Source organism: Allorhizobium sonneratiae (assembly GCF_023700755.1).
GTDB classification, from domain to species: Bacteria; Pseudomonadota; Alphaproteobacteria; order Rhizobiales; family Rhizobiaceae; genus Allorhizobium; species Allorhizobium sonneratiae.
On record NZ_JAMKOJ010000011.1, the window covers coordinates 114417 to 170521 of the forward strand.

A 56105-nucleotide genomic window follows, 5' to 3' on the forward strand; every position below is an offset into this window, starting at 1 on the left:
TGGTGAACAGTCTGAGAAACAGGAAAGGGTCCTGTCCGACCGTATCCTTGATCTGGCCGATGGCGCCATAAACCGAGCCGAGCGCGGTCAGAAGCACCAGCAGCATCACCAGATGCATGCGGGAACTGACCATATGATCGGCGGATTCCTTCAGCGCCACGGTTGACAAGCCTGTGAATGGAGAGCCTTCACGCCGCATGATGCACCTGTTCGAAATACCGGACATAGACTTCATCGAGGCTGGAGCGGTCCATCGACATCTGTTTCAATGCCCCGCCCGCCCTGACGATGGCTTCGGCCACCGCTGAGCGCACATCATGGGAGGCGTCGATGCGGATCAGCCCCGAGCCGGACGGTGTGACCTGACTGACACCTTCCACACGGGCGGCAATCTCCAGGGCATTGCAGCCATCGGCCTCGAGCTGGATGATATAGGAGCCGCCGAGCACTTGACCCGCCAGCTCATCCACCCGCCCGACCAGCGCCGCCTTGCCGGCATTGAACAGCGCCACCCGCGAGCAGATGGCCTGCACCATGCCGAGCAGATGCGAGGACAGCACGATGGTCATGCCTTCGCGGGCAAGCTTCTGGATCAGTTCCAGCAGTTCCTGCGTCGATTGCGGATCGAGACCGGAGGTTGGTTCGTCCAGAATTGCCAGTTCGCATTGCTTGACCAGAAGATCGGCAATGCCGAGACGCTGGCGCATGCCGCGCGAAAAGGTGGAGACGCGCTTGTTGCGGCTGGCGGTGAGCCGCACGGTTTCCAGAGCCTTGTCGATGCGCTTTTGCGCCTCGGGCCGGGCAATGCCGGCAAGCCTTGCGGTGTAAGAGAGGTTTTCCCGCGCTGTCATGCCGTCATAAAAGCCGACGGCATCCGGCAGATAGCCGACGCGCTTCTTAACCGCCAGCGGGTTGCGCAGCGGGTCTTCGCCCAGCACTTTGACACTGCCGCCGGTGGGTTCGGTCAGGCCGAGCAGCAGCAGGATGGTGGTGGTTTTTCCCGCCCCGTTCGGTCCCAGCAGGCCGAAAACCTCGCCCTGCCTGATGGTCAGATCAAGCCCGTCCACGGCGGGAAACTTGCCGTAGCGCTTGGTCAAGCCCTTGGTTTCGATCACGATCTCTGTCATCGACGGCCATACCTTGTCACGGCAAAGGCCAGAACCACGACAGCCGCGCCAATGATGCCGAGACCGGCTGCACCCCAGAGGGTGGAAGTGGTGACGGTGATGCGGAACTGCTGGCTGTCGGACAGACCATCGCCATTGGCGCGGACATTGACCATGTAATCGCCGGCAATCGCCTTGTTGGACGGGGTCATGGCAACAGAGACGGTCTGTTTCGCGCCGGGCATGATTTCATCGATCTTGGCGGGATTGGCCGTTAGCGTCCAGCCCGAGGGGCCATCGGCGGACACGCTGATCCCATGCGCCGGGGCGGTGCCGGTATTGGTGACGGTGAATTTGAAGCTCTTTTCCTTGCCGGCCTCGGCGCTGCCGGAAAGCCGCTCATCGGCGGCATCAAGCGACAGGCCCGGCTGACCGGTAATGTCCAGCACAACCTGGGTATTGCCCTGGACCTTGGGGTCTTGCGCGCCGATTGTCACCGGATACTTGCCCGCCGCCACGTCTTCCGGCGGCTTGACCGTGACCTTGACCGTCTTGGTCTCGCCGGGCTTGAGCGGCAGGCTGGTCAGTTGTTGCGAGCCATATTGCTCGGTGAAGCTGGCGGAAAAGCCGGGCGGCGTCTGGCTGATCAGGTTGACCGTATTGGCGCGGGTGCTGTCATTGTGGATGGCGATGTCATAGCTGAAGCTGGATTTGGGCGTGCCGCGCAAGGCGGGGAGGGTGGAGGACAGCGTCAGCTTTTCCGGTTTGGCCGCAGCAAGCGTGACGTCAAGCGGCAGGGACAGCGTCTGATTGGTGCTGGTATTGCCAACGAGCGTGAATTTGTAATCGCCGGGTTTGGCATCCTTGGCCGGGGTGATCTTCAGATCCATGTCGCGGAACTGGTTCGGACCAGCCATGGCCGCCGTTACCGGCTTGCCGCTGCCCAGAAGCTGCCAGGACCAGCCGGCGGGCAGGCCATGCACGTCGAAATTCACCCGCTCGGGTGGCGCATTCTTGTTTGTCAGTTCAACCGACAGCGTGGCTTCCTGACCGATATTTTCGGTGAGCGCCGGATAATCCGTGGTCAGCCAGAGGCCGGTGAGGTTCGCGCCGGTATCAGCGGCAAAGGCCGGAAACGCAGACAGAACGAGACCGCCGGCGAGAAGAAGCGCCGGGGACAGGCGAGACGGAGAAACCATGCATCACTCCCGAATTATGACATTATTCCGTTGTTTTGAAGGCAGGCCCCGCGACCGGAGGACTGCGGCGTGCATGAGAAAAATGGTGAGAAAACGCGACATAAATCGGACAAAATTTGCTTGAAACGCCCATCTCTCAGGCTTTTGAATGAGGTTGAGCCGGGGTGATGGGTAGGAATTTCTGCACTTGATGCAAATGTGCAGTCTCTTTGAAGCCGTATTCCTGACGTTTTTAGCCCACGTACATGCGCCTTGATCCGCGCTTTTGTCGAGCCTTCCCCGGTCTCACTCGCGAACCGTTATGCGGTGATCCTGAATGGTGTTTTGCTGGATATCAAAATCCCTGCGCTCAATGATCTGAAGCGCAAAAGACTGAAGCTCATCACAGGCCGTGCCATTTCTGTGATCATGACGAAGACCTGCGGCTACAGCGTCTGTCGCTCGGCAAAACTCTGGTTTTTCAGGCTGAAAAGGCGGTTCGGAAACCGGCTCCTTTCTCCTTATGGAACAAATCCCGGAAAATTGTCTTGTTGCTGCAAACCAAACCTTAACCATGAGGGAGGTAAAAAACGAATCAGGTTAACAGAGGATGGTTCGTATGAGTAAAGTTGCAGTTCAGTCCCAGTCCGCTCCGTCCTCGATTGCGATTTTCCCTCTGGCCAGCCGTCGCGGGCTGGTGCGCCAGTCCGCCATCGAACTCGACCGGCTGAATGGCGAGGACGCCAATATCTTCTGGCGCAAGACATGCAAGGCGCTCGGCGCCGAACTTCTCGATCTCGGCTGCCCGGCAGAGCAGATGCGTGAGGAAATTCTGCAGTTTCAGAATTCCGTGCAGATGGAACTGATGTGGATGCATCACAACAAGGAACGGCGTGGCTGAGCCGCGCGCTCCTCTATCGCCAGTTCGGTCCGCCCGGGAGGGTGTTGCAGCTTGAACTCACAGAGCTGCCACCTTTGGTGCACAATGTCATGCGGGTTCGGATGCTGGCGTCTGGCATCAATCCTTCCGATCTTATCCCGATCACCGGCGCTTACGGACACCGTATTACGCCGCCGATGATGGCCGGTTATGAGGGCGTTACAGCGCCGTGCGCCAAATATGGCGCACAAAGGTCGCTGTAACACTTTTAATCTGCTGCATAATTTTCACCTTAAATCGATTCCGATTTAAGGAATTATGCAGTAGCATCGTGGTGGTTAGCCCTGCAAGCCATCATCACCTGCTGGGACGCGCTGTTCTTCCCCTGAAGTCTGTGGGAACGTGGCAGGATATCGTCGATTGCGATCCTGCCTGGGCTATACCCGTTCCCGATGGTCTTGCCGATCATCTGGCCGCCCGGGCCTATATCAATCCTTTGGCTGCGCATTTGATGTTGAGCCGCTGGCCGGTCGCAGGCCAGATCGTCATGCTGACTGCTGCGACTTCGACCTGCGCCGGCCTGCTTGCAAGGTGGGGGCAGGCGGCGCACAGGATTTACGGCGTCTGCCGGACGCGGTCACAGTTTCAGCATGTTGCAGATCATGGCATGGTGCCGATCCTCAACGAGGATCGGCAGGCCGTGCTTGGCGCAGCCAGAAAAGCCGATCTGGTTTTCGATGCTGTCGGCGGCGATCTGGCAGGTGCCATCCTCTCCGTCATGCGGGCACAAGCGCAAATGGTCTCCTACGGGCTTCTGTCATCACAACCGATTGTGGCCACCGATATGACCAGGCTTCGCCGTTTTCACATTCGCGATCATTTTGCCACCCTGACGCCGGACATCTGGCAGGGCTGGTTTCAGGAGATATGGGCAAAACTGACTGAAGACCACCTCCCACCGGTGCGCCGTTTTGCCTTGGCGGACTGGAAGGCGGCGCTTGATTTTTTCAACCAGCCGCAGCGTTTGGAAAAGCCGATCCTGATGATGGGATAGATTTGCTCAAATCCGCTCGACAAATCCGTCCAGCACGCGCTTTTGCCCGGCGCGGTCGAAGTCGATGGTCAGCTTGTTGCCTTCGACGCCAGCGACATTGCCATTGCCGAACTTGATATGGAAAACGCGGTCACCGACGGCAAATTTCGAGGGCTCGGCAGTGGCCGATTTTGCCACCAGTTCGCCCTCGATCATCCGCCCGCGTGGACCGCTTTCGCCATAGCCGATGCGCTCCACCGCGTGGCCGGAGCGGCTGCCCCAATTGTCGCGGGTGGCATCGCTTTTGTTCTGCTGTGCCCGTTTCCAGCCCGGTGTCGCATAGGAATTGGCAAAAGGATCGGCCTTGTCGAAACGCGACTGGCCGTAGCCGCCGCGTCCATAGCCGCCATAGCTGGTCTCGACTTCCGCCACCTCGACATGGGAGGGCGGCAGCTCATCGAGAAAGCGCGATGGCATGGTCGATTGCCAGAGCCCGTGAATGCGCCGGTTGGAGACGAACCAGATGTGGCAGCGGCGTTTGGCGCGGGTGATGCCGACATAGGCCAGCCGCCGCTCTTCCTCCAGCCCCGCACGTCCGCCCTCATCCAGTGAGCGCTGATGCGGAAACAGGCCTTCCTCCCAGCCGGGCAGAAACACCGTCTCGAATTCCAGCCCTTTGGCCGAATGCAGCGTCATGATCGAGATGGCGTCGAGGTCTTCATTCTGCTCGGCATCCATCACCAGCGACACATGTTCGAGAAAGCCGCGCAGGCTCTCGAAGGCTTCCATCGAGCGGATCAGTTCCTTCAGGTTTTCCAGGCGCCCGGGCGCTTCCGCCGATTTGTCGTTCTGCCACATGGCGGTATAGCCGCTCTCATCGAGAATCTGTTCGGCCAGTTGCGTATGCGGCGTGTTGTCCAACAGGCCCTGCCAGCGGCGGAAATCCGCCACCACATCGAACAGCGCCTTGCGTGCGCGAGGCTTCAGCTCGTCGGTTTCCATGATGTCGGCGGCCGCCGCCAGCATGGGAATGTCGCGGGCACGGGCATAATCATGCAGTGCGCGCACCGTGGTGTCGCCCAGTCCCCGTTTCGGCGTGTTGATAATCCGCTCGAAGGCGAGATCGTCGGCCGGCTGGCACACAAGCCGCAGATAGGCCATGGCATCGCGGATTTCCAGCCGCTCGTAAAAGCGCGGGCCGCCGATGACCCGGTAATTCAGCCCGAGTGTGACGAAACGGTCTTCAAATTCGCGCATCTGGAAGGAGGCGCGCACCAGAATGGCCATATCATTCAGCTTGTGGCTCTTGCGCTGAATCTGTTCGATTTCCTCGCCGACGGCGCGGGCTTCCTCTTCCGAATCCCAGGCGGCGTGAACGACCACTTTTTCATCGTCCGGATCGGTACGATCGGTAAAGAGCGTTTTGCCGAGACGCCCCTCATTATGAGAAATCAGATGACCGGCTGCGCCGAGAATATGTTCGGTCGAGCGATAATTGCGCTCCAGCTTGATCACCTTCGCGCCGGGAAAATCCTTCTCGAAGCGGAGGATATTGTCCACCTCCGCGCCGCGCCAGCCATAGATCGACTGGTCATCATCGCCGACGCAGCAGAGATTGACCTGGCTTGCGCCAGAGGGGGAGGCCGGTCGCTGCGCCAGAAGCCGGAGCCACATATATTGGGCGGTGTTGGTGTCCTGATACTCATCGACCAGAATATAACGGAAGCGCTGGTGATAATCCTTCAGCACATCCGGATGGGCGCGGAAAATGCGGATCGGATGCAGGAGAAGGTCGCCGAAATCGCAGGCGTTCAGACTTTTCAGCCGGTTCTGATAGGCGGCGTAAAGCTCGCGGCCCTTGCCATTGGCAAAGGCGCGGGCATCGCCTTCCGGGATCTGCGCCGGATCGAGACCCTTGTTCTTCCATCCGTCGATCATGGCGGCAAACTGCTTGGCCGGCCAGCGCTTGTCGTCAATGCCTTCGGCCTGAATGATCTGCTTGATCAGCCTGACCACATCGTCCGTATCGAGAATGGTGAAATCCGAGGTCAGTCCGGCCAGTTCCGCGTGACGGCGCAGAAGCTTGACGCCGATGGAGTGGAAGGTGCCGAGCCAGGGCATGCCCTCCACCGCGCCACCGACGAGATGGCCGATACGCTCCTTCATTTCGCGCGCTGCCTTGTTGGTGAAGGTGACGGCCAGGATCTGGCTGGGAAAGGCGCGGCCACTGGCCAGAATATGGGCAATGCGCGTCGTCAGCACCCTGGTCTTGCCGGTGCCGGCGCCTGCGAGAACCAGAACGGGGCCATCCAGCGTTTCCACCGCCTCGCGCTGCTCGGGATTGAGGCCGGAGAGAAAATCGGGCTCACGGGCCCGGTCACGCGCAGCCATGGCGCGCGCGGCAATGCCGCCTGTCTGCGCCGGGCGCTCAGGGCTTGTGGGTTTGCGCTGGGCGGGCTCCTCATCAAAGAAGGGAATATCGTCGAATCCATGGGTCATGGCGCCAATCTACTTATTTTCGCTGGAAAGGCCAGAGATAATGTTCTTGTTTCATTCTCTCTCGGTCGTAGCGGCAACCGTGCAATGCCACGATAAGCTGTGGTAAAGTTTGCCTGTAGCCCATGTATTCTTTTGGGAAACAGTCATCCCGCTGTCGTGTTTTTCTGCCAGTTTCGGGCGTAAGGCGGGTTGGGAATGCATTGTCACATTCGATTGTCACAAAAGCTTCGTGAAAGAGGCTTAGTTGCCTTGGTTGTGTCACCTACATGCCGATCCGGCCTAATCTTTCGTGACGAAAATAGGGACTAGTGCAATGACCTTCTTCAAGACAATCGCGATGAGCGCAACGGTTGCCGCTTTCAGCATGGGTTTTGCTGGCGCAAGCTTTGCTGCTGATATTTCCGGTGCAGGTTCGAGTTTCATCTACCCGGTCTTCTCCAAGTGGGGCGAAGCCTATAAGAAGAGCACGGGCGTTGCTCTGAACTATCAGTCCATCGGTTCCGGCGGCGGTATCAAGCAGGTTGAAGCCAAGACCGTGACCTTTGGCGCCAGCGACAAGCCGCTGAGCGACGAAGAGCTGGAAAAGAACGGCCTGACCCAGTTCCCGATGATCATGGGCGGCATTGTTCCCATGTACAACATCGAAGGTGTCAAGCCGGGTGAACTGGTTCTCGACGGCAAGACCATCGAGAAGATCTACATGGGTCAGATCACCAAGTGGAACGACAAGGAAATCCAGGACCTCAACAAGGGTATCAAGCTGCCCGACCAGCCGATCGTTGTTGTTCACCGCGCTGACGGTTCCGGCACCACCTTCAACTTCACCAACTATCTGAGCAAGATCTCGCCGGAATGGCAGTCGAAGATTGGTTCCGACACCGCTGTCGAATGGCCTGTCGGCGTTGGCGCCAAGGGTTCTGAAGGCGTTGCCAACACGGTCAAGCAGACCGCTGGCGCCATCGGCTACAACGAATATGCTTACGTGATCCAGAACAAGCTCGGCTATGCCAAGATGAAGAACGAAGCCGGCAAGGTTGTTGAGCCGTCGCTCGAAACCTTTGCATCTGCCGCTTCCAATGCTGACTGGGCGCATGCCAAGAACTTCAACCTGATCATCACCAATCAGCCGGGCGACAAGAGCTGGCCGATCGCTGCTTCGACCTGGGTTCTGATCCACAAGAACCCTGATGATGTGGCGGCTGCCGAAGGTGCTCTGAAGTTCTTCTCCTGGGCTTACAAGAATGGCGGAAGCGAAGCCAAGGAACTGCAGTATGTTGCAATTCCGAAGAACGTCGTTTCGCTGATCGAAAAGTCCTGGAGCGAAACCATCAAGCACGATGGCAAGCCGGTTTTCGTCGCGAAGTAATTCAGCTTAAGGCCTTGTGGCAGCGGGTGTGAAACCCGCTGCCAGTTTTTGAAGTTTGTCTGAGGAAAAGTGGAAACCCATTTTCCAGATCAGGACAAGCGGAAACAAAGAAGTTGAGAGCCTGTCTGGTTCAATCTAAACCTGATCAAGGCTAAAGAGGGGTCTGCAGGCTGTTTCCACATAATTGGGAGACCCTGCTCTTTGCTGTCGGCGCGGTTTCGTTTTATGACGCCGCGACAGTTCCGGGAGACAATCCGTCCATGACAATCAGCGAGCAGTCCATGTCCGCCCACGATCGCCCCGAAGTGTTGTCCGCGGCGAAGCGGCAGCGGCTTCAGGACGCCATTTTCATCAGAACGACCTGGTTGTGCGCCATGCTGGTCATGGTGGTGCTGTTTGGTGTCTTTCTCTCTCTTCTGTGGCAGTCTCTTCCGGCCTGGCGCGCGCTCGGCATCGAGTTCATCTGGTCTGAGCGCTGGAGCCCGGCAAAGGATATTTACGGTGCTGCCGCGCCGATCTACGGCACGCTGGTCACATCGGTGATCGCGCTGATTATCGGTGTTCCGCTCAGCTTTGGCATTGCGATCTTTCTGACCGAGCTTTGCCCCATTCCTTTGCGCCGCCCGATTGGTGTGGCCATTGAGCTTCTCGCCGGCATTCCCAGCATCATTTACGGTCTCTGGGGCTTTTTCGTTCTGGCGCCGATCATGCAAACGAAAGTGCAGCCTTTTCTGATCGCGACCCTCGGCCATGTTCCTGGTCTGGAGGTGCTGTTCGACGGCGCGCCTTATGGTATTGGCATGTTGACGGCAGGCCTGGTTCTGGCGATCATGATCCTGCCGTTCATCACCTCGATCACCCGCGACGTGTTCACCACGGTTCCGGTGCTCCTGCGTGAATCGGCCTATGGCATGGGCATGACAACCTGGGAAGTCGTGTTCTACATCATCATACCCTATACGCGCCGCGGTCTGATCGGCGGTGTGATGTTGGGGTTGGGACGTGCGCTTGGCGAAACCATGGCGGTCACCTTCGTTATTGGCAACTCGCACCGCATTGCGGCATCGCTTCTGGCTCCGGCCACGACGATTTCGGCAACGATCGCCAATGAGTTCAGTGAGGCGACGTCCGGTATGTACACATCGAGCCTTGTTGCTCTGGGTCTGATCCTGTTCTTCATCACCTTCGGCGTTCTCGCCCTGGCGAAGTGGGTCATCGGTCGCAGCGAACGGTTCTGAGGAGAGTTTCATGTCGATCATTACACGTCGATATATTGTCAACCGGATCGCTATGGTTCTGTCGGTCTTTTCGGCTGCGCTTGGAATTTTCGTGCTGGCCGCCATTCTCTGGGAATTGCTGTATCAGGGCCTTTCGGCGATGAAACCCTCGCTGTTCCTTGAGATGACGCCGCCGCCGGGTTCGGCTGGCGGTCTGGCCAACGCCATTTACGGCTCCTTCATGATGACGATGCTGGCCACGATCGTGGCAACACCCATCGGGATCATGGCGGGAACCTATCTGGCTGAATATGGCCGTGGCACCAAGCTTGGTGCGGTGGCGATCTTCATCAACGATATCCTGCTGGCCGCACCGTCGATCATCATCGGCCTGTTCATCTATACGCTGCTTGTCGTGCCCTTCCAGCATTTCTCCGGTTACGCCGGGGCGGCCGCCCTTGGTCTCATCGCCATTCCGGTCGTCAACCGCACGACGCAGGATATGCTGGCGCTGGTGCCGGATGCCATGCGTGAAGCGGCAGCCGCCCTTGGTGCGCCGCGGTGGAAGGTGATGACGACCGTGATCTGGCGCAGCGCCCGCAGCGGGATGCTGACCGGCATTCTGCTGGCCATTGCCCGCATCAGCGGCGAAACGGCGCCCTTGCTGTTCACCGCACTCAACAACCAGTATTGGACCTCGGATCTGAGCAAGCCGATTTCCAACCTGCCGGTTGTGATTTTCCAATTCGCCATGAGCCCTTATGAAGACTGGCAGAGCCTTGCCTGGGGTGGCGCACTTCTCATCACGCTTACGATCCTGCTGCTGAACATACTTGCACGCAGTCTGACTTCGGCGTCACTCTTCTCCAAGGAGGACTAGGATGAACATGTTGGGTTCCGGAATTGATGCTGAAAGCAATAATGCCTCAGCGCAGGCTTTCAATCCTTCCGATATCGGGCGGCCGGTGAAGCTTGAAACCAAAAACCTCTGCTTCCATTACCAGAACGGTCATCAGGTGCTGAAAAGCGTGAACCTGACGCTGCGTGACAAGACTGTCACGGCCTTCATCGGTCCGTCGGGTTGCGGCAAGTCCACGCTGCTGCGCATCTTCAACCGTATGTATGACCTTTATCCCGGTCAGCGGGCCGAAGGGGAAGTGCTGCTGGATGGCCGCAATATTCTCACATCTTCGGAAGACCTGAACCGTCTTCGCGCCAAGGTTGGCATGGTGTTTCAGAAACCGACGCCGTTTCCGATGTCGATTTATGAAAATATCGCTTTCGGCATCCGGCTTTCGGAAAAACTGTCGAAGTCGGAGATGAACGACCGGGTTGAGGCCGCACTTCGCGAAGCGGCTTTGTGGAACGAGGTCAAGGACAAGCTGCATCAGAGTGGTCTTGGCCTGTCCGGCGGTCAGCAGCAACGTTTGTGTATTGCCCGCGCCATTGCGGTGAAACCTTCGGTTCTGCTGCTGGATGAGCCGACCTCGGCGCTTGACCCGATCTCGACCAGCAAGGTCGAGGAACTCACCGAAAGCCTGCGCTCGCAATATTGCATTGCTATCGTCACGCATAACCTGCATCAGGCAGCGCGCATATCGCAATATACGGCTTTCATGTATCTCGGCGAGATGGTCGAATTCGACACGACGGAAAAAATCTTCAGCGCGCCGAAGAACCAGAAGACCAGCGATTATGTGACCGGCCGTTTCGGCTGAACCAGTGTTGATCTGAATTATGGAGCGGCGAGGCATGTCCTCGCCGTTTTTGTTTCAGGCGTTGCGATCCTTTGCCGCAGATCCATTTGTGCCCTCTGCACGCATGGCGAGATGAAAAAGCCCGTTGTATAAGCGTCGTCGAACTCGACGCGCTTGATACCGGAGGATGAGATGAGCAGGAAAGATGTGATTGCAGGGTCACGCAATGAAGAGGGCATTCCGCGTGCTGTCGAGCAGTTGAAACAGCGCTTCGGCGAGCGATGCCAGACCGGTCAGTCTTTCCGTGAACAGCATGCCCACACCACCACCTATCTGCCGTCGCAATTGCCCGATGCCGTTGTGTTCGTGGAAACCAGCGCCGAGGTGCAGGCCGTGGTGCAGATCTGCGCCGAGCACAAGGTGCCGATGGTGGCGTTTGGCACCGGCTCATCGCTGGAAGGACAGGTCAATGCCGCCAATGGCGGTATTTCCATTGATTTCAGCCGGATGGACAAGGTTCTTGCCGTCAATGTCGAGGATCTTGACTGTACGGTAGAACCGGGAGTAACCCGCGAGGCACTCAATACTTATCTGCGCGATACAGGCCTGTTCTTTCCCATCGACCCTGGTGCCAATGCCTCGATTGGCGGCATGGTGGCAACGCGCGCTTCCGGCACCAATGCTGTGCGCTATGGCACGATGAAGGACAATGTGCTGGCGCTGACCGTGGTGACTGCCAAGGGCGAGGAAATCCGCACCGCGCACCGGGCGCGCAAATCTTCGGCGGGTTATGATCTGACCCGGCTTTTCGTCGGTTCGGAAGGAACGCTTGGCATCATCACATCGGTGACGCTGCGCCTTCAAGGTATTCCGGAAGCGATCGGTGGCGGCATTGTTGCGTTTGCTGATGAAAAATCGGCCTGCGATGCGGTGATCACCACCATTCAGATGGGCATTCCGGTGGCGCGGATCGAATTGCTCGATGCCTTGCAGATTCGTGCCTGCAATGCCTATTCCGGTCTGACCTTGCAGGAAAAGCCGACGTTGTTTCTGGAATTTCATGGCAGTGCCGAAACGGTTGCCATGCAGGCGGCACAGTTCGACGAGATTCAGCAGGAATTCGGCGGCGAAGGTTTCCGCTTTACCACCGATCCGCAGGAGCGCAGTCAGGTGTGGAAGGCGCGACACAATGCCTATTGGGCGGGCAGGGCGCTTGCGCCCGAGTTGAGCGGCCTGTCATCCGATGTCTGTGTGCCGATTTCAAGACTGGCCGATTGCGTCGCGGAAACGCGCGCCGATCTTGACCGGCATGGTCTGCTTGCGACGATTGTCGGCCATGTTGGCGACGGCAATTTTCATGTCCTTTTGCTTTTCGATGCCAGCAATGAAACGGACGTGGATAAGGTCGAAGCCTTTCTCGCCCGCCTGAATGCGCGCGCGCTGGCCATGGACGGCACCTGCACCGGTGAGCACGGCATTGGCCAGGGCAAGATGAGCTATCTCGAAGCCGAGCTTGGCGGGGCAATCGATGTGATGCGGCAGATCAAACAGGCGCTCGATCCGGATAACCTGTTTAATCCGGGCAAGATTTTCCGCTGATTGCGCCTTGAGATGAAAAGCCGTTTTCAGATTTCAGCCCAATGCTTTATGTCTTGATCTGAAATGTCTGCTTTGCTTGGGCGAGACAACGGACAGGAACGGCAAAGGGAGTCTCTTCACGGTGTTCGGCAGGCTGTTCATAGGCTTGGGAGGATTGGTGGTCGTGGCGTTGTTTGCCGCGCTCATCGCGCCCTATTTCGTTGACTGGACGGATTTCCGCAAGGATTTCGAGGACCAGGCCAGCCGCATTCTCGGCAAGAAGGTGGTGGTGCATGGCGCGGTTTCGGCACGCATCCTGCCTTTTCCCTCCGTGACACTGAATGACGTGACGGTCGGCCCCGGCTCCGATGGCAAGACCATGGCCCATGTCGAGCGTTTCTCCATGGATGCCGAGCTTGCGCCATTCCTGTCCGGCGAGGCGCGGATTTTTGCCATGCGGCTGGAAAAACCCGAGATCAGGCTGCGCATTCTGCCGGATGGACGGCCTGACTGGCTGGTGGGCAGCCAGCCTTCCATGCCGGCCCGCAAGGTCGTTCTGGAAAAGGTGACGGTCACCGATGGTTCCATTTCGCTCATCGATCAGCAGACGGGAGAGGATCGCCACCTGAGCGGCATCAATGCCACGCTCTCGGCTGATTCGCTGGCCGGTCCATGGACGGTGAGCGGTGAGGGGGCGCTGGATGGGGCCAAAGGCCGGTTTACCCTTTCGACCCTGCAGCCTGAGCCTGCTGCCCATGCTATTCCTTTAAAACTGCATCTGTCGCCGAGCAACGATCCCGTCGATGTCGATCTGACGGGTGATCTGTCGCTCACCAATGGTCATGCGGGCCTCAAGGGCAGTTTTTATGCGGTGATGCGTCAATCCGGCCATGACGAAATGCAGGATCTGAATGGCAAGACGCTGCCGCCGCCTCGGGTGAGAGGCAGGTTCGCGCTGGCCAATACCGATCTCGATATCCCGGAATATCGGCTGGAAATCGGCACGGATGATGCGCCTTATGTCATCACCGGTAAGGCGCGGCTGGATACGGGCAGCAAGCCGCAATTCCTGCTGACGGCGGATGGCCAGCAGATCAATGTCGATCAGCTGGCGGCGACCATGGTTCAGGGCAAGACCAGCCGCTTGCCTGCCAACTCGGCCAGCCAGCGGATCGAGAGCCTGATTGCGGTGATGGATCGTATTCCCATTCCTGCGGTTCCGGGTCAGGCGAGCCTGAGGCTGCCGGCGATCATTGCCGGCGATACGGTCATTCGCGATGTGACGCTGGATCTGAAACCGGATGGTGCAGGCTGGCAGGTGGACAAGGCGCAGGCGACATTTCCCGGGCGCACGCGGGTGGAAGCCTCCGGCAAGCTGACATTGAGGGGCGATGCTTCTTTCAAGGGGTCTCTTCTTGTTGCCTCCACCCAACCCTCCGGACTGGCCGGATGGCTGTCGGGCAAGGTTGATCCGGCCATTCGGCAATTGCCGACGCTGGGTTTTTCCGCCAACGTCGATCTGACGGCTGAGCGGCAGCGTTTCGATGGGCTGGAACTGGCCATGGGCTCTGCCAGCCTGCATGGCCGGTTGGAGCGGACCGCATTGGACGGCAGGGCTCCGGATCTGTCCTTCAGTCTTGATGGCAATGCTTTCGATTATGATGCCGGACGCGCGCTTGCCTCACTGATTGCCGGAGACAACAGCACCGCCGCCCTGCTTCAGCATCACATTGCCGGCGATATCAAAGTGGGCAGCTTCACCGCCGAAAATGTGACCGCCCATGCTGTCAACGCGGCTTTTACCTATCAGAATGGCGGCTTTTCGGTGCGCAGTCTGAAGATCGGCGATCTGGCCGGTGCTGAAATCGAAGCGCATGGCGAAGCCGCCGGTTCGCTGGCTGATTATGCCGGGACGGCACAGGTGACGCTTGCGACGGATAATGCGAGCGGCTTCCTAGATCTTGTCCATCGCAAATGGCCGGCACAGCCGCTTTTGACGGCCATGGCGGCCAATGGCCGCTGGTTTGGCAAAACGGATCTGACTCTCAATGCGCGTTTCGGTGACAGCCAGTATGGCGGTCTGCAGCTTGATCTCAAAGGTAAGACCGATGGAACGGCGCTGGACGTTTCCATGCGCCAGGACAGCCTGTTCGATCCGCTGGATGACGCCAAACGCAGCTATCGTCTGACCGCCACCACGCCGCAGGCCGTGACATTGCTGGGCCAGCTTGGCCTTAATCCTCTGCCCGTGTCGCTGGGCGGTTCCGGCACGCTGACTGTGACGCTGGATCAGGAGGGCAAGGCCCCGGCATCGGCAAAGCTGCTGCTTTCCGCGGGTGACAGCAAGCTTGATGCGCAGGGACATGTAAGCCTCGATCCGGCGCATTTTCTCTATGGCAAAGGGCAGGTGCATCTGACATCGCCGGATATGGCGCCGCTGCTTCTGGTGACGGCGGCGAACGTTCCGGGCGTGGCCGATGGTCTGCCGGTCTCGCTTCAGGCGGGAATGTCACGGCAGAACGGCAGGCTGGATGTGACCGGGCTGACGGGGCATCTTGCCGGGCAGGCGATTTCCGGCGATCTGACGCTGAACAGCGGCGCCGACACGCCGGTGCTGAGCGGTCGGCTGCATGTCGATGATGCCGCTCTCGGGTGGCTTGCAGCAACGGTTGTCGGTCCGCTTTACGACCCTGAGACTGGCAAACTGTCAGCCCGGACGCTTGCCACCACAGCCTGGGGCGGACCCGATCTCGATCTTCAGTTCGAAGCTGACCGATTCGATCTCGGTTTGTTGCCGCAAGCACAAAAGGTGCGCGGCCATGTGCGACTGGCGAATGGCTCTTTGACCCTTGATGGTCTCTCCGGCCTCTGGCTCGATGGCAAGGCGAATGGCAGCCTGTCGCTGTCCAGCAATCAGGGGCTTGCCTTCTTGCGCGGCAAGCTCACCGTGAAGCAGATCGATCTTGCCAAGATGCGTCAGGACAGTGGCCTCAAGGGGCAGGCGGATATCGATGTCTCCATGGAAGGCAGCGGTGACAGCGTGAAGAGCCTCAGCGACGCCGTCAGCGGGGCAGGCCGGATTTCGGTGAGCGATCTCAGCATTCCTGACTTTGACCTGCAGAGTTTGGCCGATGTAAAGGCAGCCTTTGCCAATACCACAGGCGAGGTCGCCGCGCCGGATGTTGCCAGGGTCCTGACGCCGCTTCTGGCGCGCCAGCCTGCTGTGATCGGCGCCATGACCTTGCCCTTCACTCTGGCTCAAGGCCGGCTGACGGTGCAGGATCAGCAAAAGACATTGGAGAATGCTACGCTCTCCGGCCATGCCTCGGCGGATCTTCTGGCGGGAACGGTCGATGCCGGGATGACCCTTGTCTGGGATGCCGGTGACGACGCCGTGGCGGGGGCGACCCCGTCCATCGATGTGTCGCTGAAAGGACCTTTCACCACAGCCCGGCCTGAACTGAAGACTGTTGACATGGCCAATTATCTCAGCCTGCTGGCGGCGGATCGAGCGCGGCGGAAGGTGGAGATGATGCAGTCGAATGTGCTGGAAAAGCAGCGGCTTCGCCGTGAGGCGACACTGGATGCGGCGCTGAAAAAAGCACGTCTGGACGCTGCCGCGAAGGCTGATGCAGAAAAGCGGGCTGCGGATGCTGCGGCAAAGGCGGCCATTCAGTCTCGCCCGAAACCGCCTGTTTCCGGCACGACCAACGGTATTGCGCTGCCGCTTCCGAATGGTGAGCCGGTCCGATAAAAATGGGTTATGGCGGAGGAATGGGATAAGGTGCCGCGTGCGGGGAGGCTAACGCGACCGCCGTGCCATCATGGCAGAGCGGCATCATGGTTTAAAACCAGCGTTGGTTTGAAATTCATTCAGCAGCGATTCGTCTCTGCTGAACGCAACGATCAGATGAAGATTTCGCGCTGACCGAAGGGAGGCATGCCGCCCATACCCATGCTTCCACCACCGAAGTTCCGAAACTTGCCTTCAAAACCCTCAAAGCCTTCAGGAGCGTTGGTGCTGGAGGTTGCGGAAGCATCCGTTGATGCTGCTGCTGTGGTGGAGGCCGATGCTGTTGTGCTGTCGGTCGAAGCAGAGGTGCTTGCTGCGGTCGTGCTGCTGGCAGACGAATCTGTGGTTGTTGCACTACCGGATGTCGATGTCGCGCTGGTCGGAGCCTGGCCTAATTCAGGCATGCCGCCCATACCACGCATACCGCCCATAGGACCCATACCACCCATGCCGCCCATACCGCGCATCATCATGGGGTTCATCATTTGAGAAGAGATAGCAAAGCTCATTGTCCATATCCCGTTAGAGCATTTCCAGGAAAAGTGAAAAACGGTTTTCCGACCGGAAATGCGTTATGATAAAAGCTTGGAGCGTATCCGTGTTTCCATGACTATGGAACGCTCCAAGAGTGTCGGTACCCGGTTATCAAGATCTGGTCGGGCTGTCAGAATGGTGTTTATCTCAACCGCCCCAGATAAACGCCATGTTCCGCCGGGTTCAAACTGAACCATGCGAAGGCTCGACCCTTGATATTTGCGTTTGTTGTTCGGGAAAACCCACACCCGTTTTCCTTGACAAACCCTCTTGCATGTTTCCTTGAGCTGGTTTCGGTTCAAGGATTCCTCATTCGGGCAATTCAAATCGCGAAAGCGTCCTGTGTGCGTTGCTAAAGCACGTTTCGGCTTATCAGCCTCAGTCAACGTGCTTTAAGCCTTTGTTTTGTCGCATGTTCGTTATCGTTTTATTGAGGACAATAAAACGCGACATGCGGTAAAACACACGGCGCTGTAAAGCCCATTGCCTGTTTCCGGCCTTCTGCAATGCGCTTTACATTTTCGGTTGCAAGCGTGCCGTTCCTGCAAACTCATTGCCTGACACGATTCACTTGCGCACTGTCCCGGACGCATCACCTGTCAACCGGGAGCAAAGACTGAGGTGATAGATCCTGTGGTTTCTGTTGGTCCGGCTTTTGCCATCAATAAAAACCTGCCTTCCCTGACCCTTTGCAGGATGACGGTAAGACTCAATTGCTAATTATTTGTTATCTTTTAAAACATGTATAAGTTATGACGTGATTGTGAACATCGTTAATCAAGGGTTAAAAAATCAAGATATCTCGCACGAGTGCATTTCCAGGAAACAGTGAAATACTCTAACTCTTTGTTTTTCTGCATTTCCGGACGGAAAACCGTTTCAAACTTTTCTCGGGATACTGCTCTAAAGTATGTCGTGTTTTATTGTCCTCAATAAAACGATGACGAACATGCGGCAAAACAAACGCTTAAAGCACGTTGACTGAGGCTGAAAAGCTGCAATGTACTTTAACAGTGCGCGCTTTTATGGATGTGAGGCTGCATTTCAGTTTTTTTGCGCCATGTCGCAGGATGGCTTCGGCTCTGCGTTCTGAATAGTGTCCCGTCTTCCGTCCTGTCCACGAAACCAGTCGAGAACATAAAGCCTGAGGGCTGAAGAGAGATTGCAATCGACCGGGCGGGTTTCATCGATTTCGCCGATCAGGGCGGCAACCGTCATGTTACGATGAACGGCAATCCGGCGGATTTCCTGCCAGAAGGCGTCTTCCAGCGAAAAACTGGTACGGTGTCCGCTGAGGGAAATGGAATGCTTGACAATCATGACCCTTTTCCTGCTGGCTGCACTACAGCGCCGTGCGCCATATTTGACGCACGGCGCTGTAGTGCCTATGGCGAGACTGGCAATGCCTGATCTCTTGTTCAAAGCTGTCTTATTCGGAGCTGTCAGGTTTGGGTGAAGAGGGTTCACGCTCCAGCCGGGATTGATCGAAGTCTTTCTTCGCCTTTTCATTCAAAGCTTTGGTCAGATTTTTTTCCATTTTCGTCCGGCCATGGGTTAGCCGGTTCTGTTCCGCCGCCTTCTCTTTTTCGGCGCGGGCCTTGGTTTTGCGAAACTGCCTCAGATTGACGACATCACCTGTCATGACCAAATCCTCTGACAAAAAGGCGGTCAGGGTTTAAGCCCGACCGCCCGTCATTTTCTAAGAATTCTGGCAAGACTGAGCCTTGTCAGAGTGTTCCACCGATTGGAAACGGCTTTATTGTTTCTTGCGGAAGGCGTCGAGGGAGACGACTGAGCCTTCTTTCTTGTCGTTTTCGTTTTTCTCAGCCTTAGGCTCTTCGATATTGTCCGGAGTGGCCAGAGGATATGCAGTGATTTCGGCCGAGTTTTCTTCTTCCTCAGCGATCTGAACGTCGAATTCGAGTTCGAAATTCACCGACGGATCGTAGAAACCGCGAATGGCGTTAAAAGGAATGACCAGCTTTTCCGGCTTATCGGAGAAGGAAAGGCCGACTTCAAACTGGCTCTCTGTGACTTTCAGGTCCCAGAACTGGTGCTGCAGAACGATTGTCATCTGTTCGGCATATTTTGACTTGAGCTGTTGGGAAATCCTGACACCCGGAGCAGCGGTCAAAAAGGTGATGAAGAAATGATGCTCACCCGGCAGCTTGCCCGTTGCAGCCACTTCAGCCAGCACCTTGCGAATAACGCCGCGCAGTGCGTCCTGAGCCAGAATGTCGTAACGGATGTGGTCCTGCCCCATATGTCCTGTCTTTCCTTGTCTGTCTCGCGTTGCCGCCAGCGGCACCGGTTTGAATACTCTTTATAAGCCAAGCGTGGCAAAGGCGCAAAGCCTCAAATTTATTTCCTAGTCAAAGACACGGATTGTTGGTTTTTAAAAGGCCGGGAAAGTGGAGGTTTCTGTTGCCAGGTACCTCCGAACCCCGCCTTACAGTGCTACCCGCAAGGACTTAGTTTGGGTTTCTGGCACCGCGATTAAGCAGCGACAGCGTAACCCTGAGCGTTGTTGTCATTTGCAACTACACTTGTGACCCGATAACGGCGGTATCATGCCGGGCAAAAGTTCGATCTTTACACCCTTGTCGATCCTATTTCGCCCCCAGCAAAAGCCGGTCCTGCACATCATGTGCCGTACACCGACCGGTTTTTGGTGGAGGCGCCGGGTACCGCCCCCGGGTCCAATAGGTTTATTTCATCGACCGTTTATTGCCATAGCCGGCGCAAGCACCGGCAGGGCTGATATAGATATTTTATCTGCCGGTGAAAAGGGGGCTCATCGGATTTGTAACATTTTGCTTTTTTCTGCGTTTTTACCGATTGTGTGGGCAAAGAGCGGTCATGTCGTCGATGTCTCGGTTGCGGCAGAGGCTGTTGCAGGCGCCACGTTATCGATTGAAAAAATGGTGTCGGACGTGGGAATGCTTGGCTGGATCGAATAGGTTACGATCCAGTTCTTGTCTTTATATGCAATCTCGACCGTGCCGCCCGAGGGGTCAATGGTATTGACATTGGCCGTGACCCAGGTCTGTACGGTCGCGCCAAACTGTCCAAGGTCATTAATACCTAGCGATTCAGCAGCGTTAGTTCCGTCTAGTTCCCATTGAACCTGCATCCTGCTTCCTTTCACATGCCCAAATTGGTCGGTTAAGATCGGAGGCATGGTGCCTGAACCGGTCGATCCCATCTGTAACGAAACACACAGAGGATGATTCTGCTTTTGGCCTCACGCACCTGTTGCGGTAATTGTCGTGGAAAGCTGAAGCTGCAGTGCTTTATAATGTCGTCCTGTGCCATATGATGCGGCAAAAGCAGTGCGATGAATCAGTTGCCGAGCAAAGAAACATACGCTTCTGCCACGTCTTGGAATCCGTGCAGAACGGTCTCTGTTTATCGCAGCTGACGGATTTGTTTATACGGTCGTACGGGTAGTGCGGCATTTATCGTATGCTCGCCACTGTTTGAAACGAATATGGGCGTGAGCACCAGCCGCCCGCGACAAGGAAAGCCTCATGGCGCGTCACCCGGAATATCAGTATCTCGACATTCTCGACCATCTTCTGGAGAAGGGTGATCGCCGTATCGATCGTACCGGCGTTGGCACGCTGTCGATGCTCGGGGCCATGATGCGCTTTGATCTATCGGACGGTACGTTTCCGGTGTTCACCACCAAACGGGTCTATTGGAAAACGGCGGTCAAGGAAATGCTGTGGTTCTTGACCGGGCAGACGAATATTCGGGCGCTCTTGCAGGATAATGTCCGCATCTGGACCGACTGGCCCCTCGCAGCCTACAGTAAGGCAACCGGGGAAGCGATCACTCAGGAGGAATTTGAGGCGCGCATTGTCGAGGATGCGGAATTCGCGGCAAAATGGGGCGATCTTGGTCCGGTTTACGGCAAGCAATGGCGGCGCTGGCGCGACGCTGAGGGCCGTGAGCATGATCAGCTTCAGACCGTGATCGAAACGCTGAAGATCAATCCCACGAGCCGTCGGATGCTGTTTCATGGCTGGAATGTGCCGGAACTGCCGCAAATGGCCTTGCCGCCCTGTCATCTGGTCTATCAGTTCCATGTTTCCGGTCTGGGGGATGAAAAGGCACGGCCGCGCCTGTCGCTGATGACCTATGTGCGCAGCAATGATATGTTTCTCGGTAATCCATTCAACATCGCCCAGCAGGCGGCGCTGTTATTCATGGTGGCGCAGCAGGTGGATATGCAGCCTGGTGAACTGGTCTATACCAGTGCCGATGTGCATCTTTATCTCAATCATGTCGATATGGCGCGCACCCAGCTTGCCCGCACGCCAAAGCCCTTTCCGAAGCTGAAGCTGTTGCGCCGACCGGACAGCATCGATGGTTACCGCATCGAGGATTTCGAGGTCACGGGTTACGATCCGCATCCGCCGATCGAGGCGCCCGTCGCCGTGTGAGGCGTCGCCACGGGACCAGACCGTTTTCTGTTGGCGAATCGGGACAAGATCCGGCAGTTGGTCGTCGCGAAAGCCAATGGGGACACGAAAGTCAGGACCACCGGTTTCTGCGCTTCGGGTGAACGCAGTGTTCGACGCTTTCCGTCTCGCGCGCCCGACCCTTTCTCTGTAAAAAGGCACTATCGTCAAAGACCATGGCATGCGGTTGTCATGGTCTTTTCTATACTGACCACAGAGGTGTTGCCTTCGATGGACGCGATGTTCACGAAGATTTTATCAAGTGTGGTGTGACAAAGTGTCGCACACGTGGCTTTTCTTGCCCGTCTTTTACCCGAAAGGTTTGTTATGTCTTCCACTTTATCCCGGTATGCGCCTTTGGTTCTCAGCCTGTTGCGGTTGATGGCAGGTCTTCTGTTTCTTGAACATGGCATGGGCAAATTGCTCGGTTTTCCGGTTCTGACCATGGACCCGCCGGTTGGCTCTCTGCCGTGGGTTGCCGGCTTTTTTGAATTCGGCTGCGGTCTTCTGATCACCATCGGCCTGTTTACCCGTGCGGCGGCTTTTCTCGCGTCTGGCGTGATGGCCTTTGCCTATTTTCTCGTCCATTTCCAGCATGGTTTCTTTCCGGCCAACAATGGTGGCGATGCTGCCATTCTCTTCTGCTTCGTGTTCTTTTATTTTGTCTTTGCTGGCGGTGGATCGATCAGCGTCGATGCGGCGATGAAGAAGGGCTGAGAGCTCTTATCATCTGCGACGAAAAGCCGTTGTGGAGCGCCACAACGGCTTTTTTATTTGGCAAAACGGCGCTGTGCCGTCATAAAGGCAGCCTTATCAAGGAGTTGTCCCATGCCCACCTTGTCGATTTATGTTGCGGTCTCGCAAAACGGTGTCATTGGCCGCGAGGGTCATATGCCGTGGAAGCTGTCGAGCGATCTAAAGCGCCTCAAGGTGCTGACCATGGGCAAGCCGCTGGTGCTGGGGCGCAAGACCTTTGAAAGCTTCGGTTCGCGACCCTTGCCGGGCCGTCCTCATGTCGTCGTCAGCCGCAGCGCTCGTTTCGAGGCTGACGGCGTCGAAACCGCGACGACCTTCGATGCCGCGTTGAAACGGGCGGATGAGATTGCGCGCAGTCTTAATGTCGATGAGGTCTGTGTGCTGGGAGGCGGCGAGATTTACCGTCAGGCGCTGCCGCTTGCTGGGCTGTTGCATGTCACCCATGTCGAGGCCGAATTTGCCGATGGCGACGCCTTTTTCCCGGCCATTGATCCGGAGATATTCACGGCAGTGCAAAGCGAATATGTACCGGCGGGTGAAAAAGACAGCCATGCAACGCGCTATGTGATCTACCGGCGCCGGTAAAAGCCGGATCGCATTTTTACCTTGAGCTGAAAGAAGTTGGCCCCTCTGCGTTGAAAGCCTGTCTTGCGATCCCTATAACGGGGATAATCCGGGTGGCTTGCCGTGACATTGGCACCGTTCAGGGCCCTTTCGGCTATGAGTGGCCATCTGGACAAGGGCCGCGCGGGGAGGATATGCAGCGCTTCAGGCTCTGGCCAGCTTTCGGGCAGGCGGGGTGGGAAGGCTCACGACAGAAGAGGTTTTGATGCCGTGGAGCAATCAGAATGGCGGCGGCCCTTGGGGCGGCGGCTCGGGGAACAGCAATAAAGGGTCCGGAGGTCAGGGGCCGGGAGGTCAGGGGCCTTGGGGTCAAGGGCCAAACCGGCCACGCGGTGGCAATAATGGCGGCGGTGGAAAACAGCCACCGGATCTGGAAGAGCTGATCCGGCGCGGTCAGGATCGTTTCAGGAACATCATGCCGGGCGGTGCCAATTCGGTGGTTGTGCTGCTCATTGCACTGGTTCTCGCCGGGTTCTGGTTGACGCAGGCCGTTTATACCGTACAGCCGGATGAACGCGGTGTGGAATTGCGCTTCGGTCAGCCGCGGCCTGATATTTCCGGTCCGGGCCTGCATTTCCACTGGTGGCCGATGGACAGGGTGGAAAAGGTCAAGGTCACCGAGCAGCAGTTGAACATCGGCGCCAAGGCCTCCAGCACCTCAACGGCCGGGCTGATGCTGACCGGCGACCAGAACATCGTCAATGTTCAGTTTTCCGTGCTCTATACCGTCAACGATCCGAAAGCCTATCTGTTCAATCTGGAATCACCGCCGCAGACCCTGCAGCAGGTGGCCGAAAGCGCCATGCGTGAAGTGGTCGGCCGGCGTCCGGCGCAGGATATTTTCCGTGATGCGCGCCAGTCGATCGCCATGGATGTGCGCAATATCATTCAGGACACGATGGATCGCTATCAGGCTGGCATTGCCATCAATGCGGTTGCCATCGAGGATGTCGCGCCCCCGCGTGAAGTGGCCGATGCCTTTGATGAGGTGCAGCGCGCCGAACAGGACGAGGACCGTTTCGTCGAGGAGGCCAATCAATACGCCAACAAGAAGCTCGGTCAGGCACGCGGCGAAGCGGCCCAGATCCGCGAAGAGGCCGCAGCCTATAAGGATCGCGTGGTCAAGGAAGCTGAAGGCGAAGCCCAGCGTTTCCTGTCGATCTATGCGCAATATGTGAAGGCGCCGCAGATCACCCGCGAGCGGCTGTATCTCGAAACCATGGAGGATGTGCTGAAGAAGTCGAACAAGGTGATCCTGGATGATAACCAGAAGGGGGTCACGCCTTATCTGCCGCTGAATGAACTCGGTCGTATCGGCGCCTCCGGCACAACAGCCACCACCAAGCAGGGAGGCAAGTAAGATGTCAAACCGTCTTCTCGCCATTCTGGCTGGTCTTGCCGTGGTGTTTCTGGTCGCCTATTCGTCGATTTTCGTGGTCAATCCGCGCGAACAGGCAGTCGTGGTGCGGTTCGGCAAGATCCGGGCCGTCTATGACAAGCCCGGCGTCTATTTCAAGCTTCCCTTCCCGGTGATGGGGGCGGATCGGGTACAGTATATCTCCGATCAGTCGCTGCGCTTCGATCTGGACAATATAAGAGTGCAGGTTTCCGGCGGTAAATTCTATGAAGTCGATGCCTTCATGGTCTACAAGATCACCAATGCACGACGCTTCCGCGAAACGGTCTCGGGTGACCGGGATTCGGCTGAGGCGCGGTTGCGCACCCGCTTCGATGCGTCGCTTCGCCGGGTTTACGGTCTGCGCGGCTTCGAGGCCGCCCTGTCCACCGCCCGCTCGCAGATGATGCAGGAAGTGGCTGAGGACCTGAAAAAGGATGCCGAAACGCTGGGTATCACCATCGAGGACGTGCGCATCCGCCGCACCGATCTGACGCAGGAGGTTTCTCAGCAGACCTTTGCCCGCATGCGGGCCGAGCGTCTGGCCGAAGCCGAACTCATCCGCGCCCGCGGCAATGAGGAAGGCCAGCGCCGCAGGGCCATTGCCGACCGTCAGGTGGTCGAACTGAAGGCCGATGCGCGCCGTGACGCGGAAATCCTGCGCGGTCAGGGCGATGCCGAGCGCAACCGGATTTTCGCCGATGCCTATAAGAGCGATCCGGCCTTCTTCGAATTCTATCGTTCGATGATGGCCTATCAGCAGGCGCTGACCACGCCAGGCACGTCTTTCGTGCTGTCGCCCAAGTCGAACTTCTTCCAGTTCTTCGACAATGCCAATGGCACAGCATCGACCGGAAAAGATCTGCCGCAGCCTGCGGCACCGGCGAAAAACTGATAAAAACGGATGGTTATAACCATCCTGTTGAAAAGGGCGGCCTTTGGGTCGCCCTTTGTTTTTTCACGCTTCATAGTTTCACCGCAAGGATATGGTGCACAAAGCCAGTCAGCCGTTTCGGATTGAAGCCGCTGCTTCTATAGTCGATACAATGTCCGGCATGACCGGGTGGCCTGTCTGCTGACAAGCAGATGGCGAGGGAAAAGAGGATGATAATGATCGCACGCGGCAGGATGACCGGCAGGGTGGCAGCCTCTCTTGTGCTTCTGGCAGGGGTTTATCTGCCGGGGGTGGCTCTGGCGGTGGATATGTCGGCGTTTCACGGCCCGGCTCCGGTTGCCGATCTGGCGGAGGGGCTTCTGCCTTCGGTGGTCAATATCGCGACGTCGCAGAATGTCGATGATGACAATGCCACGCCCTTGCCGCAGGTGCCGAAAGGCTCGCCCTTTGAAGATCTGTTCGACGATTTCTATAAGAACAAGGATGGCAAGAGCGGCAATCACAAGGTCAGTTCGCTCGGTTCCGGCTTCGTCATTGATCCGGCTGGCTATATCGTCACCAACAACCATGTCATCGAGAATGCCGATGATATCGAGGTGATCTTTTCCGATGGCACCAAGCTGAAGGCGAAGCTGGTCGGTACCGATACCAAGACGGACCTTTCGGTGCTGAAGGTCGATTCGCCGGAACCGCTGAAAGCAGTGAAATTCGGCGATTCGCGCAAGATGCGCATCGGCGACTGGGTGATGGCCATCGGCAATCCCTTCGGCCTGGGCGGTTCGGTCACGCTCGGCATCGTTTCGGCGCGCGGGCGCAATATCAATGCCGGGCCTTATGACAATTTCATCCAGACCGATGCGGCGATCAACAAGGGCAATTCCGGTGGACCGCTGTTCAACATGCAGGGTGAGGTCATCGGTATCAACACCGCGATCATATCTCCGAGTGGCGGTTCCATCGGCATCGGTTTTGCCGTTCCGACGGAACTGGCGCAAAATGTCATCGAACAGCTCAAGACCTATGGTGAAACCCGGCGCGGCTGGCTGGGCGTGCGTATTCAGCCGGTGCCGGAGGATCTGGAAAAGGCGGCAGGCCTGAAGTCCGGCCATGGCGCGCTGATCGGCAGCATCATCGATGGTGGCCCGATGGCGCATGGTCCGCTGAAAGCAGGCGATGTTGTCATCAGCTTCGGCGGCAAGGATATTGCTGAAAGTCGCGATCTGGTGCGCATGGTGGCCGAAAGCCCGCTCGACCGGGAGATCGAGATGACGATCTTCCGCGATGGCAGCCGTCAGACGGTGAAGGTCAAGCTGACACGTCAGCCGGAGGAGAAAGAGACGGCGAAGGCCGATGAACAGGCTGACCCGAAAGGCGATGGTGACAATGGCGATCCGTCCGTCAAGACCGCGCAGGGGGCAGTTCTTGGCATGGAACTGACGCCTCTGACCGAGGACAAGCGGGTTGCCGGCAAGATTGCCAAGGGTGTTGAAGGTCTGCTGATCACCCGTGTCGAGCCCGGCTCCGAAGCCGAGCGCAAGGGCCTGAAAGTGGGCGAGGTGATCGAGGAAGTGGCGCAGGAATTTGTCGCCACGCCGGATGCCATGGCTGAAAAGGTCCAGAAGCTGAAATCGGAGGGCCGCCGCAGCATTCACCTGATGGTGGCCGATGCCACGGGCGCACTGCGCTTTATCGGTATTCCCTTGGAATGAGTCTTTTCAGCGCTTTATCCCAAGTGCCGGATAAAATGATTCCGCTTCTTCATGCAGAGGATGAGCGTCTCCACGCTTCTGCCGTGATCCGGTATACGACATGCGGCTTGAGGTGCGGATGCGTGTCTGGAATGCGGGGATGAATGAAATCGGCCTTCGGGTCGTGCGTCATACCGATCCGTTCCATGATGGCGATGGAGCGCCGGTTTTCGGCAACGGCGAAGGCAATGATCTCTTTGAGGCCTTTATGGGTGAAGCCATAGGCGAACAGGCTTTTGGCCGCTTCGGTGATATAGCCATTGCCCCAGTAGCGGGTGGCGAGCCGCCAGCCGATCTCCACCGTGCCTTCGGGAAAGATTTCCGGCAGACTGGCATCGGAGAGACCACACCAGCCGACCGGTTCGCCGGTTTCCTTGAGTTCCACCGCGTAAAAACAGAAATCCGTCGTCTCGATCAGCGTTCGCACCCGTTCCAGCAGCCGGTCGGCCTCCTCCGGGGTGCGGCGAAAGGGAAAGAACTCCATGACTTTCGGATCGCGGTTGATCTCTCGGAAGAGGTCGCGGTCGCTGTCTTTCCAGTTTCGCAGGATGAGGCGGCTGGTTTCAAGAGGGATCATGCGGTGACGAAATCCGTTTTACGATAGCCCTGAAGATAGAGCAGCGCCGTCAGATCGCCATGATCGATGCGGATTTTTGCCTGCGCTGCCACGCTTGGCTTGGCGTGGAGCGCAACACCCGATCCGGCAAGACCTAACATACCGAGATCGTTGGCGCCATCGCCGACCGCCATGGCCTCATCCGGGCTGATGCCCAGCCTGTCGCTGATAGCGATCAGCGCATCAACCTTGGCCTGCTTGCCGAGGATTGGTTCGGCCACTTCGCCGGTGAGCACACCGTCCTTTTCGAGAAGGATATTGGCGTGGTTTTCATGAAAGCCCAGCGTTTTGGCAATGCGGGTGGTGAAAACGGTGAAGCCGCCGGAGACCAGCGCCGTATGGAAGCCCTTCGCCTTCATCGTGGCAATCAGTTCCGGCCCGCCCGGTGTCAGGGTAATGCGTTTTTCGATCACGTCATCCACCACGGAGACCGGCAGGCCCTTCAACAGCGCCACGCGCTCGCGCAGCGCCGGTTCAAAGGCAATTTCGCCATTCATCGCCCGTGCGGTGATCTCGGACACCTGTTGCTTGAGACCGACTTCGGCGGCCAGTTCATCAATGCATTCCTGGCCGATCATGGTGGAATCCATATCGGCCAGCAGCAGTTTCTTGCGGCGGTTGTCGCTGTCCTGTACGGCGACATCGATGGGATGGCCACTCATGAGTTCGCGAAGGCGGGTGGCGGCAGTTTCAGGATCGGTTCCGTCTTTTAAGGCCAGATCGCAGGCGATGCCGTCGGCCAGCCAGTAAAGACCGGCGGCGGCGATGGTGTCGGCTGCCCGCTCGGCCAGCGCCGGGAGGAGAACAGGATTTGACGAATTGGCAAGAAGCGTGGCAACGAAAGCCATGAGCGATAACCTTGGTGAACCTATGGATGCCATCCTGATAACGGGACCGACCGCCAGCGGCAAGTCCGCCCTGGCACTGGAGCTGGCCGGGACGCATAACGGTGTGGTGATCAATGCCGACAGCATGCAGGTCTATGACACGCTGCAAGTGGTGACAGCCCGGCCTTCCGAAGCTGACATGATAGGCATTCCGCATCATCTTTATGGTCATGTTCCGGCAGGGGCCGCGTATTCATCAGGCGATTGGCTGCGGCAGGTGACATCGCTGATTGCCGAGCTGAAAGTCCAAGGGCGGTTGCCGGTGATTATTGGTGGTACAGGGCTTTATTTCAAGGCGCTGACCGGCGGACTGTCCGCCATGCCGGCCATTGATGATGCGCTGCGGCAGAACCTGCGCCAGCGCGAGGCTGAGGAGGGCGCGGCACGTCTCCATCAGGAGCTTGTCCGGCTTGATCCCGAGATGGCTGCGCGGCTTAACCCGGCGGATGGCCAGCGGATCATCCGGGCGCTGGAAGTGATGCTGACCACCGGCCGCTCGATTGCCGATTATCAGTCCGAGGCAGGTCCGATGATCGTCGATCCGGCGCGGGCGCAAAAATGGGTCGTTCTGCCGGAACGGGCGTTATTGCATGCGCGAATCAACCGGCGTTTCGAACGGATGATGGACATGGGCGCGGTCGAGGAGGTGAAGGCGCTGCTTGATCTTGGACTTCAGCCAGACATGCCGGTGATGAAGGCGATCGGTGTGGTGCAGATTACAGCGATGTTGAAGGGTGAGATCAGCCGTGAAGAGGCCATCGAACAGGCATCGGCGGCGACCCGCCAATATGCCAAGCGGCAGATGACCTTTTTCAGAAACCAGATGGATGAAAGCTGGCAGCGGAGAGAGTAAATCTCGTTTTCTATTTGAAATCAATTCTCTGGTTACAACTTGCGGCAAAAAATTGACAAAGATTCAGCTCGGTTAACCGACCGGTAACACTAACGCGCTTTAATCATCTCAAGAATGGTTGCGTCGTGAGTGGATCGTATCATGCGTCAGAGTAAGCCTTTAAATACCGGCGTGCCCGTGGCCCAGATCGTATTGGTCGGGCTTCTTGCCAGCGTCGCAACCGGTTGCAGTTCCAATGCCACGCGCTTCAGCGGGCTGTTTTCCGACAAGGACACGTTGACGACGGCCTCTGTCGTTCGGCCTTCCGGACCGCAGATTACCGGGTTGAATTCGCCGCCGGTGCCGATGGCCGATATCAATAATGCCGGTGGCACCTATGCGCCGACAGGCGGTGATTATTCGACCCGCCAGCAGGCCCTGTCTCAGCCTTATCCGGGGGCGTCTCCTGCACGCAGTTCGGCTTCGCCTTCCGTCGTGCAGAGTGCAGCGCTCGCACCGCCGCCTGGGGCAACGGCAACGAACGCGCCGATTTCAAGCCGCCGCGGCTCTGCGGCTTCGTTCCCCGCTGACAAGGCTGCAACGGCCACGCCTGATCGTGGCGACAGCATGACCACCGGTACGATCCCCGAGCCGAAGCATGAACAGGCCAATGGCTGGAGCACGACCAATGCGCCGCGGGTGACGTTGCGTCCGGGTGAAAGCGTGGCAATGCTGGCAAATCGTTACGGTGTGCCGGAAAAAGAAATCCTGCGCGCCAACAATCTGGCCTCCGCCCGTTCGGCGCAGCCGGGGCAGACCATTGTGATCCCGACTTTCGGTGCACGCTCGACGCCTGCCCGCACGGCTGCGGCCGAAGGCATGCTGGTGCCGCCCGGTCATGCGCCGATGCCGAGAGAGCATCGCGAGGAAAAGGTTGCCGTTCTGCCGGTCAATCCGAAAATGCGTGACAAGGCGCGCTCCGATCTTGCCGCATCCAACGCCGATACAGCTTCCGGAAGCGGACCTATGCCGCCTGCTGCTGGCACCTATGTGGTCAAGCCCGGCGATTCGCTCGTCAAGATCGCCCGCGAAAACGGTGTCAGCGTTGATGCGTTGAAAAAGGCCAATGGGCTTGGCGTTGCCTCTGTTCGCGTCGGCCAGACGCTCAACCTGCCTGAGGCAGATCAGCGTCCGGCGGCAACGCCAGTCAGCCTCAGTGCCAGCGCCAGTGTGTCTCCGGCTCCTGCGCACCAGCAGGCACCTTCTGCAAACCAGACCGTCAATCAGGTCGCTTCCATCGATCCGAATGAAAAAGCGCCGGAAACCACCGGTATCGGCAAATATCGCTGGCCGGTGCGCGGTGCTGTCGTTGCCGGTTTTGGCGCCAATGTCGGCGGCAAACGCAATGACGGTATCGATATTTCCGTGCCGCAGGGCACAGCGATCAAGGCAGCGGAAAATGGCGTGGTCATCTATGCCGGCAATGGTCTGAAAGAATTGGGCAATACCGTTCTTCTGCGTCATCAGGACGGAACCGTCACGGTTTATGCCCATGCCGAAACCATTACCGTTCATCGCGGTCAAAACGTCACACGCGGTCAGGAGATTGCGCTCTCCGGCATGACCGGCAATGCCACCCAGCCGACTCTGCATTTCGAGGTGCGCAAGGATGCCACCCCGGTCAATCCCATGAAGTTCCTTGAATAGGTGTTGCGTCTCAAGGATATCAACGAAAAGGCCCGGCATCGTGCCGGGCCTTTTTGTTTTCCGCTCTTCATTGCTGTGAGGGTCACATCATGGTGAGTGGCACGCGCAACCGCCCGGCCAGATCCTGAATGAACTGCCAGGCCACGCGCCCTGAGCGTGCGCCACGAGTGGTGGCCCATTCCAGTGCCTGCCGGTGCAGGTCTTCCTGTGTGATCGCCAGTTTGAAATGCGCGGCATAACCATCGATCATCGCCAGATAATCCTCCTGGCTGCATTTATGAAAGCCGAGCCACAGGCCGAATCGGTCGGACAGCGAGACCTTTTCCTCGACCGCTTCGGAAGGATTGATCGCCGTCGATTGCTCGTTTTCCATCATCGAGCGCGGCAGAAGGTGACGACGGTTCGACGTGGCATAAAAGAGAACGGAGTCGGGCCGTCCTTCCAGCCCACCATCAAGGGCGGCCTTCAGCGATTTATAGGCGGTGTCGTCATGGTCGAAGGAGAGGTCGTCGCAAAAGACCAGTGCCCGTTTGCCGCTGTCCTTGACAATATCGAGCAGCAGCGGAAGCGAGGCGATGTCTTCCCGATGCACCTCGATCAGCTTCATCTCAAGACCGTGTGTCCGGTTGATGTCGGCGTGGACTGCCTTGACCAGCGAAGATTTGCCCATGCCGCGCGCGCCCCAGAGCAGCACATTGTTGGCGGGAAATCCCAGGGCGAAGCGTTCGGTATTGTCGTGGAGAATGTCGCGCACCCGGTCCACGCCGCGAATGAGGGACAGCGCAACGCGGTTGGGTGCCCTGACCGGCTGCAGGCGCCTGCTGGCAGGCGCCCAGACGAAACAGTCGGCGGCGTCCCAGTCGGGAGGCTGCGGCGCGGGGCCGGCCAGGCGTTCCAGTGCATCGGCAATCCGGCTGGCCTGCCGCAGAAGCTCGTTCATGCTATCCGTCATCGGTGTTTCCTTTCGCAACCAAAAGGTGGGTTATCACCCGAATGCGATCTTGCGTGAGGAGGCCGTAACATGGTGTGTTGGGGCAAGAAAGTGTATTAGCCGGGGAATCGGTACGCGCAAATGCTGTTTGTGTTGCATTCGTGGCCGTCATTACTATATTCCGGCGGCCAAAAGGGGTGAATGTCTCTCTCCCCGATATTCAAGGAGTTGTGGATGTTTATCACGCAAGCTTTCGCCCAGGATGCAGGTTCCACCGCCGGCGGCGGTTTCGGGTCTGGAATGGAGATGATTATTCTCTTCGTTCCCCTGTTGGTCATCTGGTATTTTCTGCTGATCCGTCCGCAGCGCAGCCAGCTGAAAAAGCGTCAGGAAACGCTGGACGCCATCCGTCGCGGTGATCAGGTCGTTCTGGGCGGTGGTCTCATCGGCAAGGTAACCAAGGTTATCGACGAAAAAGAGCTTGAGGTCGAAATTTCCGATGGCGTCAAAGTTCGTGCCATGCGCAGCCTGATTGCCGAGGTTCGCGTCAAGGGCGAGCCGGTCAAGGCCGATAGCTGATCCAGACCCGTTTGACAGGCCGTCCGGTTGCGGGCGGCCTGATCCATTTTCCCGTTTCCGTTTGCCTTCAGGATGCCGATCCGCACCTGCCTGACAAACTCAAGTCACCGAGATGTCGATGCTGTATTTCTCCCGCTGGAAAACCATTCTGATCTGGCTCACCGTTTTGGCGAGTGTGTTGATCGCCTTGCCGAATCTGTTCAGCAAGCAGCAGTTGCAGGAGCTGCCCAAATGGTTCCCGGCCAAGCAGATCACGCTCGGCCTCGACCTGCAGGGCGGTTCGCATATCATGCTGCAGATCGACCACAAGGATATTCTGAAGGATCGGCTGCAATCGACCATTTCCGATGTCCGTTCCAGCCTGCGGGATGCCAATATCGCGTTTAACAGCCTGAATGGCAGCGGTCAGACGGTTGAAGTGCGCATTGCCGATCCGGACAAGATCGAAGCGGCAAAGAAGGCGCTGCAAAGCCTGACCAATCCGGTCAGCACCGGCACGTTCACCGGCGGCAGCATTCAGGAAGTGACGCTGGACGACGAGGGGAATGGCCTGCTGAAGCTCAGCCTGACCGATGCCGGCCTGAGCTATCGTCTGTCGACGGCGCTGAGCCAGTCGATCGAGGTTATCCGCCGTCGTGTGGATGAGCTGGGCACGACAGAGCCGCTGATCCAGCGTCAGGGCAATGACCGTATCATCGTGCAGGTGCCGGGCCTCAACGATCCGCAGCGGCTGAAGGCGCTGCTCAACCAGACGGCCAAGCTGACCTTCCAGCTCGTTGACAATACCATGTCCGCCGAAGAGGCGATCAAGACCCGCCCGCCGGCTGGCTCCGAAGTTCTCTACAGCGAAGATGATCCGCCGGTGCCTTATCTGGTGGAAAAGCGGGTTCTGGTCTCCGGCGAGGATCTCGTCGATGCGCAGGCAAGCTTCAATCAGCAGACCAATGAACCGGTCGTGACCTTCCGCTTCGACAGCCGCGGTGCGCAGCGTTTCGCCCAGGCGACACAGCAGAATGTCGGGCGGCCTTTCGCCATCGTGCTCGACAACAAGGTGATTTCGGCGCCGGTGATCCGCGAGCCGATCATTGGCGGATCGGGGCAGATTTCCGGCAATTTCACCGTTCAGGGCGCAAACGATCTGGCTGTGCTGCTGCGTGCCGGTGCACTGCCGGCAACGCTGACCGTGGTTGAGGAACGTACTGTCGGTCCGAGCCTTGGGGCCGATTCCATCCGCGCCGGTGTGACGGCAGGTATTATCGGTGCTGCGCTGGTCGTGGCGCTGATGATCGGCCTTTACGGTTTCTTCGGCGTGCTGGCTGTTATCGCTCTGGCAGCCAATGTGATCATGATTCTGGCGGTCCTGACCATTGTGGGGTCCACCCTGACATTGCCGGGTATCGCCGGTATCGTCCTGACCATCGGCATGGCGGTCGATTCCAACGTGCTGATCTATGAGCGCATCCGCGAGGAATACAAAAGCGGCCGCAGCCTGCTGCAATCGATCGACACCGGGTTTTCCAAGGCGTTGGCCACGATTGTTGACGCCAATATCACCACACTGATCGCCGCTTTCGTGCTGTTCTTCCTTGGGTCGGGGCCGGTGCGCGGTTTCTCGGTGACGCTGGCCGTCGGCATCATCACAACCGTCTTCACGGCCTTTACCCTGACGCGCTGGATGTTTGCCGAATGGGTGCGCCGTCGCCGTCCCAAGGTTCTGCCCAAGGGCATCCGTACCGGGATTTTTGACGGAACCAACATTCCTTTCATGGGTATCCGCAAATACACGTTCGCGGTTTCGGCGGCCCTGTCGCTTGCGGCGCTGATCGGGTTTTCGACGGTCGGAATGCAGCTCGGTATCGACTTTACCGGCGGATCGATCATTGAATTGCGGGCAAGGAGCGGCAATGCCGATCTGAGCGCCATCCGTCAGGAACTGAACGGGCTCAATGTCGGCGATGTGCAGGTCCAGGGCTTTGGCGATCCACGCAGTGTGCTGGTGCGCATTCAGACGCAGAAGAATGGCGACAGCGCCGATCAGTCGGCGGTGGCGCGTGTGCGCGATGCGCTGGACAGCCAATATGAGTTCCGCAGTACGCAGGTGGTCGGCCCCTCGGTGTCGAGCGAGTTGACGCAGTCTGCGACCATCGGCGTTCTGGTTTCGCTTGCCTGTATTCTGGTCTATATCTGGATCCGCTTCGAATGGCAGTTTGCCGTCGGCGCCATCATCGCCACGCTGCATGACGTCATCTTGACACTGGGGCTCTATGTCATCTCCGGCGTGCAGTTCGACCTGACCAGTATCGCGGCCCTCCTGACGATCGTCGGCTATTCGCTCAACGATACGGTGGTGGTCTATGACCGCATGCGTGAAAATCTCAGGCGCTACAAGAAAATGCCGCTCAACGTGCTGATCGACAGCTCGATCAACAACACGCTGTCGCGCACGATCCTGACCTCGACCACCACGTTGCTTGCACTTCTGGCGCTGTTCCTTTTCGGCGGAGAGGTCATCCGCTCCTTCACCTTCGCCATGCTGTTTGGCGTTCTGGTCGGCACGTTCTCTTCGATCTATATTGCCGCACCGGTCCTGATCGTCTTCCGCCTCAGGCCCGATAGCATGGGCAAGGACGAGGACAAGGCAGAAAAGGCCGAGAAAGCTGGCAAATCCGGCAAGGCGGCATCCGGAAAAGCGGAGGCATGATGTGGGCAAGGGCATCGAACTGAAGCCGGCGCATTTTCCCGGCCGTGCTCCCATCGATACCTATGGCAATGGCGGGTTTCGCTTTGCCGATATGTCGCATCGCGGCTCGCTGTTGATGCTGCCATCCGGCATTTATGCATGGCCGGTTGAGGAAGGCGCAGACTTGACGGTGGAGAGCCTGAAACTGGTGCTGGACGAGGCCGAGGACATTGAATTCCTGCTCATCGGCTCAGGGCAGGAATTGCGTCCGATCCCTGCTGATGTGAAAGGCGCGCTCAAGGCGGCGGGCATCGGCTCCGATCCGATGAGCACCGGGGCGGCTGTGCGCACCTATAACGTCATGCTGTCGGAAAATCGTGCTGTTGCCGCAGCGCTGATTGCGGTTTGAGCCATGGCTGAAGGCGATGTCACGTCCGAGCCGGGTGCGGCCTGTCTTGCGCTTTTGCGCGAGACGGATCGGGATCGCTATCTTGCCTGCCTGCTTTCACCCGTAGACAGGCAGGGCGCGCTTGCCGGCCTTTATGCCTTCAGCGCGGAACTGGCCCGGGTGCGCGATCTGGTGCGCGAGCCTTTGCCCGGGGAAATCCGCCTGCAATACTGGCGCGATCTTTTGAGCGGTGCGGCCCATGGCGAAACCTCGGGCAATCCGCTGGCGGTCGCGCTGCTGGACAGCGTTTCGACCTATCGTCTGCCGGTCGAGGCGCTGCTGGCTATGATCGATGCCAGGGTGGGCGATCTTTATGACGATCCGATTGGCCCGCGTGCGGCGCTGGAAGGCTATGCCGGAGAGACGGCCTCTGCCCTTATTCAACTGGCGTCGTTGATTCTCGATGCCGATCAGGCGCGCGAGAGCAGCGACTGCGCGGGTCATGCCGGGGTCGCCCAATCTATTGCCGGGCTTTTGTTGCTGTTGCCGCAGCATCGTGCGCGCGGTCAGCTCTATATCCCCGATGAGATTTTGACCGCGACCGGCCTCGACCGGGACAGTTTTCTGGCAGGCGAAGACCGTATAAGGCTTGCCGCCGCGCTTGAAGCCTTTGCCGGTCTCGGTCTTGACCACCTGCAAAAGGCCCGGCTTGCCTGGAAAGGCCAAAACGTGCTGCTTCCGGCCTATTTGCCGGTGGCTCTCGCCGGTCCCGTGTTGTCCAAGGCCCGTCGGCACCCACTGGCCTTTCTCGACGGGCAGGCGCAAAGGCCGCAATGGCGTCGTCAATTGACGCTGTTCAAAGCCAGCCTGACCAAGAAATTTTAACAGTCGTCATCGCATCAGAGGCGTGTGGTGAGGATGTTTTTATCTTTTGAGTATTGTACAATAGGCTTCTGTCCTGTCTGTCGTTGATCGGAGAGAGTTGACGAGGCTGAGACCACATTCACGCAAGCCCCGCCGGTTACAGCAACTTGGACGAGATGAAGATGTGGGGTTTGAAACATGTCCTTGGGAGTTGCATTCGGGATCGCGATTTTTGCCGGGCTGATCGGCTTTGCCTGGTATGCCTCGCGGCTTGCGGAACGCAATGGTGAAGACAGTCTGGGCGATGTCGGTCTGGCGATCGTCGAATTTGGCCGTGCCTTTCCGAATGAGGCGATCCGCAGTCTGCATGTGACGGCTGATGGCAAGGCGGTGTTTGTGCGCCTGCATGACAATCGCGCCGGCTTCATGCGCAATATGCGCAATCATTATGCGTGCCAGCTGCTGGAACCGGGCCATGTCCATGTCACGCCGCTGGAGAAGGCTCATGGCTTTCATGTGAAATTCGACGATTCGCCCCAGCATAACGGCAACTATCTCTTTGCCACCGCTGCAGAGGCATCCGACGTGTCGCTCTGGCTTCTAGGCAATTTCCTGTCGGCCAAGCATCAGCCTTTGCCACATCACCATGAGCCTCATACGCAATCCTGATGGTGGTTTGGCCTGTTATCGGTTTGGGTTGAAACGACGAAAGCGATAGAAATCCTCTTGTCTTTCAACGCTTGCACTGGAGCTGTCACGTCCGGAAGGCAAAGAAGCGATAACCGACATAGGATACACCGGCGGCAATCGCCGAGGCTGCTACCAGCGCCTCAAGGGGGATAAGGCCGATAAAACGAATCAATGCCGAAAAGACGGCATAATTGATCGCCACGCCAAGGCTGCTTGCAGCCGCATATCGGATAAATTCTGTCAGGCTTGGGCGCGTTTTTACCTTGAAAGAGAATCGACGGTTTGCCAGCCAGCCCGCCACCATGGCAAGCCCCACGGAGGGAATGCGCGCCAGATAGGGCGACAGATGCGCCTGCCGGGTGAGAAGTTCCAGAACGGCGGCATCGACGGCAAAGGCCAGCAGGCCGCTCACGCCAAAGGCCGCGACATGGGCAAGCCGTCTCATAATCTCACGATTGAGCACGAAGTGCCTCCCAATCGATGAAGCCCTCACCATTGCGAAAGCGGGCCGGATGCAGGATCCGCTGCGGCAGGCTGTCATCAGCCATGAGCGTGACCAGTTCTTCTTGCCGCCGCTCTGTCACGCTGTCGAGACCTGCAAGTGCCTCGTCGTCATATCCGGGATGGCACATGACCAGATGAAACCGGCCTCTGGCCTGTTCAAATCGGGCCAGTTCCGCGGCAAAGTCTGTGCCGGGGATAAAATCGGAAAATCCGGCAAAGCCGTCATTCATCGGCGCGGCAATTGTGCTGAAAGTGCGTTGTGTTCCGGTCGATACGCTTTTGAGCAGCAGGGCTTTGGCAAGTGTGCTGCGCCGCTTCAGAATGCGCATGAGCCGGTCTCCCGGATCGCGGATCAGTGGCAGCAGACCGGCGGGATAGTGACGCTGGACACAGCGCGCCAGCGCCATGCGTATGCCGGGCAGGGCATGTACATGGTGATGGCCATCGATATGATCTGGAAGTCTGCCGGTGGTGTGGCGAAACAGGTCAATCTGCCGGTCGATTTCTGCTTCGATTTCGGCAATGTCGATTCGACCGCTCCAGCTTGCGGCGATCCAGTGAGAGATCGGCGGCAGGTTTGCCTGTGGCGCATGACGGGCCATGGGGCCTGCGGGCGCGCCGAGGGTGAGATTGAGATGCAGACCGAAGGAGAGGAGGCTCACGAGTTCGTTCGACGCTTTGGCCGCCTCGCCCCAGCCCGGCATGGTGACCATGGCCGATGTGCCGGACAGCCTGCCAGCCCGCGCGAGATCGATAATGCCCTGAGAAACGCCGCCACACAGGCCATAGTCATCGGCCATCAGCAGATAGGCGCCAGCTTGCTTCCTCATGCCGCGGTATCGGTCCTGTTGACGTCTGGTTGCGAGCTGTTGCCGATTTCTTCGCGGATCAGGAAGAGCGGGCGCGCTTTTACCTCATCATAGATACGCGAAAGATATTCGCCAATCACCCCGAGAGACAGCAATTGAATACCCGAGAGAAAGGTGATCGAGACGATGAGCGAGGGAAAGCCCGGCACATCCGCGCCATGGATGAGGGTGCGCAGCAGGAAATAGAGCGCATAGATGATCGAGCTTGCCGAAACGATGGCGCCGACCCAGGACCAGATCCGCAAAGGCCAGGAAGAGAAGGAAATGATGCCATCCAGCGCAAACCGCAGCAGCCGACGGAAATTGAAGCTGGACTGGCCACCCGTGCGGACCCCGCAATCGAAGGGAATGATGACGGTGCGAAAGCCGATCCAGTGAAACAGTCCTTTGGTGAAGCGCGACCGTTCGCCAAAGCGGTTGAGCGCGTCCACCGCCTTGCGGTCGAGCAGAACGAAATCCACCGTGCCAGCTTCAAGTGACATGCCGGCCATCATGCGAAACACCGGATAAAACATGTTGGAGGCAAGCTGACGGCGGCGCGAGGCATCCGGCGCATCAATCCGCTGCCCCAGTACCACCTCGGCACCCTGCCGCCAGGCGGCCAGAAAATCGATGATGGTTTCGGGCGGATGCTGGAGGTCGGCATCCATGATCACCACAGCGTCGCCTTTTGCGGCGCTGAGACCTGCGGCGATGGCAATTTCCTTGCCGAAATTGCGCGACAGAACCAGACAGCCGATGCGGCTGTCAGCAACACTTTCCACACGGATGCGCTCGACTGTGCTGTCGCGGGAGCCATCATCGACAAAGGTGATCGTCCAGCTAACGTCGAGGCCATCGAGCACGCTGCGGGTGCGGGCGACAACAGCGGCAATATTGGCCTCTTCATTGAATGCTGGAATGATGATGGAAAGATGAGTCATGGAATGTCTTTCAACGCGCCGGGCGGGATGATGACGTAATGCACAGTCACGGGCGGTCGTCCAGCCTGCCATTCAAAATGTTCCTGCTGTACCGGATATCCTTTTATCCAGGCCAGAGCTTCCGGTGGTGGAGGAAGATCTGCCCATACGACCAGCATGCCCTGGCGGCGCAGCCGATCCGGCGTGATCCAGGGCGCTTCGCTGAAGGAAAAATCTGTGAACATCGATGGACGGTCGGAAGACAGCGCTCCAGCAACCCGCATCCAGAATTCGTCACCGGCGACAATGCCAAGAGGCGCATTGACAGCTTTGTGCCAGTCATCCTGCAAGCGTGCGGCAATGGCCGAAGACGGCATGCAGATCCGCCGGGGATGGGAGCCCAGTTCGCATTTTACCGTGACAACGGTAGTATGCAACAAGGCGGTGGCAAGGATCATGCTGAAACCCCAGATCGCCACGCGCTTCATTGCGCCATCTGTCAGCCTTTGGCCAAGCCAGGCAATGGCCACAAGACCGATGAGATTATACATCGGCTTGCCCCAGGCCTCACCCACACCGGTGAACAGCGAAGCGAGGCAAAGAAGAAGGGCAGGGCCCAACCCCATCCATGTCAGATACCAGAGCGCCGATCTGTCATCGAGCAGCACGGAGCTTGACGGCGTGGTCTCTCGCTTGAATCGCAACAGTCCCGAAGACCAGAGCGCAAGCGGCAAACCCGCGAGCAAGGCGGCCTGAACACCGATGTAATAAAGCCGCCCGCGATTTTCGAGCACCCAGCCGTCACGGTCGGTGGCATAGGTCAGCTGGATGAAATGATCCCGGATCAGACCATGCACGAGTGGCAGGCTGAGCAGCACCATGATGCCCAAACCGATCCAAGGGCCTTTTGTCGCCAGTTGCCGGCGCGCTGCCGGATCATAAAGGATCCAGAGGCCGCCAAAGGCCATGATGACGCCGGTGGAAAATTTGGCGTAGACGCTGCAGCCGGACACGATGCCAAGCAGGACCCACCATAGAGTTTTTTGCTCACGAATGGCACGCCATAGCAACCAGCAGATGGCCGCCCAGAACGGCATCTGGGCAATGTCGTGATTGAACTGGCGGGTGCCCTCGCTAAAAAAACCTGTAACGGGCAACAGCATGACCCCCGCCAGCGCAGCTCGGTTGCCCATGATGTCGCGGCCAAGCAGGTAAACCATAACGAATGTGATACAGATCGCCAGCTGACAGAGCAGATAACCGCTCCAGATATAAGAGCCGGTCAGATGATACATCACACCCGTCGCCCAGGCGGGAAATTGCGGATGCTTATAGGTGAGCAGCATCCATTGCCGGCTCCAGAGAAATTCCTCAAGCGCATCATCCGGTGGGGTTTTATCCACCAGGCCGGGCACCAGCGTCCAGACCAGAAGCTGAAAAAGGCAGAAGAGCAGCAGACCTTTTGATGGTTTGGAAATAATGCGGCGCAAAGGCGTAAGGACAGAGCCGGAAGATGGGGTAGAGGCAGAAATACGGTTCATTTAGACATCAGCCATCAAGATTTATAACAAGAGCCTGACAGGCATCATGCTGTCAGCCGCCCGGGATCCGCTTCGGATCAGCGTTGGTCAGCCGGTTAGAAACAAAAAAACAAAGACGTGCTGGACTGTCCCTGTGCAGCAGCGCTATGCGGTTCTGGTTCGCAGAAGCTGGTTATCACGATGGAGCAGCCTTCACAATTTAACCTGACGTTAAACTGAAAGACGCAACCGGTATCATTCCATTGTCTTATGTCCTGACGGTGGTGAATTACATCACCTTTATCAGTTTTTCGAGGGGGGATACCAGTGATGTCCAATGTTATTCAGGTCTAACTTTGGTTCAGCTTTTATTCAATATCCTACAGCACATCGCATTTTTATGAAATTTTACCCTTATGGGGTCGATATAATTTTTAACAATAACTATTATTTATTTTTCATAGTCTGATCTGGTGCCATGCGACGCTTTGTTTCCAGCAACTATCCTGTGGCAAGAGGGGCGATCGCGATTGTCGCAACGTCCTGTCATGTTGTTGCATTCGTCATCTGCGCGGCGCGTGGCTTGACCTTTCCACATCAAAACCACAAATAGTATTAGCAAATTTGCTGTCCTTTAACGCTGTTGCTGGAAAAGGGGATGTGACGTTTCCGGATGACGGGTGAAAATCTGGAGCTATTTTGAAGGGGCCTTGTGACGCATGAATGATGTGCTGGTGGTATTGGGTATGCATCGCAGCGGGACAAGCTCTGTTTCCGGCGTTTTGACACGGTTGGGCGGGTCAGCACCGAAAAACATCATGGCTGCCGATGAGGGAAACCCGAGGGGTTATTATGAATCCACCAGCATGATGATCTTTAATGATGATCTGCTCTCATCCGGTGGCAGTCGCTGGGAGGATTGGAGGGCGTTCAATCCTGAATGGTATCAATCGCCTGTTTTTGCAGAATTTCATCGAAGAGCAAAAGATCTCGTTCTTGAGGAATTTGGCAATACGGGTCTTGCGATCCTCAAAGATCCAAGAATATGCCGGTTCTTTCCATTCTGGCGACATGTTTTAACTGATCTTGACATGACAACGCGTGTTGTTATTCCAGTAAGGTCACCTGTGGATGTGGCAAATTCTCTGAAAAAAATACATGGAATGCCGATAGCGCAAGGCTTGCTGCTGTGGCTGCGGCATGTCCTTGATGCGGAATATGAAACGCGTTCTCTAAAACGTTCCATTTTCAGCTGGAAAGAGTTTCGTAAAGATTGGAAAGCTACCGCTGATAAAATTTCCAAAGATATAAATTTGGTCTGGCCTAATTTTACTGACCGTTCCACGTTTGAGATAGAAAGATTTCTCTCATCGGACCTGGTGCATTTTGAGAATGAGATCGAGGGCGATACCTGGGCAGCCCGTGCTTATAAAGCTCTGATTGAGCTGGCACATAATCCCACGTCGAATTCCGCCATGAGAGACCTGGATGATATCCGATCAGCGCTCGACGAGGCTGGTCAGATGTTTGGCCCTCTTCTGATTGGCTATGAAGTGACGTTGGAAGACATACGCGCACGGCATAGCGAGCTGCAGAAAACGCAGCAAACAGATGCGAATGAACTCGAAGTGCTAAGATCACGCATTGGCGCGCTTGATGTCGAATTGGCGCAAGCCGCACAGCAGAGCGCGGACCTGCGCAATCAACTGGATGCGCTGCGGCTTGAGCATGACGGCCTGCAACAGAATTATGAAATTGCTGCTCGTGACGTCGCAGGTCAATCTGAGCGGCTGGCTCTGTTGCAGAACGAGTTGCAGGATGCTGAAGTGCGATATCGCGAACTGGAAAGTCAGATGACTGAGGTCCAAAGCGAGCGGCTTCATTGGCAGAAAGCGCATGAAGCATCTCTGACGGAGATTTCGGTTCAATCGGAACGAATCCAGAGAATTGAGTTTGCCTTGGCTGAGGCCGAGAACGAGAAGGTGATCATCACACATTCCCTCAATGCGATTCAGATGGAGTGTGATCAGCTTCGCCAAATTGAGATGGAACAGAAAACCGCATTGGAAGACGTGCACAGGCGTCATCAGGCCGATGAAGCCAGTCGTGCGGAAATGACTGCCTTGCTCAACCATGAGCGATTATTGAGGCAGCAACTGGAAGAGGCTCATCAGCATGTCATTGCCGATATGCGGCACCATATTGAAAAAAGTGCGGAGGAGGCTGCTTCAGCACAGCGCGATGAACTGGCCGCGTTGCATCGAGTTGCTCTTGTTAACATGGAAGCTGCTTATTACCAGGCTAGGAAAGAGGCTTTTCCAAGTGGATTGGGCAAGCTGATTTCGCCTAAAAGTCGCAAGAAGATGCTCGCAAAACGCATTCTCAAAAGTGGTCTTTTCGATGCGGATTTCTATTGTGAGCAATGTGCAGATGTTTCTCATGCTTGGAACGGAGGTGCATCTGAAAAGGCAGAAAAAGCGGCTCTTCACTATCTTGACGATGGCTATCGGATGAACCTGAACCCCAACAGATTGTTTGACAGCCATTGGTATCTGGATCGTTATGAGGATGTGAGAAGGGCAGGCATCAATCCGCTGCTGCATTACATGTTCCATGGCTGGCAGGAAGGACGCAATCCTGGGCCCAATTTTAATACGCAGTATTATTTAGATCAAAATGAAGATGTAAGAATAAAAGGTGTTAATCCGCTCGTTCACTATTTGAAATTCGGATATTTGGAAGGGCGTCTTGTTACGCCATAAAGAATCGGATTGAAAATCGGAATCGACTCGATGCTCTCAGTTTTTGTTGACCCATCGGACTTTTCCGAAAACCGGTTCCCGTTTTCGGCCGATGCTTTATTCGTTGCGACAGGCTGTAGAGAAATTCCAGCCAAAGTGTAACGCCGTTTTGTGTCTGAAATGACGTGAAAATTTGGTGGGCGCATTTCAGTGCAACACTGAACAGGCTTCACCGTGACACGTTTCATCTCTTTGCATTAACCTTAACAAAAGGTTTACGTTGCCTTGTTTTTATGACCTGTTAACCCTGTCGGTTAAGAAATGTACAGGGGACGGTTTGATGGCTGACCGTATAGGAGCGGTATGGCTCTTTTTTCAAAAGGCGGGGTTGGCTGCGATGGTAAGGGCGGGTTTTTCGTCGCGGCTGTTGTTATGCATGACGGCAGGCCTTGATTGCGTTCTTTCTCGCGGATGGTCTTGCAGCTTTCTCAAGGGAGGTCTGGCATGAAATATCTTTTGATTTTCTGGGCCGGGCCGATCCTGTTTCTGGGAGGCTGGTATTATTTGTCTTTGAATGACATCAGTTTCGGCTTTTTCATGCTGACACGCCGGACGCATGATCTTGTCTTCCAGATTTATGGAAAGGTGCTGGGCATTCCGCCTGCGGATATCCCGCCTCTGGTCATGCGGGCGATGTGTGTGGACAGTGTCCTTCTATTTTCCCTGTTGGCTTTTCGCAGGCGGGCGAAAATCCGGCAATGGTGGCGCCTCCGGCAGCTCAAGAGCGCTCAATCGTCGAAGCGTGACATCGCAGCAAGTGAGGAGAGCCTGTCCAGCGCGCCCTGAAGAATGAAACTGGCCGCTGCCGAATCGATTCGTTCGGCCCGTTTGGCCCGTGAAACATCCATTTCGAGAAGCGCCCGTTCCGCGGCCACGGTGGAAAGGCGTTCATCCCAGAAGACAAAGGGAATGTCGGTTTTCTCGGCCATGGAGCGGACAAAGGCGCGGGTGGCTTGCACGCGCGGCCCGGCGGAGCCGTCCATATTCATCGGCAGGCCGATAATGAAGGCGGCAATCTTTTCTTTTTCTGCAAAAGCCAGCAGGACTTCGGCATCTTTGGTAAATTTCACCCGCTTGATCACAGGCCGGGGTGTGGCAAAGCGACGACCGAGATCAGACATGGCAAGGCCGATGGTCTTCGTGCCAAGATCGAGGCCGGCAATCGCCTGTCCCGGTTGCAGCGCTTCGGCCAGTTCCTCGATGGTCAGTGTTGCCATGATTGTCATCCTGTTGTGAATTCAGTGTTCAATGCTTTAATTTGCCGGATTGTGCCATAGGTTTCATTTGGGATTCCGTTTTTAACCCCGCAGAGGATGATTTCATGAAACTCACCTGGTTTGGACACGCCGCTTTCCGTCTGGAAACAGCAAAGTCCACAATTCTGATTGATCCCTTTTTCTCCCACAGCCCGAGCTTTGCCGGTCAGGATGTGAAAGAGGCAGCCAAGGGCGTGACCCATATCCTGCTCACTCACGGTCATGGCGATCACGTTGGCGATACGGTATCGATTGCCAAGGAAACGGGCGCAACTGTGCTGGCCAATGCTGATCTTGCCGCCTGGCTCGGTTCCAAAGGCGTGGAAAAGATCGAAATGGGCAATACCGGCGGTACTGTTCATTTCGACGGCTTTACTGTCACCTTCACCAATGCGCTGCATTCCTCGGCCCAGATCACCGAGGATGGCGTTTCGCATGCGCTCGGTAATCCGAACGGGTTGATGCTGCATTTCGATGATGAGGCTTCGCTGCTGCATATGGGCGATACCGATATCTTCTCTGATATGGCTCTGATCAACGAATTGCATCAGCCGGAGATTGGTATCGTGCCGATCGGCGACCGTTTCACCATGGGCGGCGCTGTGGCGGCATTGGCCTGCCAGCGTTACTTCAACTTCAAGACGGTCATTCCCTGCCATTACGGCACGTTCGGTCTGCTTGACCAGACGCCGGAAAAATTCGTCAAGGGCATGGAAGGCACAAAGACCGTGGTAAAAACCCCGAAAGTGGGCGAAACCATCAAGGTTTGACCGCCGCCTTTCCTTCCCCGTTGTCTGAAAACGGGGAAGGCTCTCTCTTCTCTTGCAGTTGGTGTTGCACGTCTCCGTTTCGGCCTTTATAGCGGTCTGATCACTGATATGGAGAATGCCGATGTCTGTCGATCTTGCCACCGTCAAGCGTGTCGCCAAACTTGCCCGCATCGCTCTTCCCGAGGAAGAAGCGGAGCGCACGATGGCCGAGCTGAACGGGATTCTCGGGTTTGTCGAGCAATTGGCCGAGGTGGATGTCACCGGTATCGAACCGATGACCTCTGTTATGCCGATGGCCATGCGCAAGCGCCAGGATGCCGTGACCGACGGCAACAAGGCGGACGATATCGTTGCCAATGCGCCGCAGACCGACCGCAATTTCTTCCTCGTTCCCAAGGTTGTCGAATAAGCCCTTCGGCTTTCCATCCTGCCCGAATTGTTGACGCGGGCCACCGCGCATAGTTTAAAGCGAACAGACCCATGAGCGAACTGACCAGCCTGACCATTGCCGAAGCCCGTGAAAAGCTTGTGACCCGCGAGATCACGGCGAGCGAACTGACGGAGGCCTATCTTAAGGCAATCGAAGCGGCCAATGGCGCACTGAACACTTATGTTGCCGTGACGCCCGAGATTGCCCGCTCTATGGCCAAGGCTTCGGATGAGCGGCTTGCTACCGGCAAAGGCGGGCCGCTGGAAGGTATTCCGCTCGGGGTGAAGGATCTCTTTGCCACCCGCGACGTTCATACCCAGGCAGCTTCCCATATTCTCGAAGGGTTCAAGCCGAAATACGAATCGACCGTCACCCAGAACCTCTGGAACGACGGTGCAGTCATGCTCGGCAAGCTGAACATGGATGAATTCGCCATGGGTTCGTCCAATGAAAATTCCGCCTATGGCCCGGTGGTCAATCCGTGGCGGGCCAAGGGTTCGGATGAAAAGCTGGTGCCGGGTGGCTCTTCTGGCGGTTCGGCCGCCGCTGTTGCCGCCCATCTCTGCGCCGGTGCCACAGCAACCGACACCGGCGGCTCGATCCGCCAGCCCGCAGCCTTTACGGGCACGGTCGGCATCAAGCCCACCTATGGCCGCTGCTCGCGCTTCGGTATTGTCGCTTATGCTTCCTCACTCGATCAGGCCGGGCCGATTGCCCGCGATGTGCGCGATGCCGCCATTCTGTTGAAGTCGATGGCCTCCATCGATGAGAAGGATACGACCTCTGTCGATCTGCTGGCGCCGAATTATGAGGATGCCATCGGCCAGTCGGTCAAGGGCATGAAGATCGGCATTCCGAAGGAATATCGCATCGACGGCATGCCGGAAGAGATTGAGGCGCTGTGGCGTCAGGGCATGCAGTGGCTGAAGGATGCGGGTGCCGAGATCGTCGATATTTCGCTGCCGCATACCAAATATGCGCTGCCGGCCTATTATATCGTCGCGCCGGCGGAAGCCTCCTCCAACCTTGCCCGTTATGACGGCGTACGTTACGGCCTGCGGGTCGATGGCAAGGACATTGCCGACATGTATGAGAAGACCCGCGCGAGCGGCTTCGGCAAGGAAGTGCAGCGACGTATTCTCGTCGGCACCTATGTCCTGTCGGCTGGCTATTACGATGCCTATTACCTGAAGGCGCAGAAGGTGCGCACGCTGATCAAGCGCGATTTTGAAGAGGTTTTCGCCGCTGGTGTCGATGCGATCCTGACGCCGATCACCCCGTCTTCCGCCTTTGCCATCGGTGATAAGGAGATGGCCGCCGATCCGGTGAAAATGTATATGAACGACATTTTCACCATCACGCTCAACATGGCCGGTCTGCCGGGCATTGCCGTGCCCGCAGGCATGGACAATAAGGGTCTGCCGCTTGGTCTGCAATTGATCGGCAAGCCGTTTGAAGAAGAAACCCTGTTCAAGACTGCCCATGTCATCGAGCAAGCTGCCGGAAAATTCACCGCGCCCAAGTGGTGGTGAACCCTTCATTTTAAGAGAGATGCGGCAGGCCGATCTTGAGCGGATCGGTCTTGTCGGCTGGGAAAGCTGGCGCTCCACCGGACCGCTTGATCGCAGCATGGCCGATCCGGCTGTGGCGCAAAGAGTCCGTGATGCTTTTTTGTCCTTTCCCTTTTGCCAGGCACGCGATGTCGTGATCGCCGAGGTTGATGGTGTGATGGCAGGCTGGGGGGCGAGGAAAACCAGCCCTGAGCTGATTTCCGATATCTGGGTTTTACCGGACTTTCAGCGCCGCGGCATTGGCCGGGCGCTCGTGACGTCGTTTTGCGACAGAATGCGCGGCGAAGGGCTGCGCCAGGCGCTGATCTCCACCCACCAGAACAATTTTGCCGCTCAGGCGCTTTACCGGCACTGCGGCTTTGAAACCGTCTGGCGCGGCATGGAGCGGGACGCGGCCATAGAGCTGGATATCGCCAAGGTCCGCCTGCGCCGGTTTCTCTTATGAAGAGCGTAATTTTACCGTTTATAAACGTTTTCAGCCTCTGGCGAAAACGCAAAGCTGGTGTTCTATTGAGCGTCTGAGGGTTTTGACTGCGGGGAGCTTCATGGCGACGATTCGCACTGCCCATGCTGAAGATGCGCAAAGGCTGGCCGATATCGGCTTTCGCGCCTGGGAAAAGGCGATGATACCGGTGGGAGAAACTATCTCCATGGCCGACAATGCCCGGCGCGCTTTCCGCAACTTCACCCAATCGAGCGCGCTGTCGATTACAGTGATCGAACATCTTGGTCAGCCGGTCGGTTGGGCGGCGCGGGAAAATCTGGATGACAGGATTTCCGATTTCTGGATCGATCCGGACTATCAGGGCAGGGGCTATAGCAGGGCTCTGCTGGCGGCGATTGAAAAGGATATCATCGGACAGGGCTATGAGATGGCCCAGCTTGAGACCCATGCCCGCAACCGGCAGGCCATCGGCTTTTTCGAGCATCATGGTTATCGGGTTCACTGGTTGTCGGTGGTCTATAACCCGAAATTCGACCGCGATATCGAAACGGTCGGCATGAGCAAGCGTCTGGTCGAAGACACCGCACTGACCTATGGGCGGGGCGGTGCGTTTGAGTGATGATATGCTCTCTTACTGCATAATTCCTTAAATCGGAATCGATTTAAGGAATTATGCAGCAAATTTAAAGTGCTACAGCGACCTTTGTGCGCCACATATGGCGCACGGCGCTGTAAAGCATGTCCGGACGGAAAACCGCTACGCACTTTTCCTGAGAATTCTCTAACCCATTGTTTTTTTTGCGCANCATATGGCGCACGGCGCTGTAAAGCATGTCCGGACGGAAAACCGCTACGCACTTTTCCTGAGAATTCTCTAACCCATTGTTTTTTTTGCGCATTTCCGCACGGAAAACCGTTTTACACTTTTCCTGAAAAATGCTTTAGGTGAGTCGTGAGGTCAGGCAGCTTGCCGGGATCACATAGGCGTTGAAGGTCTGCTTGCGATAATTGCCGCTTTGCGGATGCAGCCGGGAGACAGGATCGACCACGGCGCCATTGCAAGTGAGCGTCTGACGCTCGGTGATATAGAGAACCGGCTCGATATCGGTGACCGCCGTTAACGGATATTCCTGCTCATAATAGTTTTTCGGAAAGCCGCCATTGGTTGCCGCACGCAGGGTGAAGGGGCCGTTGCGCAGCGTATAGAAGAGATCCGCCAGAATATCGCGGTCATCCGCAACGATGATATGAGTACCGCTTCTTGCGGCGATATCGGCAATGGTGCGGCTCATCTCCGATCGTCCGAGATAGCGGTGCAGAATGGCGGTGCCATTCGGCAGGGTCACCTTGTCGGCATAGACCGCCATGACCGGAAAGGCGAGGGAGGCAATGCCGTTGATGACCAGCGAAACCAGAAGCGCCTTTGGGGCGTTGCGCGCCAGAAAATAGACCGCCAGGATCGTTCCTGCCGCATAGGCCGTCGCGGCCCAGTTGGCATAGGCACGCGACATCAGCGCCTGAAAGACGATCACGAGAATGATCGGCCAGGAAAGAAGGAAAAGATGTTTTTCCGTGGTGTCGGTTCTGCCGCGAACCAGACGGTAGAAAACGATGAGAAGGGCGGCAAAAAGAACCGGGCCGATGACGCCAAACTGGCTGGCGAGAAATTCACCGGCCTTGCCGATATGGAAATTCAGCCCGTGCCAGTCGGCATTTTCTGACGTGTGTTTCAGCGTCGCGTCGCCATGGGTGGCGTTCCACCAGATATTCGGCAGGATGACGAGAATGGCACTGAAGGCGGCCAGAACGGTGTCTCGCAGCGCAATCCGGGTTTTCGGCAGAAAAATCGCCGACAGGATGGTGATCCCGGCAAAATAGAGCATGGCATATTTCGACAGCGTGCCAAGCCCGATGGCGATGCCCATCAGCAGGGCAAAGCCTGCTGATTTGCGCTCGATCAGATGGGCGTAGCATAACAATGCCAGCGCCAGAAACGGGAAGAGAATGGTGTCCGTCGACATGAAGACGGAAGACAGTGCAACGCCGGGCAAGGTGGCAAAGCTCAGCCCCACCCATGGGCCGTATTTTTCCGAGTTGGTCAGCCGGTTGGCGGCGGGAATAAGGATCAACGCCGTTGCCATGTGAAACAGCGGGCTTGCGACGCGCACCCAGAAAATACTCTCAGATGCGCCGATCAGGGTTGTCAGATGGATGACCCAGGCAATCATCGGCGGCTTGGAATAATAGCCGAAATCCAGATGCTGCGACCACAGCCAGTATTGCGCCTCATCGACGAAAAGATCAGTGCCCCCATAGGTCAGCAGCACGATCCGGTAGAGGGTCAGCGCCAGAATGAGCGCAATGGCAAGCCGTGGCGTCAGTCGCATGGGGTCCGCCTCAGGATTTCACTTCGGTCGGAATCTCGGCTTTTTGCCCCTGATAGAGCAGCATGAGATTGCGGCCATAGACGACAATACCAAGCGCCTGTCCGAGGATGATGATCGGGTCGTGGCGATGGATGCCATAGGCCAGAAGCATGATGCTGCCGACAATGGAAATCCACCAGAAGGCGGTGGGGATGACTGAGCGCTTTTCCTTTTCCGACACCAGCCACTGGATGATGAAGCGCAAGGAAAAGATCAGCTGGGCGACAAGACCGAGCACGACCCAGATCAGGTCGGCGGTGTTGTTGATTTTGAAATAGGCGAGAAGCTCGTTCATTTCGCTTGTCCGATGGCTTGCGGGCGCACGCGCTTGCGGCGTTTGATCAGCCAGATAACGCCGATCAGGTCATATATGCCGACCAGCGCCCGCTGAAGATTGTTGTAATTGGATGAGCCGGCATGGCGATGGCGGTGGCTGACATCGACATGGGCGACCTGCCAGCCATAGGCGGAAAACAGGGCAGGAAGATAGCGATGCATGTGATTGAAGAAGGGCAGTTCCAGAAACACGTCGCGGCGGAAGGCTTTCAGCCCGCAGCCGGTATCGCGCGTCTTGTCATTGAGCAGGCTCTGGCGGATGGCATTGGCGAGTTTGGAGGCGATTTTCTTCGACCACGTATCCTGCCGCTTGGCCCGCTGGCCTGCCACAAGAGCAAGCGTGGCAGGGGCATTGGCCGCAAGCAGCGGCGCGACAAGCCGCGGAATCTCGGCCGGCGGGTTTTGCCCGTCGCCATCCATGGTGCAGATGACGGCGCCGCGTGCGGCCTGCACGCCGGAATGCACCGCCGCCGACTGGCCGCCGGAGGAGGGATGATGCAGAATGCGCAGCCACGGCTTGACAGCGGCGGCCTGTTTCAGCCGCTCCAGCGTCGTGTCGGTCGAGCCGTCGTCGATGAAAATCGCCTCGAAGATGTCGCCCTCACAGGCGGCTTCGATTTCCGAAATCATCAGGTCAATATTGTCGGCCTCGTTCTTCATCGGCACGACGACGCTAAAGCGCGGCACGGTATGTGTGGTCATTGCGGTTTCCAGAGACTTGCAAGTTGCGCCCCATTAGCCTTTTTTTTCGCCCCCGTCACGCTGTCTGCGGCGAAAGACCCCTGCTTTGCCGGGAAAACTTTGCGGCATAACCACTTTTTTGTGCCGCAAGAGGCTGTATGCACGTTAAAGCTGCGTCATCGCCAGTGGTCAACGGTCTTGTCCGTCTTGCGCCGGAGGGCCATTTGCTCTAACCGGAAAGCCAATGTTTTGTTGCAAGAAGAGCCTGTCATGACCCTTGTCGATACACGCACGCCCGACCCGAAACGCCTGATCCCCGGCGCCACCGGCGACTGGGAAGTCATCATCGGCATGGAAGTTCATGCCCAGGTGCTGAGCCAGTCCAAGCTGTTTTCCGGCGCGTCCACCGTGTTTGGCAATGCGCCGAATTCCAACGTGTCGCTGGTGGATGCCGCCATGCCGGGCATGTTGCCTGTGATCAACGAGGAATGTGTCAAGCAGGCGGTGCGCACCGGCCTTGGCCTGAAGGCGAAGATCAACAACCGCTCGATTTTCGACCGCAAGAACTATTTCTATCCCGACCTGCCGCAGGGCTACCAGATTTCCCAGTTCAAGGACCCGATCGTCGGCGAGGGCAAGATCATCATATCGCTCGGGCCGGATCGTCAGGGCAATTTCGAGGATATCGAAATCGGCATCGAGCGGCTGCATCTTGAGCAGGATGCGGGCAAATCGATGCATGACCAGCACCCGACCATGTCCTATGTCGATCTCAACCGCTCTGGCGTGGCGCTGATGGAAATCGTTTCCAAGCCGGATATGCGTTCGTCCGATGAAGCCAAGGCCTATATGACCAAGCTGCGCTCCATCGTCCGCTATCTTGGCACCTGCGACGGCAATATGGATGAAGGCTCGATGCGCGCCGATGTCAACGTCTCCGTGCGCCGTCCGGGCGAGGCTTTCGGTACGCGTTGCGAGATCAAGAATGTCAACTCCATCCGCTTCATCGGTCAGGCGATCGAGTTTGAAGCGCGTCGGCAGATTGCCATTCTGGAAGACGGCGGCGTGATCGATCAGGAAACCCGGCTGTTCGACCCGGGCAAGGGCGAAACCCGCTCCATGCGCTCCAAGGAGGATGCGCATGACTATCGCTATTTCCCCGATCCCGATCTTCTGCCGCTCGAATTCGACGATGCCTTCGTGCAGGCACTGAAAAAGGATTTGCCGGAACTGCCGGATGACAAGAAGGCGCGTTTCGTCGCCGAGATGGGTCTTTCGGTCTATGACGCATCGGTTCTGGTGTCGGAAAAGGCGATTGCCGATTATTTCGAGGCGGTTGCCGCCGGTCGTGACGGCAAGGCTGCGGCCAACTGGGTGATCAACGATCTGCTTGGCGCGCTGAACAAGGCTGGCAAGAGCATTGAGGAAACACCGGTCTCGCCAGCGCAGCTTGGCGGCATTATCGATCTGATCAAGGATGGCACGATTTCCGGCAAGATCGCCAAGGACCTGTTCGAGATCGTCTGGACCGAGGGTGGCGATCCGGCCAAGCTCGTCGAAGAGCGCGGCATGAAGCAGGTGACGGATACCGGCGCCATCGAAAAGGCTGTGGACGACATCATTGCAGCCAACCCCAATCAGGTGGCCAAGGTCAAGGCCAAGCCGACACTGGCTGGCTGGTTCGTCGGTCAGGTGATGAAGGCCACCGGCGGCAAGGCCAATCCGCAGGCCGTACAGGAGCTGGTCAAGGCCAAGCTCGGTATCGAGGAAGAATAAGCGTGTTTTTCATTCGTACCGCCACGGAAGGTGATCTGCAGAAGGTGCAGGTGCTGCTGCGCGAGACATGGCATGCCACCTATGATCCGATCTATGGCGTGGCGAAAGTCGAAGAACTGATAGGTCAATGGCATTCTCTTCCTGCGTTGAAAGAGCGGCTTGGTCGTCCGAATGGTGAATTTCTGGTGGCCGATGACGGTCGCCGGATCGGCGGCATGGCTTTCGCCGCGATGACGCCGAAAATGGCGAAAACCGCCATGCTGCATCAGCTTTACGTTCACCCCTCCCTGCAACGGCAGGGCATTGGCCGCGACCTGTTTGCCGAGCTTGAAACCTGCTTTCCCGATGCGGAGGTGATGCGGCTGGAGGTCGATCCGAAAAATGCGGCCGCCATTGCTTTTTATAGGGCGCATGGCTTTGTCGAAGTGGATCGAATCGGCCATTGCGGCGGCGAGGACAATAGCATTCCAGTGATCGTCATGGAAAAGCCGTTGGCGGGGATGTGAGATGCAGCAGGCAGGGCTGATCATTCGCGAAGCGGAAGAGCGGGACGTCCCGGCCATCGTCGCGCTCTTTGCGGCAGATGAGATCGGCGGTCACGGCGACACCACCGATCTTGACATTTTACCCAGCTATCTCAATGCCTTCCAAAGGATTGTCGAGTCGTCCTGTCAGACGCTTTACGTTGCGGAACAGGCTGGTGCTGTGGTCGGCACCTTCGAGACGATGATCACCACGACGATGACAGGCCGTGGCGGCTCATCGATGATCATCGAAGCGGTGCAGACAAGGGCCGATTGCCGAGGACAGGGGATTGGGGCGGCGATGATCCGTTTCTGTCTGGACAAGGCCAAGGCCGAGGGTATGCGGCAGGTGCAATTGACTTCGAATGCCGTCAGGCTCGATGCCCATCGGTTTTATGAGCGGTTGGGCTTTGTCAAAAGTCATTTCGGCTTCAAGTACAAGCTGAAATCCCCTTGAGAGGGCCTTCCTCCTCTGGACAAGCGGGGGGGAAGGCGTCATAAGCGACATGATGAAAGAAAGCCGCCGATTGCGTGAGGCGGAGCCGAGGATTTGATATGAAGCAGCTTCTGGTGCAGATCTTCACCTGGTGGAACGGCCAAACGATTGGCACACGGTTTTTCACCTGGCGACATGGCAAGCGCGTCGGTGAAGACGAGTTGGGTAATGTCTATTACGAAGGCACCATGACAAGTTTTGGCCTGCCGCGGCGATGGGTCGTGTATAAGGGCTATGCCGAAGCTTCCGCCATTCCGCCCGGCTGGCACGGCTGGATGCATTATCGTACCGATGTGCCGCCGAGCAAGGAAAACTATCAGCCCCGCGTTTGGCAGAAGCCGCATCACGCCAACCTGACGGGAACGGCGGAAGCCTATCGCCCGCAGGGTTCGATTGCAGCCAAGGGCGAGCGTCCGCGCGTCACCGGCGATTACGACGCCTGGACACCGGGCGCCTGAGCTGTCTGCTTTTGGCCATGATGTCTTGCAAGATAGCTCATGGCTTTTCGCCGCCTATGGTGAAATAGGATAGAATTGAAAGCCGGGCCATCGTGGATCTCCGGCTTTTTTAATGAACAGGTCCTGCGGCATAGGGGCTTCAATCAGAATCGATTAGAAGAATTATGCAGCGGATTTAGTGCGTTACAGCGTGCTTTTTGTGTTTTATAAAACGCCTGGCGCTGTGAGGCACAAAACAGGTCTGGCCTCATTCAGGGCCAGTGAAAATTTTATCGAAACAGGATTGAGTGCCGGAATGAGCGTTTCAGGAGCGGTTGCAAAAAGAGGCATGGTCGTGCTGATGGCAACGGTGCTGTTTGTCCCTGGCGCTATGGCGCAGACGCTCGTTCCGCCCGTTCAATCAGCACCGCTGGCTCCGCCCGTGCAATCGACACCACCGGCACAGTCAACGCCATCCGTGCAGACAACGCCGGCGCGTCCCGCTCCGACGCGGATTTCCAACCCGGTTGCCGTGTTTTCCGGTCTCGACAAGATCACCGGAAAGATTACCGAATTCGATGCCTACATCAATGAAACCGTGCAGTTCGGTTCGTTGCAGGTGACGCCGCGCGTTTGCTATTCCAGTGATGACAGCGAGGCCCAGCATGTCGATGGTTTTGTTCAGGTGGATGAAATTACCCTCGACCGCCGCATAAGGCAGATTTTCTCAGGCTGGATGTTTGCCGATAGCCCGGCACTCAATGCTGTCGAACACCCGATTTATGACGTGTGGTTGAAGGACTGCAAGCAAAAGTCCGATGTGCCGAAGCCGGTCAAGGATTGAACCGGCTCAGTTGAGCAGGTATTTCAAAAAAACCTTCAAGCCGCTGTCGCCGCGCCGCACCGTCAGGCGTGGGATGAGCAGTCTGTCATCCTTTGCGCTCGCATTGGCCTTGTGTGTGGTTGTGGCATTGGTATAGCCGGCCTCTTCTACGAGTTTGCGGATCGTGGCATTGACGCCGCCATGCGGGTAGCAGAAGGCATCGACAGGCTGGCCACAGACGCTTTCAATCTCCTGCCTGCATCCGGCAATCTCAAGTCTTGCCGCGTCTTCGGAAAGTTCGGTCAAGCGGGGGTGATTGCAGGTGTGAGCGCCGATTTCCTGGCCGCGTGCCTGCCAGTCCAGAAGCTCGTCCCGGTTCATGCAGGGAGCTGAGGGAATGCCTTTATGGGCATCCCAGAGATTGGAGCCGCCGATCTGGCGTGAGACGATATAATTCGTTGAGGTGAATCCGAGGGTTTCAAGAACGGGCAGGGCATTGTCATAGACATTGCGAAAGCCATCATCAAAGGTGATGCCGAAGACCTTGCCTTGCTTTTGACCGTCAAGATACGGCATGAGATCGCGCATCGACAGGCCC

The 56105-nt window shown here is 57.2% G+C and carries 56 protein-coding genes and 1 other RNA gene (2 of these 57 cut by a window edge); 34 read left to right on the top strand and 23 right to left on the bottom strand.

Annotated elements, in window-relative coordinates; genetic code table 11:
- The 4 genes from NAC44_RS18195 to NAC44_RS18210 form a co-directional block, all read right to left on the bottom strand.
- Nucleotides 1-160, bottom strand: partial view of an ABC transporter permease gene (locus NAC44_RS18195; protein WP_338022101.1) — the start only. It extends 755 nt beyond the left edge of the window; the window shows 160 of its 915 coding nt (coding positions 1-160); it begins with the start codon at nt 158-160; its stop codon lies off the left edge, out of view.
- Nucleotides 161-188: 28 nt separating this feature from the next.
- On the bottom strand, nt 189-1127 hold the full coding sequence (locus NAC44_RS18200) for an ABC transporter ATP-binding protein (RefSeq protein ID WP_250942983.1): 939 nt from the start codon (nt 1125-1127) through the stop codon (nt 189-191).
- Nucleotides 1124-2305: an NEW3 domain-containing protein gene (locus NAC44_RS18205; RefSeq protein WP_250942984.1), complete on the bottom strand. Its 1182-nt coding sequence runs from the start codon at nt 2303-2305 to the stop codon at nt 1124-1126. The genes NAC44_RS18200 and NAC44_RS18205 overlap by 4 nt, the downstream gene beginning before the upstream one ends.
- Before the next feature lie 285 nt (nt 2306-2590).
- A complete protein-coding gene (locus NAC44_RS18210; protein ID WP_250942985.1) occupies nt 2591-2860 on the bottom strand; it encodes a hypothetical protein in 270 nt (89 codons plus the stop codon).
- 43 nt (nt 2861-2903) lie between these two features.
- On the opposite strand from NAC44_RS18210, the gene NAC44_RS18215 reads away from it, so the two are divergent.
- The 3 genes from NAC44_RS18215 (at nt 2904) to NAC44_RS18225 (ending at nt 4218) form a co-directional block, all read left to right on the top strand.
- On the top strand, nt 2904-3185 hold the full coding sequence (locus tag NAC44_RS18215; protein WP_250942986.1) for a DUF6074 family protein: 282 nt from the start codon (nt 2904-2906) through the stop codon (nt 3183-3185).
- Between the two features lie 44 nt (nt 3186-3229).
- Complete coding sequence (locus NAC44_RS18220; RefSeq protein ID WP_250942987.1) at nt 3230-3427, top strand: hypothetical protein; 198 nt, start codon at nt 3230-3232, stop codon at nt 3425-3427.
- 68 nt (nt 3428-3495) lie between these two features.
- Nucleotides 3496-4218: a zinc-binding dehydrogenase gene (locus NAC44_RS18225; protein ID WP_250942988.1), complete on the top strand. Its 723-nt coding sequence runs from the start codon at nt 3496-3498 to the stop codon at nt 4216-4218.
- Nucleotides 4219-4224: 6 nt separating this feature from the next.
- On the opposite strand, the gene NAC44_RS18230 is transcribed toward NAC44_RS18225, so the two are convergent.
- Complete coding sequence (locus tag NAC44_RS18230) at nt 4225-6696, bottom strand: ATP-dependent helicase (protein ID WP_250942989.1); 2472 nt, start codon at nt 6694-6696, stop codon at nt 4225-4227.
- Nucleotides 6697-7009: 313 nt separating this feature from the next.
- Here NAC44_RS18230 and pstS point away from each other — a divergent pair, with 313 nt between their 5' ends.
- The 6 genes from pstS to NAC44_RS18260 all read left to right on the top strand — a co-directional run bounded on the left by pstS (nt 7010) and on the right by NAC44_RS18260 (nt 16308).
- The gene (gene pstS / locus NAC44_RS18235; protein WP_274706950.1) at nt 7010-8062 is read left to right on the top strand and encodes a phosphate ABC transporter substrate-binding protein PstS; all 1053 of its coding nucleotides are present in this window, start codon (nt 7010-7012) and stop codon (nt 8060-8062) included.
- A 260-nt stretch (nt 8063-8322) separates the two neighbouring features.
- A complete protein-coding gene (pstC, locus tag NAC44_RS18240; RefSeq protein ID WP_250942990.1) occupies nt 8323-9300 on the top strand; it encodes a phosphate ABC transporter permease subunit PstC in 978 nt (325 codons plus the stop codon).
- Nucleotides 9301-9310: 10 nt separating this feature from the next.
- On the top strand, nt 9311-10159 hold the full coding sequence (gene pstA, locus NAC44_RS18245; protein ID WP_250942991.1) for a phosphate ABC transporter permease PstA: 849 nt from the start codon (nt 9311-9313) through the stop codon (nt 10157-10159).
- A gap of 1 nt (nt 10160) precedes the next feature.
- Nucleotides 10161-10997 (top strand): phosphate ABC transporter ATP-binding protein PstB, encoded by an 837-nt coding sequence (gene pstB, locus NAC44_RS18250; RefSeq protein WP_420839976.1) that lies wholly within the window; start codon nt 10161-10163, stop codon nt 10995-10997.
- A gap of 171 nt (nt 10998-11168) precedes the next feature.
- Complete coding sequence (locus tag NAC44_RS18255) at nt 11169-12575, top strand: FAD-binding oxidoreductase (protein ID WP_250942992.1); 1407 nt, start codon at nt 11169-11171, stop codon at nt 12573-12575.
- Between the two features lie 121 nt (nt 12576-12696).
- The gene (locus NAC44_RS18260; protein WP_338022104.1) at nt 12697-16308 is read left to right on the top strand and encodes an AsmA family protein; all 3612 of its coding nucleotides are present in this window, start codon (nt 12697-12699) and stop codon (nt 16306-16308) included.
- A gap of 152 nt (nt 16309-16460) precedes the next feature.
- Here the strand turns inward: NAC44_RS18260 and NAC44_RS18265 are convergent, their stop codons facing one another.
- From NAC44_RS18265 to NAC44_RS18290, 6 genes are all read right to left on the bottom strand, one after another.
- Nucleotides 16461-16856, bottom strand: coding sequence for a hypothetical protein (locus NAC44_RS18265; RefSeq protein ID WP_250942994.1), 396 nt, complete (start codon nt 16854-16856; stop codon nt 16461-16463).
- 1069 nt (nt 16857-17925) lie between these two features.
- Nucleotides 17926-18201, bottom strand: coding sequence for a ribbon-helix-helix domain-containing protein (locus NAC44_RS18270; RefSeq protein WP_250942995.1), 276 nt, complete (start codon nt 18199-18201; stop codon nt 17926-17928).
- A gap of 109 nt (nt 18202-18310) precedes the next feature.
- Nucleotides 18311-18523, bottom strand: coding sequence for a DUF4169 family protein (locus tag NAC44_RS18275; protein WP_250942996.1), 213 nt, complete (start codon nt 18521-18523; stop codon nt 18311-18313).
- 114 nt (nt 18524-18637) lie between these two features.
- Complete coding sequence (locus NAC44_RS18280; RefSeq protein WP_250942997.1) at nt 18638-19144, bottom strand: SspB family protein; 507 nt, start codon at nt 19142-19144, stop codon at nt 18638-18640.
- Between the two features lie 147 nt (nt 19145-19291).
- Nucleotides 19292-19673: a transfer-messenger RNA gene (gene ssrA / locus NAC44_RS18285) on the bottom strand.
- Nucleotides 19674-19738: 65 nt separating this feature from the next.
- Entirely contained in the window at nt 19739-20086 is a 348-nt protein-coding gene (locus tag NAC44_RS18290; protein ID WP_250942998.1) for a hypothetical protein, read from the bottom strand.
- A gap of 325 nt (nt 20087-20411) precedes the next feature.
- Between NAC44_RS18290 and NAC44_RS18295 the strand changes: the two genes are divergently transcribed.
- The 6 genes from NAC44_RS18295 to NAC44_RS18320 all read left to right on the top strand — a co-directional run bounded on the left by NAC44_RS18295 (nt 20412) and on the right by NAC44_RS18320 (nt 26727).
- Nucleotides 20412-21329, top strand: a complete 918-nt coding sequence (locus NAC44_RS18295; RefSeq protein WP_250942999.1) for a thymidylate synthase — start codon at nt 20412-20414, stop codon at nt 21327-21329.
- Between the two features lie 345 nt (nt 21330-21674).
- The gene (locus tag NAC44_RS18300; protein WP_250943000.1) at nt 21675-22064 is read left to right on the top strand and encodes a DoxX family protein; all 390 of its coding nucleotides are present in this window, start codon (nt 21675-21677) and stop codon (nt 22062-22064) included.
- Nucleotides 22065-22175: 111 nt separating this feature from the next.
- Nucleotides 22176-22688: a dihydrofolate reductase gene (locus NAC44_RS18305; protein ID WP_250943001.1), complete on the top strand. Its 513-nt coding sequence runs from the start codon at nt 22176-22178 to the stop codon at nt 22686-22688.
- Nucleotides 22689-22932: 244 nt separating this feature from the next.
- A complete protein-coding gene (gene hflK / locus NAC44_RS18310; RefSeq protein ID WP_250943002.1) occupies nt 22933-24087 on the top strand; it encodes an FtsH protease activity modulator HflK in 1155 nt (384 codons plus the stop codon).
- A gap of 1 nt (nt 24088) precedes the next feature.
- A complete protein-coding gene (gene hflC, locus NAC44_RS18315; RefSeq protein WP_250943003.1) occupies nt 24089-25018 on the top strand; it encodes a protease modulator HflC in 930 nt (309 codons plus the stop codon).
- A 215-nt stretch (nt 25019-25233) separates the two neighbouring features.
- Nucleotides 25234-26727 carry a Do family serine endopeptidase gene (locus tag NAC44_RS18320; RefSeq protein WP_420839978.1) on the top strand — a complete coding sequence of 498 codons (1494 nt, stop codon included), beginning with the start codon at nt 25234-25236 and terminating at the stop codon, nt 26725-26727.
- Nucleotides 26728-26776: 49 nt separating this feature from the next.
- Here NAC44_RS18320 and NAC44_RS18325 read toward each other — a convergent pair whose 3' ends face one another.
- Together NAC44_RS18325 and serB are read right to left on the bottom strand one after the other, a co-directional pair.
- Complete coding sequence (locus tag NAC44_RS18325) at nt 26777-27343, bottom strand: GNAT family N-acetyltransferase (RefSeq protein WP_250943005.1); 567 nt, start codon at nt 27341-27343, stop codon at nt 26777-26779.
- Nucleotides 27340-28230 carry a phosphoserine phosphatase SerB gene (serB, locus tag NAC44_RS18330; protein WP_250943006.1) on the bottom strand — a complete coding sequence of 297 codons (891 nt, stop codon included), beginning with the start codon at nt 28228-28230 and terminating at the stop codon, nt 27340-27342. The genes NAC44_RS18325 and serB overlap by 4 nt, the downstream gene beginning before the upstream one ends.
- On the opposite strand from serB, the gene miaA reads away from it, so the two are divergent.
- Together miaA and NAC44_RS18340 are read left to right on the top strand one after the other, a co-directional pair.
- A complete protein-coding gene (gene miaA, locus NAC44_RS18335) occupies nt 28229-29122 on the top strand; it encodes a tRNA (adenosine(37)-N6)-dimethylallyltransferase MiaA (RefSeq protein ID WP_250943007.1) in 894 nt (297 codons plus the stop codon). The two genes, serB and miaA, sit on opposite strands and share 2 nt — an antisense overlap.
- A 141-nt stretch (nt 29123-29263) precedes the next feature.
- Complete coding sequence (locus NAC44_RS18340; RefSeq protein WP_250943008.1) at nt 29264-30808, top strand: peptidoglycan DD-metalloendopeptidase family protein; 1545 nt, start codon at nt 29264-29266, stop codon at nt 30806-30808.
- 82 nt (nt 30809-30890) lie between these two features.
- Here the strand turns inward: NAC44_RS18340 and NAC44_RS18345 are convergent, their stop codons facing one another.
- Nucleotides 30891-31760, bottom strand: a complete 870-nt coding sequence (locus NAC44_RS18345) for an ATP-binding protein (protein ID WP_250943009.1) — start codon at nt 31758-31760, stop codon at nt 30891-30893.
- A 213-nt stretch (nt 31761-31973) separates the two neighbouring features.
- Here NAC44_RS18345 and yajC point away from each other — a divergent pair, with 213 nt between their 5' ends.
- The 5 genes from yajC (at nt 31974) to NAC44_RS18370 (ending at nt 36919) form a co-directional block, all read left to right on the top strand.
- On the top strand, nt 31974-32318 hold the full coding sequence (gene yajC / locus NAC44_RS18350; protein ID WP_250943010.1) for a preprotein translocase subunit YajC: 345 nt from the start codon (nt 31974-31976) through the stop codon (nt 32316-32318).
- 118 nt (nt 32319-32436) lie between these two features.
- Nucleotides 32437-35019, top strand: a complete 2583-nt coding sequence (secDF, locus tag NAC44_RS18355) for a protein translocase subunit SecDF (RefSeq protein ID WP_250943011.1) — start codon at nt 32437-32439, stop codon at nt 35017-35019.
- A 1-nt stretch (nt 35020) separates the two neighbouring features.
- A complete protein-coding gene (locus NAC44_RS18360; RefSeq protein WP_250943012.1) occupies nt 35021-35407 on the top strand; it encodes an Mth938-like domain-containing protein in 387 nt (128 codons plus the stop codon).
- A 3-nt stretch (nt 35408-35410) separates the two neighbouring features.
- Entirely contained in the window at nt 35411-36271 is an 861-nt protein-coding gene (locus NAC44_RS18365) for a phytoene/squalene synthase family protein (RefSeq protein WP_250943013.1), read from the top strand.
- Between the two features lie 183 nt (nt 36272-36454).
- The gene (locus tag NAC44_RS18370; RefSeq protein WP_420839979.1) at nt 36455-36919 is read left to right on the top strand and encodes a hypothetical protein; all 465 of its coding nucleotides are present in this window, start codon (nt 36455-36457) and stop codon (nt 36917-36919) included.
- Between the two features lie 85 nt (nt 36920-37004).
- Here the strand turns inward: NAC44_RS18370 and NAC44_RS18375 are convergent, their stop codons facing one another.
- Genes NAC44_RS18375 through NAC44_RS18390 form a run of 4 tightly spaced genes read right to left on the bottom strand, consistent with a single transcriptional unit; the run spans nt 37005 to nt 40756 of the window.
- The gene (locus NAC44_RS18375; RefSeq protein ID WP_250943015.1) at nt 37005-37403 is read right to left on the bottom strand and encodes a GtrA family protein; all 399 of its coding nucleotides are present in this window, start codon (nt 37401-37403) and stop codon (nt 37005-37007) included.
- The gene (locus tag NAC44_RS18380) at nt 37390-38274 is read right to left on the bottom strand and encodes a ChbG/HpnK family deacetylase (RefSeq protein ID WP_250943016.1); all 885 of its coding nucleotides are present in this window, start codon (nt 38272-38274) and stop codon (nt 37390-37392) included. Before NAC44_RS18380 ends, NAC44_RS18375 begins: the two co-directional genes overlap by 14 nt.
- Entirely contained in the window at nt 38271-39236 is a 966-nt protein-coding gene (locus NAC44_RS18385; protein WP_250943017.1) for a glycosyltransferase family 2 protein, read from the bottom strand. The genes NAC44_RS18380 and NAC44_RS18385 overlap by 4 nt, the downstream gene beginning before the upstream one ends.
- Nucleotides 39233-40756 carry a glycosyltransferase family 39 protein gene (locus NAC44_RS18390; RefSeq protein ID WP_250943018.1) on the bottom strand — a complete coding sequence of 508 codons (1524 nt, stop codon included), beginning with the start codon at nt 40754-40756 and terminating at the stop codon, nt 39233-39235. Before NAC44_RS18390 ends, NAC44_RS18385 begins: the two co-directional genes overlap by 4 nt.
- 698 nt (nt 40757-41454) lie before the next feature.
- On the opposite strand from NAC44_RS18390, the gene NAC44_RS18395 reads away from it, so the two are divergent.
- Both NAC44_RS18395 and NAC44_RS18400 read left to right on the top strand, forming a co-directional pair.
- Nucleotides 41455-43497, top strand: coding sequence for a hypothetical protein (locus tag NAC44_RS18395; protein WP_250943019.1), 2043 nt, complete (start codon nt 41455-41457; stop codon nt 43495-43497).
- Nucleotides 43498-43980: 483 nt separating this feature from the next.
- Nucleotides 43981-44322 (top strand): DUF6105 family protein, encoded by a 342-nt coding sequence (locus NAC44_RS18400; RefSeq protein ID WP_250943020.1) that lies wholly within the window; start codon nt 43981-43983, stop codon nt 44320-44322.
- Here NAC44_RS18400 and ruvX read toward each other — a convergent pair.
- Nucleotides 44265-44753, bottom strand: a complete 489-nt coding sequence (gene ruvX / locus NAC44_RS18405) for a Holliday junction resolvase RuvX (RefSeq protein ID WP_250943021.1) — start codon at nt 44751-44753, stop codon at nt 44265-44267. The two genes, NAC44_RS18400 and ruvX, sit on opposite strands and share 58 nt — an antisense overlap.
- A 104-nt stretch (nt 44754-44857) precedes the next feature.
- On the opposite strand from ruvX, the gene NAC44_RS18410 reads away from it, so the two are divergent.
- The 5 genes from NAC44_RS18410 to NAC44_RS18430 all read left to right on the top strand — a co-directional run bounded on the left by NAC44_RS18410 (nt 44858) and on the right by NAC44_RS18430 (nt 48627).
- Entirely contained in the window at nt 44858-45562 is a 705-nt protein-coding gene (locus NAC44_RS18410) for a metal-dependent hydrolase (RefSeq protein WP_250943022.1), read from the top strand.
- 121 nt (nt 45563-45683) lie between these two features.
- Nucleotides 45684-45971 carry an Asp-tRNA(Asn)/Glu-tRNA(Gln) amidotransferase subunit GatC gene (gene gatC, locus NAC44_RS18415; protein WP_250943023.1) on the top strand — a complete coding sequence of 96 codons (288 nt, stop codon included), beginning with the start codon at nt 45684-45686 and terminating at the stop codon, nt 45969-45971.
- 71 nt (nt 45972-46042) lie between these two features.
- Complete coding sequence (gene gatA, locus NAC44_RS18420) at nt 46043-47524, top strand: Asp-tRNA(Asn)/Glu-tRNA(Gln) amidotransferase subunit GatA (RefSeq protein ID WP_250943024.1); 1482 nt, start codon at nt 46043-46045, stop codon at nt 47522-47524.
- A complete protein-coding gene (locus NAC44_RS18425; protein WP_250943025.1) occupies nt 47475-48008 on the top strand; it encodes a GNAT family N-acetyltransferase in 534 nt (177 codons plus the stop codon). Before gatA ends, NAC44_RS18425 begins: the two co-directional genes overlap by 50 nt.
- A gap of 100 nt (nt 48009-48108) precedes the next feature.
- Entirely contained in the window at nt 48109-48627 is a 519-nt protein-coding gene (locus NAC44_RS18430) for a GNAT family N-acetyltransferase (protein ID WP_250943026.1), read from the top strand.
- Nucleotides 48628-48949: 322 nt separating this feature from the next.
- Here NAC44_RS18430 and NAC44_RS18435 read toward each other — a convergent pair whose 3' ends face one another.
- From NAC44_RS18435 to NAC44_RS18445, 3 genes are read right to left on the bottom strand one after another with little or no spacing between them, the layout of a single operon-like run.
- Nucleotides 48950-50395 carry an ArnT family glycosyltransferase gene (locus NAC44_RS18435; RefSeq protein WP_250943027.1) on the bottom strand — a complete coding sequence of 482 codons (1446 nt, stop codon included), beginning with the start codon at nt 50393-50395 and terminating at the stop codon, nt 48950-48952.
- Between the two features lie 10 nt (nt 50396-50405).
- Complete coding sequence (locus NAC44_RS18440) at nt 50406-50729, bottom strand: lipid-A-disaccharide synthase N-terminal domain-containing protein (RefSeq protein ID WP_250943028.1); 324 nt, start codon at nt 50727-50729, stop codon at nt 50406-50408.
- A complete protein-coding gene (locus NAC44_RS18445; protein ID WP_250943029.1) occupies nt 50726-51472 on the bottom strand; it encodes a glycosyltransferase family 2 protein in 747 nt (248 codons plus the stop codon). Before NAC44_RS18445 ends, NAC44_RS18440 begins: the two co-directional genes overlap by 4 nt.
- Before the next feature lie 249 nt (nt 51473-51721).
- Here NAC44_RS18445 and gatB point away from each other — a divergent pair, with 249 nt between their 5' ends.
- The 5 genes from gatB (at nt 51722) to NAC44_RS18470 (ending at nt 55528) form a co-directional block, all read left to right on the top strand.
- Nucleotides 51722-53227: an Asp-tRNA(Asn)/Glu-tRNA(Gln) amidotransferase subunit GatB gene (gatB, locus tag NAC44_RS18450; protein ID WP_250943030.1), complete on the top strand. Its 1506-nt coding sequence runs from the start codon at nt 51722-51724 to the stop codon at nt 53225-53227.
- 2 nt (nt 53228-53229) lie between these two features.
- Entirely contained in the window at nt 53230-53733 is a 504-nt protein-coding gene (locus NAC44_RS18455; RefSeq protein ID WP_250943031.1) for a GNAT family N-acetyltransferase, read from the top strand.
- A gap of 1 nt (nt 53734) precedes the next feature.
- Nucleotides 53735-54208 (top strand): GNAT family N-acetyltransferase, encoded by a 474-nt coding sequence (locus NAC44_RS18460; RefSeq protein WP_250943032.1) that lies wholly within the window; start codon nt 53735-53737, stop codon nt 54206-54208.
- Nucleotides 54209-54306: 98 nt separating this feature from the next.
- A complete protein-coding gene (locus tag NAC44_RS18465) occupies nt 54307-54705 on the top strand; it encodes an NADH:ubiquinone oxidoreductase subunit NDUFA12 (protein WP_250943033.1) in 399 nt (132 codons plus the stop codon).
- Nucleotides 54706-55000: 295 nt separating this feature from the next.
- Nucleotides 55001-55528 (top strand): DUF2155 domain-containing protein, encoded by a 528-nt coding sequence (locus tag NAC44_RS18470; RefSeq protein ID WP_250943034.1) that lies wholly within the window; start codon nt 55001-55003, stop codon nt 55526-55528.
- A 6-nt stretch (nt 55529-55534) separates the two neighbouring features.
- On the opposite strand, the gene NAC44_RS18475 is transcribed toward NAC44_RS18470, so the two are convergent.
- On the bottom strand, nt 55535-56105 hold the 3' portion of the coding sequence (locus NAC44_RS18475) for a polysaccharide deacetylase family protein (protein WP_250943035.1). The gene runs 137 nt beyond the window's last position; the window shows 571 of its 708 coding nt (coding positions 138-708); its start codon lies beyond the right edge, outside the window; the stop codon is at nt 55535-55537.

What these genes read in the sequence shown, in the direction of transcription:
- NAC44_RS18200 (WP_250942983.1), bottom strand. Translation starts at nt 1,127, where the DNA reads ATGACAGAGATCGTGATCGAAACCAAGGGCTTGACCAAGCGCTACGGC.
- NAC44_RS18205 (WP_250942984.1), bottom strand. Translation starts at nt 2,305, where the DNA reads ATGGTTTCTCCGTCTCGCCTGTCCCCGGCGCTTCTTCTCGCCGGCGGT.
- NAC44_RS18210 (WP_250942985.1), bottom strand. Translation starts at nt 2,860, where the DNA reads ATGGTTAAGGTTTGGTTTGCAGCAACAAGACAATTTTCCGGGATTTGT.
- NAC44_RS18215 (WP_250942986.1), top strand. Translation starts at nt 2,904, where the DNA reads ATGAGTAAAGTTGCAGTTCAGTCCCAGTCCGCTCCGTCCTCGATTGCG.
- NAC44_RS18230 (WP_250942989.1), bottom strand. Translation starts at nt 6,696, where the DNA reads ATGACCCATGGATTCGACGATATTCCCTTCTTTGATGAGGAGCCCGCC.
- pstS (WP_274706950.1), top strand. Translation starts at nt 7,010, where the DNA reads ATGACCTTCTTCAAGACAATCGCGATGAGCGCAACGGTTGCCGCTTTC.
- pstC (WP_250942990.1), top strand. Translation starts at nt 8,323, where the DNA reads ATGACAATCAGCGAGCAGTCCATGTCCGCCCACGATCGCCCCGAAGTG.
- pstA (WP_250942991.1), top strand. Translation starts at nt 9,311, where the DNA reads ATGTCGATCATTACACGTCGATATATTGTCAACCGGATCGCTATGGTT.
- pstB (WP_420839976.1), top strand. Translation starts at nt 10,161, where the DNA reads ATGAACATGTTGGGTTCCGGAATTGATGCTGAAAGCAATAATGCCTCA.
- NAC44_RS18255 (WP_250942992.1), top strand. Translation starts at nt 11,169, where the DNA reads ATGAGCAGGAAAGATGTGATTGCAGGGTCACGCAATGAAGAGGGCATT.
- NAC44_RS18265 (WP_250942994.1), bottom strand. Translation starts at nt 16,856, where the DNA reads ATGAGCTTTGCTATCTCTTCTCAAATGATGAACCCCATGATGATGCGC.
- NAC44_RS18270 (WP_250942995.1), bottom strand. Translation starts at nt 18,201, where the DNA reads ATGATTGTCAAGCATTCCATTTCCCTCAGCGGACACCGTACCAGTTTT.
- NAC44_RS18275 (WP_250942996.1), bottom strand. Translation starts at nt 18,523, where the DNA reads ATGACAGGTGATGTCGTCAATCTGAGGCAGTTTCGCAAAACCAAGGCC.
- NAC44_RS18280 (WP_250942997.1), bottom strand. Translation starts at nt 19,144, where the DNA reads ATGGGGCAGGACCACATCCGTTACGACATTCTGGCTCAGGACGCACTG.
- NAC44_RS18290 (WP_250942998.1), bottom strand. Translation starts at nt 20,086, where the DNA reads ATGGGATCGACCGGTTCAGGCACCATGCCTCCGATCTTAACCGACCAA.
- NAC44_RS18295 (WP_250942999.1), top strand. Translation starts at nt 20,412, where the DNA reads ATGGCGCGTCACCCGGAATATCAGTATCTCGACATTCTCGACCATCTT.
- NAC44_RS18300 (WP_250943000.1), top strand. Translation starts at nt 21,675, where the DNA reads ATGTCTTCCACTTTATCCCGGTATGCGCCTTTGGTTCTCAGCCTGTTG.
- NAC44_RS18305 (WP_250943001.1), top strand. Translation starts at nt 22,176, where the DNA reads ATGCCCACCTTGTCGATTTATGTTGCGGTCTCGCAAAACGGTGTCATT.
- hflK (WP_250943002.1), top strand. Translation starts at nt 22,933, where the DNA reads ATGCCGTGGAGCAATCAGAATGGCGGCGGCCCTTGGGGCGGCGGCTCG.
- hflC (WP_250943003.1), top strand. Translation starts at nt 24,089, where the DNA reads ATGTCAAACCGTCTTCTCGCCATTCTGGCTGGTCTTGCCGTGGTGTTT.
- NAC44_RS18320 (WP_420839978.1), top strand. Translation starts at nt 25,234, where the DNA reads ATGATCGCACGCGGCAGGATGACCGGCAGGGTGGCAGCCTCTCTTGTG.
- NAC44_RS18325 (WP_250943005.1), bottom strand. Translation starts at nt 27,343, where the DNA reads ATGATCCCTCTTGAAACCAGCCGCCTCATCCTGCGAAACTGGAAAGAC.
- miaA (WP_250943007.1), top strand. Translation starts at nt 28,229, where the DNA reads ATGAGCGATAACCTTGGTGAACCTATGGATGCCATCCTGATAACGGGA.
- serB (WP_250943006.1), bottom strand. Translation starts at nt 28,230, where the DNA reads ATGGCTTTCGTTGCCACGCTTCTTGCCAATTCGTCAAATCCTGTTCTC.
- NAC44_RS18340 (WP_250943008.1), top strand. Translation starts at nt 29,264, where the DNA reads ATGCGTCAGAGTAAGCCTTTAAATACCGGCGTGCCCGTGGCCCAGATC.
- NAC44_RS18345 (WP_250943009.1), bottom strand. Translation starts at nt 31,760, where the DNA reads ATGACGGATAGCATGAACGAGCTTCTGCGGCAGGCCAGCCGGATTGCC.
- yajC (WP_250943010.1), top strand. Translation starts at nt 31,974, where the DNA reads ATGTTTATCACGCAAGCTTTCGCCCAGGATGCAGGTTCCACCGCCGGC.
- secDF (WP_250943011.1), top strand. Translation starts at nt 32,437, where the DNA reads ATGCTGTATTTCTCCCGCTGGAAAACCATTCTGATCTGGCTCACCGTT.
- NAC44_RS18365 (WP_250943013.1), top strand. Translation starts at nt 35,411, where the DNA reads ATGGCTGAAGGCGATGTCACGTCCGAGCCGGGTGCGGCCTGTCTTGCG.
- NAC44_RS18380 (WP_250943016.1), bottom strand. Translation starts at nt 38,274, where the DNA reads ATGAGGAAGCAAGCTGGCGCCTATCTGCTGATGGCCGATGACTATGGC.
- NAC44_RS18385 (WP_250943017.1), bottom strand. Translation starts at nt 39,236, where the DNA reads ATGACTCATCTTTCCATCATCATTCCAGCATTCAATGAAGAGGCCAAT.
- NAC44_RS18390 (WP_250943018.1), bottom strand. Translation starts at nt 40,756, where the DNA reads ATGAACCGTATTTCTGCCTCTACCCCATCTTCCGGCTCTGTCCTTACG.
- NAC44_RS18395 (WP_250943019.1), top strand. Translation starts at nt 41,455, where the DNA reads ATGAATGATGTGCTGGTGGTATTGGGTATGCATCGCAGCGGGACAAGC.
- NAC44_RS18400 (WP_250943020.1), top strand. Translation starts at nt 43,981, where the DNA reads ATGAAATATCTTTTGATTTTCTGGGCCGGGCCGATCCTGTTTCTGGGA.
- ruvX (WP_250943021.1), bottom strand. Translation starts at nt 44,753, where the DNA reads ATGGCAACACTGACCATCGAGGAACTGGCCGAAGCGCTGCAACCGGGA.
- NAC44_RS18410 (WP_250943022.1), top strand. Translation starts at nt 44,858, where the DNA reads ATGAAACTCACCTGGTTTGGACACGCCGCTTTCCGTCTGGAAACAGCA.
- gatC (WP_250943023.1), top strand. Translation starts at nt 45,684, where the DNA reads ATGTCTGTCGATCTTGCCACCGTCAAGCGTGTCGCCAAACTTGCCCGC.
- gatA (WP_250943024.1), top strand. Translation starts at nt 46,043, where the DNA reads ATGAGCGAACTGACCAGCCTGACCATTGCCGAAGCCCGTGAAAAGCTT.
- NAC44_RS18425 (WP_250943025.1), top strand. Translation starts at nt 47,475, where the DNA reads ATGTCATCGAGCAAGCTGCCGGAAAATTCACCGCGCCCAAGTGGTGGT.
- NAC44_RS18430 (WP_250943026.1), top strand. Translation starts at nt 48,109, where the DNA reads ATGGCGACGATTCGCACTGCCCATGCTGAAGATGCGCAAAGGCTGGCC.
- NAC44_RS18435 (WP_250943027.1), bottom strand. Translation starts at nt 50,395, where the DNA reads ATGCGACTGACGCCACGGCTTGCCATTGCGCTCATTCTGGCGCTGACC.
- NAC44_RS18440 (WP_250943028.1), bottom strand. Translation starts at nt 50,729, where the DNA reads ATGAACGAGCTTCTCGCCTATTTCAAAATCAACAACACCGCCGACCTG.
- NAC44_RS18445 (WP_250943029.1), bottom strand. Translation starts at nt 51,472, where the DNA reads ATGACCACACATACCGTGCCGCGCTTTAGCGTCGTCGTGCCGATGAAG.
- gatB (WP_250943030.1), top strand. Translation starts at nt 51,722, where the DNA reads ATGACCCTTGTCGATACACGCACGCCCGACCCGAAACGCCTGATCCCC.
- NAC44_RS18460 (WP_250943032.1), top strand. Translation starts at nt 53,735, where the DNA reads ATGCAGCAGGCAGGGCTGATCATTCGCGAAGCGGAAGAGCGGGACGTC.
- NAC44_RS18465 (WP_250943033.1), top strand. Translation starts at nt 54,307, where the DNA reads ATGAAGCAGCTTCTGGTGCAGATCTTCACCTGGTGGAACGGCCAAACG.
- NAC44_RS18470 (WP_250943034.1), top strand. Translation starts at nt 55,001, where the DNA reads ATGAGCGTTTCAGGAGCGGTTGCAAAAAGAGGCATGGTCGTGCTGATG.